This window comes from Psychrobacter sp. GTC18467 (genome assembly GCF_055397455.1).
In genome coordinates, this window is the sequence record NZ_AP038920.1 from 2,064,886 (window position 1) to 2,121,149 (window position 56,264).

57 protein-coding genes, 2 tRNA genes and 1 other RNA gene (2 of these 60 only partly in view) are annotated in these 56,264 nt (G+C 43.4%); 40 read left to right on the plus strand and 20 right to left on the minus strand.

Translation table 11 applies throughout. The annotated features are described in order from the left end of the window. On the minus strand, nt 1-464 hold the 5' portion of the coding sequence (gene rsgA / locus ACZ5XY_RS09200) for a ribosome small subunit-dependent GTPase A (protein WP_464740982.1). The gene continues 652 nt to the left of window position 1, outside the view; 464 of the gene's 1,116 nt are visible here — the first part of the coding sequence; its start codon is at nt 462-464; the stop codon falls past the left edge of the window. Between the two features lie 174 nt (nt 465-638). Here rsgA and orn point away from each other — a divergent pair, with 174 nt between their 5' ends. Then, nucleotides 639-1,223 (plus strand): oligoribonuclease, encoded by a 585-nt coding sequence (gene orn / locus ACZ5XY_RS09205; protein WP_464740984.1) that lies wholly within the window; start codon nt 639-641, stop codon nt 1,221-1,223. A gap of 23 nt (nt 1,224-1,246) precedes the next feature. Here orn and ACZ5XY_RS09210 read toward each other — a convergent pair whose 3' ends face one another. Together ACZ5XY_RS09210 and ACZ5XY_RS09215 are read right to left on the minus strand one after the other, a co-directional pair. After that, nucleotides 1,247-2,092 carry a UDP-2,3-diacylglucosamine diphosphatase gene (locus tag ACZ5XY_RS09210; RefSeq protein WP_464740986.1) on the minus strand — a complete coding sequence of 282 codons (846 nt, stop codon included), beginning with the start codon at nt 2,090-2,092 and terminating at the stop codon, nt 1,247-1,249. Between the two features lie 132 nt (nt 2,093-2,224). Next, a complete protein-coding gene (locus ACZ5XY_RS09215; RefSeq protein WP_464740988.1) occupies nt 2,225-2,737 on the minus strand; it encodes a peptidylprolyl isomerase in 513 nt (170 codons plus the stop codon). A gap of 289 nt (nt 2,738-3,026) precedes the next feature. Here ACZ5XY_RS09215 and ACZ5XY_RS09220 point away from each other — a divergent pair, with 289 nt between their 5' ends. From ACZ5XY_RS09220 to ACZ5XY_RS09235, 4 genes are all read left to right on the plus strand, one after another. Next, the gene (locus tag ACZ5XY_RS09220) at nt 3,027-4,751 is read left to right on the plus strand and encodes a glutamine--tRNA ligase/YqeY domain fusion protein (protein WP_464740990.1); all 1,725 of its coding nucleotides are present in this window, start codon (nt 3,027-3,029) and stop codon (nt 4,749-4,751) included. Between the two features lie 290 nt (nt 4,752-5,041). Beyond that, nucleotides 5,042-5,680 (plus strand): peroxiredoxin, encoded by a 639-nt coding sequence (locus tag ACZ5XY_RS09225; protein ID WP_464740992.1) that lies wholly within the window; start codon nt 5,042-5,044, stop codon nt 5,678-5,680. Between the two features lie 196 nt (nt 5,681-5,876). Then, nucleotides 5,877-6,536 carry a glutathione S-transferase family protein gene (locus ACZ5XY_RS09230; protein WP_464740994.1) on the plus strand — a complete coding sequence of 220 codons (660 nt, stop codon included), beginning with the start codon at nt 5,877-5,879 and terminating at the stop codon, nt 6,534-6,536. A 293-nt stretch (nt 6,537-6,829) separates the two neighbouring features. After that, nucleotides 6,830-7,702 carry an META domain-containing protein gene (locus tag ACZ5XY_RS09235; protein WP_464740996.1) on the plus strand — a complete coding sequence of 291 codons (873 nt, stop codon included), beginning with the start codon at nt 6,830-6,832 and terminating at the stop codon, nt 7,700-7,702. A 17-nt stretch (nt 7,703-7,719) separates the two neighbouring features. Here the strand turns inward: ACZ5XY_RS09235 and ruvC are convergent, their stop codons facing one another. Beyond that, nucleotides 7,720-8,304, minus strand: a complete 585-nt coding sequence (gene ruvC, locus ACZ5XY_RS09240; protein WP_464740998.1) for a crossover junction endodeoxyribonuclease RuvC — start codon at nt 8,302-8,304, stop codon at nt 7,720-7,722. 157 nt (nt 8,305-8,461) lie between these two features. On the opposite strand from ruvC, the gene ACZ5XY_RS09245 reads away from it, so the two are divergent. Then, nucleotides 8,462-9,097 (plus strand): FxsA family protein, encoded by a 636-nt coding sequence (locus ACZ5XY_RS09245; protein ID WP_464741000.1) that lies wholly within the window; start codon nt 8,462-8,464, stop codon nt 9,095-9,097. An 84-nt stretch (nt 9,098-9,181) separates the two neighbouring features. Here the strand turns inward: ACZ5XY_RS09245 and ssrS are convergent. Next, nucleotides 9,182-9,374: non-coding RNA, 6S RNA (ssrS, locus tag ACZ5XY_RS09250), on the minus strand. Between the two features lie 273 nt (nt 9,375-9,647). Here ssrS and gpmI point away from each other — a divergent pair. From gpmI to ACZ5XY_RS09270, 4 genes are all read left to right on the plus strand, one after another. Continuing rightward, on the plus strand, nt 9,648-11,276 hold the full coding sequence (gene gpmI, locus ACZ5XY_RS09255; protein ID WP_464741002.1) for a 2,3-bisphosphoglycerate-independent phosphoglycerate mutase: 1,629 nt from the start codon (nt 9,648-9,650) through the stop codon (nt 11,274-11,276). Nucleotides 11,277-11,470: 194 nt separating this feature from the next. After that, nucleotides 11,471-11,848, plus strand: a complete 378-nt coding sequence (locus ACZ5XY_RS09260; protein WP_464741004.1) for a hypothetical protein — start codon at nt 11,471-11,473, stop codon at nt 11,846-11,848. Nucleotides 11,849-11,881: 33 nt separating this feature from the next. Further along, nucleotides 11,882-12,211: a hypothetical protein gene (locus ACZ5XY_RS09265; RefSeq protein ID WP_464741006.1), complete on the plus strand. Its 330-nt coding sequence runs from the start codon at nt 11,882-11,884 to the stop codon at nt 12,209-12,211. 116 nt (nt 12,212-12,327) lie between these two features. Continuing rightward, a complete protein-coding gene (locus ACZ5XY_RS09270; RefSeq protein WP_464741008.1) occupies nt 12,328-13,779 on the plus strand; it encodes a S41 family peptidase in 1,452 nt (483 codons plus the stop codon). A gap of 20 nt (nt 13,780-13,799) precedes the next feature. On the opposite strand, the gene ACZ5XY_RS09275 is transcribed toward ACZ5XY_RS09270, so the two are convergent. The 3 genes from ACZ5XY_RS09275 to ACZ5XY_RS09285 are packed head-to-tail and all read right to left on the minus strand — an operon-like array spanning nt 13,800 to nt 17,783. After that, complete coding sequence (locus ACZ5XY_RS09275; RefSeq protein WP_464741010.1) at nt 13,800-15,368, minus strand: sigma-54-dependent transcriptional regulator; 1,569 nt, start codon at nt 15,366-15,368, stop codon at nt 13,800-13,802. A gap of 24 nt (nt 15,369-15,392) precedes the next feature. Next, nucleotides 15,393-17,129 (minus strand): sensor histidine kinase, encoded by a 1,737-nt coding sequence (locus tag ACZ5XY_RS09280; protein WP_464741012.1) that lies wholly within the window; start codon nt 17,127-17,129, stop codon nt 15,393-15,395. A gap of 18 nt (nt 17,130-17,147) precedes the next feature. Further along, nucleotides 17,148-17,783: a response regulator gene (locus tag ACZ5XY_RS09285; RefSeq protein WP_464741014.1), complete on the minus strand. Its 636-nt coding sequence runs from the start codon at nt 17,781-17,783 to the stop codon at nt 17,148-17,150. A gap of 508 nt (nt 17,784-18,291) precedes the next feature. On the opposite strand from ACZ5XY_RS09285, the gene ACZ5XY_RS09290 reads away from it, so the two are divergent. From ACZ5XY_RS09290 to ruvB, 7 genes are all read left to right on the plus strand, one after another. Next, the gene (locus tag ACZ5XY_RS09290) at nt 18,292-19,341 is read left to right on the plus strand and encodes a serine hydrolase (protein ID WP_464741016.1); all 1,050 of its coding nucleotides are present in this window, start codon (nt 18,292-18,294) and stop codon (nt 19,339-19,341) included. A gap of 96 nt (nt 19,342-19,437) precedes the next feature. Next, the gene (locus ACZ5XY_RS09295; RefSeq protein WP_464741018.1) at nt 19,438-20,082 is read left to right on the plus strand and encodes a thiamine phosphate synthase; all 645 of its coding nucleotides are present in this window, start codon (nt 19,438-19,440) and stop codon (nt 20,080-20,082) included. A 122-nt stretch (nt 20,083-20,204) separates the two neighbouring features. Beyond that, nucleotides 20,205-21,419 (plus strand): phosphoglycerate kinase, encoded by a 1,215-nt coding sequence (locus ACZ5XY_RS09300; protein ID WP_464741020.1) that lies wholly within the window; start codon nt 20,205-20,207, stop codon nt 21,417-21,419. Nucleotides 21,420-21,654: 235 nt separating this feature from the next. Next, nucleotides 21,655-22,053, plus strand: coding sequence for a hypothetical protein (locus ACZ5XY_RS09305; RefSeq protein WP_464741022.1), 399 nt, complete (start codon nt 21,655-21,657; stop codon nt 22,051-22,053). 179 nt (nt 22,054-22,232) lie between these two features. Continuing rightward, complete coding sequence (fba, locus tag ACZ5XY_RS09310; RefSeq protein ID WP_464741024.1) at nt 22,233-23,273, plus strand: class II fructose-bisphosphate aldolase; 1,041 nt, start codon at nt 22,233-22,235, stop codon at nt 23,271-23,273. A gap of 45 nt (nt 23,274-23,318) precedes the next feature. Next, nucleotides 23,319-23,939 (plus strand): Holliday junction branch migration protein RuvA, encoded by a 621-nt coding sequence (ruvA, locus tag ACZ5XY_RS09315; RefSeq protein ID WP_464741026.1) that lies wholly within the window; start codon nt 23,319-23,321, stop codon nt 23,937-23,939. Nucleotides 23,940-24,060: 121 nt separating this feature from the next. Continuing rightward, nucleotides 24,061-25,041: a Holliday junction branch migration DNA helicase RuvB gene (gene ruvB / locus ACZ5XY_RS09320; RefSeq protein WP_464743851.1), complete on the plus strand. Its 981-nt coding sequence runs from the start codon at nt 24,061-24,063 to the stop codon at nt 25,039-25,041. Nucleotides 25,042-25,101: 60 nt separating this feature from the next. On the opposite strand, the gene ACZ5XY_RS09325 is transcribed toward ruvB, so the two are convergent. The 4 genes from ACZ5XY_RS09325 to ACZ5XY_RS09340 form a co-directional block, all read right to left on the minus strand. Continuing rightward, nucleotides 25,102-26,760, minus strand: a complete 1,659-nt coding sequence (locus ACZ5XY_RS09325; RefSeq protein ID WP_464741028.1) for an ABC1 kinase family protein — start codon at nt 26,758-26,760, stop codon at nt 25,102-25,104. A 23-nt stretch (nt 26,761-26,783) separates the two neighbouring features. Beyond that, entirely contained in the window at nt 26,784-27,485 is a 702-nt protein-coding gene (locus ACZ5XY_RS09330) for a ubiquinone biosynthesis accessory factor UbiJ (RefSeq protein ID WP_464741030.1), read from the minus strand. A gap of 39 nt (nt 27,486-27,524) precedes the next feature. Continuing rightward, a complete protein-coding gene (gene ubiE, locus ACZ5XY_RS09335) occupies nt 27,525-28,553 on the minus strand; it encodes a bifunctional demethylmenaquinone methyltransferase/2-methoxy-6-polyprenyl-1,4-benzoquinol methylase UbiE (protein ID WP_464741032.1) in 1,029 nt (342 codons plus the stop codon). A gap of 68 nt (nt 28,554-28,621) precedes the next feature. After that, the gene (locus ACZ5XY_RS09340) at nt 28,622-29,332 is read right to left on the minus strand and encodes an FFLEELY motif protein (RefSeq protein WP_464741034.1); all 711 of its coding nucleotides are present in this window, start codon (nt 29,330-29,332) and stop codon (nt 28,622-28,624) included. Between the two features lie 224 nt (nt 29,333-29,556). On the opposite strand from ACZ5XY_RS09340, the gene ACZ5XY_RS09345 reads away from it, so the two are divergent. Together ACZ5XY_RS09345 and ACZ5XY_RS09350 are read left to right on the plus strand one after the other, a co-directional pair. Continuing rightward, complete coding sequence (locus ACZ5XY_RS09345; RefSeq protein ID WP_464741036.1) at nt 29,557-31,263, plus strand: ATPase; 1,707 nt, start codon at nt 29,557-29,559, stop codon at nt 31,261-31,263. Nucleotides 31,264-31,442: 179 nt separating this feature from the next. Continuing rightward, entirely contained in the window at nt 31,443-33,044 is a 1,602-nt protein-coding gene (locus ACZ5XY_RS09350; protein WP_464741038.1) for an inorganic phosphate transporter, read from the plus strand. An 85-nt stretch (nt 33,045-33,129) separates the two neighbouring features. Here ACZ5XY_RS09350 and ACZ5XY_RS09355 read toward each other — a convergent pair whose 3' ends face one another. Then, nucleotides 33,130-34,815: an aminotransferase class I/II-fold pyridoxal phosphate-dependent enzyme gene (locus ACZ5XY_RS09355; RefSeq protein WP_464741040.1), complete on the minus strand. Its 1,686-nt coding sequence runs from the start codon at nt 34,813-34,815 to the stop codon at nt 33,130-33,132. A gap of 369 nt (nt 34,816-35,184) precedes the next feature. Between ACZ5XY_RS09355 and msrB the strand changes: the two genes are divergently transcribed. The 4 genes from msrB (at nt 35,185) to ACZ5XY_RS09375 (ending at nt 36,591) form a co-directional block, all read left to right on the plus strand. After that, nucleotides 35,185-35,607 carry a peptide-methionine (R)-S-oxide reductase MsrB gene (gene msrB / locus ACZ5XY_RS09360; protein WP_464741042.1) on the plus strand — a complete coding sequence of 141 codons (423 nt, stop codon included), beginning with the start codon at nt 35,185-35,187 and terminating at the stop codon, nt 35,605-35,607. A gap of 47 nt (nt 35,608-35,654) precedes the next feature. Then, a complete protein-coding gene (locus ACZ5XY_RS09365; RefSeq protein ID WP_464741044.1) occupies nt 35,655-36,140 on the plus strand; it encodes a glutathione peroxidase in 486 nt (161 codons plus the stop codon). A 261-nt stretch (nt 36,141-36,401) separates the two neighbouring features. Further along, a tRNA-Val gene (locus ACZ5XY_RS09370) sits at nt 36,402-36,477 on the plus strand. A gap of 37 nt (nt 36,478-36,514) precedes the next feature. Further along, nucleotides 36,515-36,591 (plus strand) — tRNA-Asp (locus ACZ5XY_RS09375). A 165-nt stretch (nt 36,592-36,756) separates the two neighbouring features. Here the strand turns inward: ACZ5XY_RS09375 and ACZ5XY_RS09380 are convergent. After that, nucleotides 36,757-37,923 carry an MFS transporter gene (locus ACZ5XY_RS09380; protein WP_464741046.1) on the minus strand — a complete coding sequence of 389 codons (1,167 nt, stop codon included), beginning with the start codon at nt 37,921-37,923 and terminating at the stop codon, nt 36,757-36,759. A gap of 220 nt (nt 37,924-38,143) precedes the next feature. On the opposite strand from ACZ5XY_RS09380, the gene ACZ5XY_RS09385 reads away from it, so the two are divergent. Both ACZ5XY_RS09385 and ACZ5XY_RS09390 read left to right on the plus strand, forming a co-directional pair. Then, complete coding sequence (locus ACZ5XY_RS09385) at nt 38,144-39,535, plus strand: aminotransferase-like domain-containing protein (RefSeq protein WP_464741048.1); 1,392 nt, start codon at nt 38,144-38,146, stop codon at nt 39,533-39,535. A 74-nt stretch (nt 39,536-39,609) separates the two neighbouring features. Then, a complete protein-coding gene (locus ACZ5XY_RS09390; protein WP_464741050.1) occupies nt 39,610-40,155 on the plus strand; it encodes a DinB family protein in 546 nt (181 codons plus the stop codon). 40 nt (nt 40,156-40,195) lie between these two features. Here the strand turns inward: ACZ5XY_RS09390 and ACZ5XY_RS09395 are convergent, their stop codons facing one another. Further along, nucleotides 40,196-40,615, minus strand: a complete 420-nt coding sequence (locus ACZ5XY_RS09395) for a hypothetical protein (protein ID WP_464741052.1) — start codon at nt 40,613-40,615, stop codon at nt 40,196-40,198. 20 nt (nt 40,616-40,635) lie between these two features. After that, a complete protein-coding gene (locus tag ACZ5XY_RS09400) occupies nt 40,636-41,043 on the minus strand; it encodes an ACT domain-containing protein (RefSeq protein WP_464741054.1) in 408 nt (135 codons plus the stop codon). Nucleotides 41,044-41,128: 85 nt separating this feature from the next. Between ACZ5XY_RS09400 and ACZ5XY_RS09405 the strand changes: the two genes are divergently transcribed. After that, complete coding sequence (locus ACZ5XY_RS09405; RefSeq protein ID WP_464741056.1) at nt 41,129-41,749, plus strand: glutathione S-transferase family protein; 621 nt, start codon at nt 41,129-41,131, stop codon at nt 41,747-41,749. Nucleotides 41,750-41,852: 103 nt separating this feature from the next. On the opposite strand, the gene ACZ5XY_RS09410 is transcribed toward ACZ5XY_RS09405, so the two are convergent. Further along, complete coding sequence (locus ACZ5XY_RS09410; RefSeq protein ID WP_464741058.1) at nt 41,853-42,392, minus strand: TetR/AcrR family transcriptional regulator; 540 nt, start codon at nt 42,390-42,392, stop codon at nt 41,853-41,855. Nucleotides 42,393-42,517: 125 nt separating this feature from the next. Here ACZ5XY_RS09410 and ACZ5XY_RS09415 point away from each other — a divergent pair, with 125 nt between their 5' ends. Continuing rightward, nucleotides 42,518-43,036, plus strand: coding sequence for an HPP family protein (locus ACZ5XY_RS09415; RefSeq protein WP_464741060.1), 519 nt, complete (start codon nt 42,518-42,520; stop codon nt 43,034-43,036). A gap of 25 nt (nt 43,037-43,061) precedes the next feature. On the opposite strand, the gene ACZ5XY_RS09420 is transcribed toward ACZ5XY_RS09415, so the two are convergent. Continuing rightward, a complete protein-coding gene (locus ACZ5XY_RS09420) occupies nt 43,062-44,465 on the minus strand; it encodes an aminotransferase-like domain-containing protein (RefSeq protein WP_464741062.1) in 1,404 nt (467 codons plus the stop codon). A gap of 295 nt (nt 44,466-44,760) precedes the next feature. Here ACZ5XY_RS09420 and ACZ5XY_RS09425 point away from each other — a divergent pair, with 295 nt between their 5' ends. From ACZ5XY_RS09425 to ACZ5XY_RS09460, 8 genes are all read left to right on the plus strand, one after another. After that, nucleotides 44,761-45,717, plus strand: coding sequence for an EamA family transporter (locus ACZ5XY_RS09425; protein ID WP_464741064.1), 957 nt, complete (start codon nt 44,761-44,763; stop codon nt 45,715-45,717). Nucleotides 45,718-45,793: 76 nt separating this feature from the next. Continuing rightward, the gene (locus ACZ5XY_RS09430) at nt 45,794-46,081 is read left to right on the plus strand and encodes a Trp family transcriptional regulator (RefSeq protein ID WP_464741066.1); all 288 of its coding nucleotides are present in this window, start codon (nt 45,794-45,796) and stop codon (nt 46,079-46,081) included. 23 nt (nt 46,082-46,104) lie between these two features. Continuing rightward, nucleotides 46,105-47,532, plus strand: a complete 1,428-nt coding sequence (locus ACZ5XY_RS09435) for an anthranilate synthase component I family protein (RefSeq protein WP_464741068.1) — start codon at nt 46,105-46,107, stop codon at nt 47,530-47,532. A 24-nt stretch (nt 47,533-47,556) separates the two neighbouring features. After that, nucleotides 47,557-48,204 carry an anthranilate synthase component II gene (locus tag ACZ5XY_RS09440; RefSeq protein WP_464741070.1) on the plus strand — a complete coding sequence of 216 codons (648 nt, stop codon included), beginning with the start codon at nt 47,557-47,559 and terminating at the stop codon, nt 48,202-48,204. A gap of 77 nt (nt 48,205-48,281) precedes the next feature. Further along, nucleotides 48,282-48,779, plus strand: a complete 498-nt coding sequence (locus ACZ5XY_RS09445) for an N-acetyltransferase family protein (RefSeq protein ID WP_464741072.1) — start codon at nt 48,282-48,284, stop codon at nt 48,777-48,779. A gap of 172 nt (nt 48,780-48,951) precedes the next feature. Beyond that, complete coding sequence (locus ACZ5XY_RS09450; RefSeq protein WP_464741074.1) at nt 48,952-49,584, plus strand: FMN-binding negative transcriptional regulator; 633 nt, start codon at nt 48,952-48,954, stop codon at nt 49,582-49,584. Then, nucleotides 49,574-49,828, plus strand: coding sequence for a DUF6196 family protein (locus ACZ5XY_RS09455; RefSeq protein ID WP_464741076.1), 255 nt, complete (start codon nt 49,574-49,576; stop codon nt 49,826-49,828). The genes ACZ5XY_RS09450 and ACZ5XY_RS09455 overlap by 11 nt, the downstream gene beginning before the upstream one ends. A 186-nt stretch (nt 49,829-50,014) precedes the next feature. Then, nucleotides 50,015-50,902: a hypothetical protein gene (locus ACZ5XY_RS09460; protein ID WP_464741078.1), complete on the plus strand. Its 888-nt coding sequence runs from the start codon at nt 50,015-50,017 to the stop codon at nt 50,900-50,902. A gap of 75 nt (nt 50,903-50,977) precedes the next feature. Here the strand turns inward: ACZ5XY_RS09460 and ACZ5XY_RS09465 are convergent, their stop codons facing one another. Both ACZ5XY_RS09465 and ACZ5XY_RS09470 read right to left on the minus strand, forming a co-directional pair. Further along, the gene (locus ACZ5XY_RS09465) at nt 50,978-51,280 is read right to left on the minus strand and encodes a helix-turn-helix domain-containing protein (RefSeq protein WP_464741080.1); all 303 of its coding nucleotides are present in this window, start codon (nt 51,278-51,280) and stop codon (nt 50,978-50,980) included. Next, complete coding sequence (locus tag ACZ5XY_RS09470) at nt 51,273-51,629, minus strand: type II toxin-antitoxin system RelE/ParE family toxin (protein ID WP_464741082.1); 357 nt, start codon at nt 51,627-51,629, stop codon at nt 51,273-51,275. Before ACZ5XY_RS09470 ends, ACZ5XY_RS09465 begins: the two co-directional genes overlap by 8 nt. Before the next feature lie 253 nt (nt 51,630-51,882). Here ACZ5XY_RS09470 and ACZ5XY_RS09475 point away from each other — a divergent pair, with 253 nt between their 5' ends. The 5 genes from ACZ5XY_RS09475 to ACZ5XY_RS09495 all read left to right on the plus strand — a co-directional run. Continuing rightward, nucleotides 51,883-52,638 carry a helix-turn-helix transcriptional regulator gene (locus ACZ5XY_RS09475; protein ID WP_464741084.1) on the plus strand — a complete coding sequence of 252 codons (756 nt, stop codon included), beginning with the start codon at nt 51,883-51,885 and terminating at the stop codon, nt 52,636-52,638. Between the two features lie 96 nt (nt 52,639-52,734). After that, nucleotides 52,735-53,628: a DMT family transporter gene (locus tag ACZ5XY_RS09480; protein WP_464741086.1), complete on the plus strand. Its 894-nt coding sequence runs from the start codon at nt 52,735-52,737 to the stop codon at nt 53,626-53,628. 67 nt (nt 53,629-53,695) lie between these two features. Further along, entirely contained in the window at nt 53,696-54,196 is a 501-nt protein-coding gene (locus ACZ5XY_RS09485; RefSeq protein ID WP_464741088.1) for a MarR family winged helix-turn-helix transcriptional regulator, read from the plus strand. 99 nt (nt 54,197-54,295) lie between these two features. Then, the gene (locus ACZ5XY_RS09490) at nt 54,296-55,489 is read left to right on the plus strand and encodes an MFS transporter (RefSeq protein ID WP_464741090.1); all 1,194 of its coding nucleotides are present in this window, start codon (nt 54,296-54,298) and stop codon (nt 55,487-55,489) included. Between the two features lie 128 nt (nt 55,490-55,617). Beyond that, nucleotides 55,618-56,264 carry the 5' portion of a hypothetical protein gene (locus ACZ5XY_RS09495; protein WP_464741092.1) on the plus strand. The gene runs 13 nt beyond the window's last position, so only the first 647 of its 660 coding nucleotides appear in the window; its start codon is at nt 55,618-55,620; the stop codon falls past the right edge of the window.

A 56,264-nucleotide genomic window follows, 5' to 3' on the forward strand; every position in this document is an offset into this window, starting at 1 on the left:
TCAATGAGCGTTGGCGCAGCGGCTGGCAAGGGCGCAAAGACGATTGCTAAGATATCGATATTTGCGGCAACGGGTTTTAATTTATGGTAGCGGTCAGGGCGCTGAATGAGCGATACGCGCGGCTGCATGGCTTCAATGCGCCCAAAGCCGGTATTCGGATCGGCAGCCCAGCGAACGTTATCGCCGGTTGCCAGCATCGGCAAATTGGTTCTGGCATGACAGCGCCAAATGTCATTCATGACAATCGGCTGCCAAAATGGCTCAGGGTCGCCATCTTCAATTGCTGGCGGCTGTGGCATCACGGCGGGCAGGCTTGTCACTTGAACTTCAAGCTGCTTGCCATAATGCGCCATCACCACGCCGTCCATAAGCGCCTCATCATCGCTTGCTTGGCTTGATTTTTGCTGTTTTTCAATTCGGCGGATTTGCTGATGGGTCAGTTTTCGTTGCCGGATGAGTGCCATAATTGCGCCTTGTGCAAAAAAGAAATCGATTAGCGCTAAGTGTAGCGTGAAAATTTGCTAACATACAGCCTAAAGCGGCATCAGCGGACTAGGATTTTGTCCTATTTTTGCAAAAATTGCGGTTCATAGGATTAAGCCGCCGAGCGTCGCCCCCTTTTATTCCAAGGATTTGATATGACCAGTGAGCATCCCAATAAGATTAAGATTAAACATCAAGGCAAAAAAGGCTTGGTTTGGATTGACCTTGAAATGACCGGACTTAATACGCTTTCTGACGAGATTATTGAGATTGCCACCATCGTCACCGACGAGGATTTGAACATTTTGGCAGAAGGTCCGGTATTTGCCATCAAAGTTTCTGACCAAATTTTAAACGGCATGGACGATTGGAACACCAAACAGCATGGTCAATCAGGGCTTATCGACCGCGTTCGAAGAAGCACGGTCACGCTTGCCGAAGCGGAAGCGGAAACCATCAAATTTTTAAATAAATGGGTCGATAGCGGCAAATCCCCAATGTGCGGCAACTCCATTTGCCAAGACCGGCGTTTTTTAGCGCGGCAGATGCCTGAGCTTGAGCGCTTTTTTCATTACCGCAACTTGGATGTGTCGTCAATTAAAGAGCTTTGCTTTCGCTGGCGCCCCGATATTTTGCAAAAATTTGAAAAAAACAGCAGCCATTTAGCGCTAGATGACATTCGCGACTCCATCCGCGAGTTAAAACACTACCGCGAGCATTTTTTTAAACTGATTGCTTAATAATGAGTTGCTTAAGCTAAACATTAAACGCGGGCGCAAAATTTAACCAATCGAAAGCTTTCAGTTGAGTCGGCGTTAATATCGTTTTCGGCAATAACCACGCCAATCACCGCTTCAACTTTAGGCTTTCTGGACTCGCCATCAATCACGCGCCAATCGCCAAGCACAAATCGCGATTGGTTATCATTGATTTGATGATGGTCAGGTTGGTGAGTATGACCGTGAATTAAAGCTTTGGCATTTTGAAGTGATTTGGCAACGGCTTCTGAATTTGCGTCCATGATATCTTGGGTTTTAACCGCGTTGTCTTGCTGACTTTTTTGGCGCAAATTATCCGCAATGGCAAGGCGTTTTTTAAGCGGTTTTTTGAGAAAATACCAGTGAGTAAGGGGGTGGCGAATGACTTTTCGAAACCATTGGTATTTTTTATCGTCAGTACAAAGGGCGTCGCCATGTTCTAAAATAAAGGTTTGCCCATTAACTGTAATTTCAAACGGCTCAAAAATCAGCGTCCCACCAAAAATATCGCAAAACTCTTGCCCCAATAAAAAATCACGGTTGCCGTGCATGACCAAAATATCGCAGCCGCTTTGATTTAAAGCGATTAATTTTTTAAGCATTGGGGTGAGCCAATGCGCTTTTTTTTCAGCGTCAGTTAAGCTTAAATAAGCATCATCACCAAGCCAAACTTCAAACCAATCGCCTAAGATAAATAAGCGTTTAAGCTTTGGCAAGGCAATGCAATCCTCAAGCAGCGCCAAAAAAGCCTGCACTAAGGCAGGCTCATCCATGGATAAATGTAAATCGCTGATTAACACCTGCCAAACCTCATGCGGTCGGGTGGTAATCAAATGGTCAAAATCTTGCATAAAAAAGCGCTTCCAAAAATCCATGACTTGCCATTTTGCAATGCTGTCTTTTAAGCTAATCTTGCAAATAAACTAAGCTTGCAAAATGGCGATTTGGCGCAATAATTAACATCGGTCAGCTTATTCAGAAACTTATTCAGAAATCACCGTTGCTCTGGTAATGACCACCGGCGTTTTTGGCACATCGGCGTGCATGCCAAAGCGACCGGTTGGAACGCCTTTGATTTGGTTAACCACGTCCATGCCTTTGACCACTTTACCAAATACGGTATAGCCCCAACCTTGCATATTTTTGCCGCTGTGGTTTAAAAAGTCGTTGTCTTTGACGTTAATAAAAAATTGGCTGGTCGCTGAATGCGGGTCTTGAGTCCGCGCCATGGCGATGGTTCCGGCGTCATTTTTAAGACCGTTATCAGCTTCGTTTTCGATGGGCTTATTTGTGCCTTTTTCATTCATGCTGGCGTCCATGCCGCCGCCTTGAATCATAAAGCCGTCAATCACGCGGTGAAAAATCGTGCCGTCGTAATGACCAGATTTAACGTAGTTTAAAAAGTTGTCAACGGTTTTTGGCGCGTCTTTAGCGTTAAGTTCGATGACGATTTCGCCCATTGTAGTGTCAAGTTCGACCATTGGCATATCGACCATTAGAATTATCCTTATTGATTGTGATTTTGAGATTAAGCCTAATTTTAAAACGTAAAAACGGCTTAATGATGAAAATAGGGTTGGCTTATTATGCCGCAAACTGCGATGACATAAAAAGATGAAGCTAGTCTAACGGCTTTTTTGCGCGCTGTCATGTATCAGGCTGTTAATAGGTCGCGAAAAGCTGCTAGAATAAAGCCATTTTGTTGATTTTCTAATTTTTTTAAATTTGCTGATTGACGACCCCGCAAGGTTGGCAGGCGTAAGCGTTGACGTAGGAGTCAAATTCATGAGTGACAACTCAACCCCTGAACATAAAAACGATTTTATCCGCAATATTATTCGCAATGACGTTAAAGAGCAAAAATATGACCAAATCGTTACCCGATTTCCGCCGGAGCCCAACGGTTATTTGCATTTAGGTCATGTTAAATCCATTTGCTTAAACTTTGGCATTGCTGACGAGTTTGGCGGCATTTGTCATTTACGCTACGACGACACCAACCCCACAGCCGAAAAACAAGACTATATTGACAATATTAAAAAAGACGTTCGCTGGCTTGGTTTTGAGTGGGCAGGGGAAGCACGCCATGCCTCAAGCTATTTTGAGCAGCTTTATGACTGGGCAATTAAGTTGATTGAAAGCGGTGATGCTTATGTCGATTTGCAGACCCCTGAACAAATTAAACTCAATCGCGGCTCATTTAAAGAAGCCGGCGTGCCGTCACCGCAGCGCGACAGCAGCGTCAGCGTGAATCTTGAGCGCTTTTTGGCGATGAAAAATGGCGAATTTGGCGAAGGTGAAGCGGTGCTTCGTGCCAAAATCGACATGAATGACCCCAACATGAACATGCGCGACCCGATTATTTATCGCGTAATGCACCAAAGCCACCACCAAACCGGCGATAAATGGTGCATTTATCCAATGTACGACTTTGCGCACCCGTTATCGGACGCCATTGAAGGGATTACCCACTCGATTTGTACCCTTGAATTTGAAGACCATCGCCCCTTTTATGATTGGGTGGTGGACAAAATCGGCTTTGAGCAGCCGCCGCACCAGTATGAGTTTTCGCGTCTTAACGTTGACCATACGTTGACCAGTAAACGCAAGCTTAAGCAATTGGTTGACGAAGGTATCGTGAGCGGTTGGAATGACCCAAGAATGCCAACCATCGCTGGCATGCGCCGCCGAGGTTATACGCCAGAAGGGCTTCGCGATTTTTGTGACCGTGTGGGCGTTGCCAAAGCGGACGGCGTTGTCGATATGCGCTTGCTTGAATTTAGCATCCGGCAATCACTTGAGAACACCACCGCTCGTGGAATGGCAGTATTAAAGCCACTCAAAGTGACCATTACCAACTTTGATGAGGCGGTAAAAGATTGGGAAAGCTTAAAGTCAGACAGCGTCAACGCGCGATTTGATAGTGATAATAACGCGCTTTGGCTGAGTCAGCCTAAGCACCCGAACGTTGATTTGGGAATGCGCGAGATTCCATTTACCCAAACCATTTTTATTGACCAAAGCGATTATGAAATTGAGCCACCTGCCGGCTATAAGCGCTTATCGCCAAACAATCCTGAAATTCGCCTGCGCAACAGCTACGTCATTAACATCACGGAACATATCCTTGATGATAATGGCAACGTGGTCGAGCTTAAAGCCACAATTGACCCAAAAACCTTGGGAAATAACCCTGAAGGTCGCAAAGTTAAAGGGGTGATTCATTGGGTTTCTGAAAGTCTGGGCGTTCCTGCGACCGTTCGCTTGTATGAGCAGCTGTTTAATGTTGCTGACCCAAGCAGCGTGAGCGACGTTCACGAGGCGCTTAATCCCAACTCTTTGACTGTTTTAGACGCGATTGTTGAGCCATCACCTGCCAACACCTTGCCCGAATCACGATTTCAATTTGAGCGCGAAGGCTATTTTATCAGTGATGAGTTTGAGCACAGCGCGGAAAAGCCAGTGTTTAACCAAATCGTAAGCCTTCGCGATACCTATAAACCCGCTTAAACTTGATTACTTGTCATCATTTAAGCCCGATTTTAGACAACTAGAATCGGGCTTTTTTGTGGCTGACGATTAAGGTATGATAACTTGTTAAAGTTGGCAAAATTTTTGAGCCATTTGAGCCACTCTAATATCCAATTAGGAATATCAGAATTACAATCGCTCACAAGACAATCATAACCAATTTGATAAGATGATTTGTCACAAAATAATCCCACGGCTAACAAATTTTTACTGTTACTAAAACAATAACCGCGCCAGTCTATATTGGCAAAAATTAAAAGGACAACCTCATGGCACATTTACGCTTGGGCGATACCGCACCAAACTTTGACGCAAGCACCACCGACGGCGACATCAATTTTTATGATTGGGCAGGGGAGAGCTGGGTGGTTTTGTTCTCACATCCGGCGGACTACACGCCCGTTTGTACCACTGAACTTGGTCGCACGGCAGCGCTAAGCGGTGAGTTCCAAAAGCGCAATGTTAAGCCAATTGCTTTGTCGGTTGATAGCCTAGAAGACCATCATGGCTGGATTGGCGATATTGCTGAGACTCAAGGCACGGCAGTTAACTTCCCAATCGTTGCCGACCATGACCGCAAGGTTGCTGACCTTTATGACATGATTCACCCAAATGCTGATAACACCGCCACCGTTCGTAGCGTCTTTATCATTGACCCAAACAAAAAAGTTCGCTTGATTTTGACCTATCCTGCAAGCTGTGGTCGTAACTTTAATGAAATCTTGCGCGTGATTGATGGACTGCAATTGTCTGATGAATACAACATTGCCACCCCAGTAGATTGGCAAGACGGTGATGATGTGATTATCCCGCCAAGCGTGAAAAACGAAGACATTGCTGCCAATTATCCCAAAGGTCACACTGAAATCAAGCCTTATTTACGAACCACCCCTGCGCCAAATAAGTAAGTCTTGGGATAAATAATAGCAAGCCCTGTTATAAAAATAAGCCCTATAACCAAAAGTTATGGGGCTTTTACTATTTTTTACCAACACAATCATTGCTTTTGCTATGATGCTAAAAGGACAAACAATAATAAGCTCAACGCTTAGCAAACTAATAATAAAGCAAGTGAATGAGTAGATTTTTAATTAAGGAGTGATTATGAAAACATTATATGTCAGCCGAACCGCCCCGAACCCAAGAAAAGCGCTGATTTTGCTCGCTTCAAAAGGCTTAGACGTTGATGATATGGACGACTTAGAGCTTGTCGATGTTGATATGGCTAAAAAAGAGCACATGACCGAAGCATTTACTAAGCTGAATCCCATGCAAACGCTGCCGGTGATGACCCTTGATGACGGTATGGTGCTCAATGACTCACAAGCAATTTGTGAGTATCTTGACCGCGTGTTTGGTGAGCGCTCAGTGATGGGAAATGATGTGGTTCAGCGCGCCCAAGTTTGCGCTATGCGGAGGATTGCTGAATTTGAAGTGCTTTATAACTTTATGCTTGCCTTTCAGCACAGCCACCCCTCAAAAGCGGAGCGGGTCGAGCAAGTTCCCGAGTTTGCTCAAGTTTCCATCAATCGCGCGATTAAAGCGTTACCGTATTTTGAAAAGGTACTGGAAGGTCGCGATTATTTGGTGACGGATAGCTTAACTTTTGCTGATATTGTGTTTTATATTGGGCTTGATTTTGGCAAAGTGCTCAAGGTCAATCCAAATGATTTTGGGGACAATATTGCACGCTTTTACCAACAAATGGATTCCCGCTTTAGCATTAACACCATGCCTAAAGCCAAAGCAAATTTAGCAAGCTAAAACTTATGGGTTAAAACAACAAATGGATAGCAGCGGCTGTCCATTTTTTATAAATATTATTTTAAAGTTGAAAAGCCCTATCATTAACAAAAAAACTGAATATAAAATCGTAAAACGAAGCTAAACATATCGTTACTAGAGTATTACAAAAAACATATCACTGAGAGTTATAGTTAACGAACGATTTTATCCGTAACAATCGGTAGCGTATTAACCAAAATCTAAGTTGCAAACGTTCGTGGTTAATAAAAGCGGCTTATAAGACAAGTTTGTCATCATGAAGTGGAGCGATTATGAATTCAACAACCAACGCCATATTACTGCCAAGCCTACTAACACTCGGGCTGATGTTAAGCGCTTGTCAAAAGCCCACCACTGACAATACCGTGACCGCACCGTCAGAGAGTAGCAGTACAATGGGTGAAGTTGCTAATGAAACTAACAGTGAAGCCAGCACAAACGATGCCAACGCTGAGCTGATTCGCTACCGCTGGACACTTATCGATGCCAAAGACCCTAATCAGCGACCCCTTAACGAGCTACTTAAAGTAAAAGAGCAAATCGTACTTAACTTTAATAAATATCATGGTCAAGACTCGGTCAATTATAGCGTTGGCTGTAATGTCATGAGTGCCGGTTATCAATTGCAAAATGACCAGCTTATCGTTAATGATGCCATGAGCACGGAGATGTTTTGCGAAGATTTAGACGCGGCAGAAAACAAGCTGAATGAGCTGATGCAAGGCGCAAGTCAACTTAAGGTTGATAAGGTCAATGCTGACTCGCCAACGCTAACTCTAACGGCAAAAGATGGCAGTACGCTCAATTGGTCAGGGCGCTTGACCGCGCAAGCCAAATATAACAGCAAAGGCGAGACCATTTTTTGGGCAATTGCGGCTGATACGAAAGCCTGTAAAGAGGACGCTAGCAAGGACTGCTTACAAGTCAAGCCGATTACTTATAATGATGAAGGTATCAAAACCGGCGAGGGCGACTGGGCTGAATTTGCAGGAACGATTGATGGCCATCAGCACGACCCTGACAATGATGAAGTGGTTAGACTTCAGCGCTACAAAACCGACGATAAAAACGCTGATAAAGACGGCTATGCTTATGTACTAGATACCGTGATTGAAAAGTCTGCAAAAAACATGGATAGCAATTAACAGCCGTTTAATCAATTCTAGCTTAATTGCGCCAAATCCTCTTCCGACAGTCGCCAGCGCCCTTTTTTCTTAGAGGTGCTGCGACCGCGAAGGGCGCTATTTAAAAGCAGTTTATTCATCGAGTGGCTTGAATGCGCGTGACAAATCGCGCAGGCAAGACCGTCGGCGGCGTCCGCTTGTGGGACGATATCTAAGCTTAAAATTCGGCAAACCATTTCTTGAACCTGTTCTTTTGCCGCTGCGCCATAACCGCAAACCGCTTGCTTGATTTGCCTTGCGGTATATTCGGACACTTCTAAATCAAGCGCCACCATTGCTGCAATCGCCGCGCCGCGAGCCTGACCAAGCTTTAATGCCGAATCTGGATTTTCTGCCATAAATACTTGCTCAATGGCACCAAAAATTGGCTCATTGGCATACTTTTGGTGATACTGAATGGTTCGCGTTAACCCTTGAAAAATACGCTTTAAACGCTCCGGCATCTCTTTGGTATCGGTGCGAATGGTTCCGGCGTCAATAAAGGTCAGCTTATCTCCTGACTGTTGAATCACCCCATAACCGGTCATTCGTGAGCCGGGGTCAATACCAATAATAATTGCCATAATCGTCCAATACTGCAAGTTTTGTATAAATTGCTGACTTAAAAAGCAGCGCTAAGTTTGATAGTATAGCAAGCCGTCCCCATAATCATCTTTATTCGCGCCAAATTTTTACAATTTACGCTTTTTATTTACGTTATTCGTTATAGGACGACACCTTATGGGTCAAATAGTTGGTATTGCCATCGTCTGGTTTATTATTGAGATGCTGCTTTGGTATTTAATCGCGCAGTTTATCAGTGGCTGGCTGGTGTTTGTTTGGTTTATTATCGCCGCGGTTATTGGCATTAGTATGCTTCGTAAAGCCATGGCGTCGCTCAACCCCATGGCACAGCAAATGAAAGCCGGTGGCATGATGAACCCTGCCATGCGACCGCAAGAATCGACCATGGTAAAAAGTGTGGCATTAGCAGTGGCAGGGCTTTTGTTACTGATTCCAGGAATATTAAGCGATTTACTTGCGGTTTTGGTCATTTTACCGCCGGTTCAAAATAAGCTTAAAAACATGGCAAACAACTACGTCATGAACAATCAGCAAAAAATGATGGAAATGATGGCAAAGCAAATGGGCGGTCAAAACCCGTTTGGAAGTATGGGCGGCATGGGTGGTCAAAACCCGTTTGGCGGTATGGGCGGCATGAACAACCAAAACCCATTTGGCAATGATAATCCGTTTGACAATGGCAATAAAAATCCGTTTGGCAACGTCTTTAAACAAAGCACCACCATTGACGGCACAGCAAAATCAGTGCCAAAAGATGTCAAAAAAATTACCAAGTCTGCCAATGATGAGTAGTTTTTAGCTGGATAGCTTGAAAAGTTTTATGATAAAAAAAGCCCCTGATTTAGGGGCTTTTTGGTAGCAGAGTTACTGCCAAATAAGACAACCGGAGTACCGCCGTAAGATGTGGACCCATGAACCGTGAAGTTCAGGGCGGATGCGTCACTGCTTCGGCAGGTTTCCTGAGTCACCAAAAGGTGCAGGCTTACACAAAAAAGCAATAGGTAGCGCATCCATTTAACGCATTATCGGCTCAGGGAATACCATCCACTAGCGAGCACTCCAGAATAATTGCATATTAACGAATGCGTTAGGGCATTGCAAGTGGCAATTACAGATTAATAACGCCCAATCGCCGCCCGTAATGCTTGCTTACGATTGCTCAAATTTGCTCATAAAAAGATAACCTGATTGCCTTGACAAGCAGCTTTTTTCAGCTTCTAAGCAATTTATGCTACTATAGTTGTTAATTATTCTTTTTATCCCTAATAACAATTATGGGATAGCCAATTTTTGCCAACGCCTTTTTGTGGTTATTTTCCCGTTCTATGAGGAGCACTCATTCATGAGCAGTCAGTCAAGTCAGCTTTCCCAAAGCTCTATTTCTCAAAGCTCAACCAAAAAAACCCCGCACGTTTTGATGATTTTAGATGGCTTTGGTCACCGTGAGGATAAAGAGGACAACGCCATTGCCGCCGCTAATACCCCCAATTTAGACCGAATTTATCAGCAGTATCCGCATGGACTCATTTCAGCGTCAGGCGAAGATGTCGGCTTGCCCGATGGTCAGTTTGGCAATTCAGAAGTGGGGCATATGAATTTAGGCGCAGGTCGCGTGCTTTACCAAGACTCAACGCGGATTTCAAGCGAGCTTGCCAACCGCGAATTTTATAAAAATGAGGCGTTGGTTGGCGCAATCAATGCTGCCAATGACAAAGGCGGTCGCGTTCATATCATGGGGCTGTTGTCCGATGGCGGTGTTCACGCGCACCAAGACCATATCGAAGCGATGTGCCATTCAGCGGTCGTCCATGGCGCAAAGCAAGTGTTCGTTCACTGCTTTTTAGATGGTCGTGACACCCCGCCCAAATCTGCGGACAAATACATCAACCGCTTGACCGATTACATTGATAAATTGAACGCCCACTACGAAGCCAACGTTCAAATTGCCAGCATGATTGGGCGCTACTTTGCTATGGACCGCGACAACCGTTGGGACCGCGTTCAAAAAGCGTATGAGCTGTTAACCGAAGGCAAGTTTGACCGCTGCGCCACCCGCGCTGACGGCGCCATTCAAGCCGCTTACAAAGCCCGCGAAACCGACGAGTTCGTCAGTCCAACAGCAGTCATTGAACAAGGCGATAAGCCTGTGACCATCGATGACAATGACGCGGTTATTTTTATGAACTTTCGCGCCGACCGCGCCCGCGAGTTGACCCAAGCGTTTGTGCTGCCAGATTTTGAATTTTCTGGATTTGCCCGCCATAAGCAGCCAAACCTTGCGGCATTTGTCATGCTGACTCAATATTCTGAAGACCTTGCCAATAATGCAAACACGAGCGTGGCGTATTTTCCAACCTCGCTTGCCAATACCCTTGGCGAATATTTACAAAACCAAGATAAAACCCAACTGCGAATTGCTGAAACTGAAAAATACGCTCACGTGACCTTTTTCTTTAGCGGTGGTCGTGAGGAAGAATATCAGGGTGAGACGCGAATTTTAGTGCCATCGCCTGATGTGGCAACTTATGATTTAAAGCCGGAAATGAGCGCCTTTGAAGTGACGGACAAACTGGTTGCAGCGATTGAGTCGGGCGACTATGACGTTTTGGTCGTCAACTACGCCAACGGTGATATGGTCGGTCATACTGGCGTTTTTGAGGCAACCGTCAAAGCCGTTGAGGCGCTTGATGCTTGTGTGGGTCGCATTGAGGCTGCCGTTTGTAAAATGGGCGGCGATTTGCTCATCACCGCTGACCACGGTAACTGCGAGCAAATGCATGACCATGAAAGCGGTCAGGTTCACACTCAGCATACCACCGAGCTTGTGCCGCTCATTTACGTGGGCGATAAAGCGGTAACAGTCCGTGAGGGCGGCAAGTTAAGCGATATTGCGCCAACTATTTTATCCCTCATGCAGCTTGAGCAGCCAAAAGAGATGACGGGCGAGAGCGTGTTAACGGCGGCAAGCTAAGCTTAAATTAAACATAGTTTTTCAAGAGGAAAGGTGGTTTGCCTTTCCTTTTTTGCAATATTAAATATTTGTTTGCTATTACTACTGTTTAATTCTATTCTTGTGTTTTAAAGACAAAAAAGATGGCTAAAAAAGGCTTTTTTTAGAAAGTCTTAGGACAATAGATAAATTAAAAAAGAGTGAGCAGTTTCAAGATGCTAATCAAAGAAAAAACAGCTAAATTTATAACTGCTATATTATTTATTCCGCTAATACTTTTAATCTTTGCAAGTGAAAGCAGGCTACTGTCCACCACTGTTGCCGTTAGTCTTATAGTGCTACTGATAACAGTCGTTTTTATTTTGGGAGTTTTATCGAGTAATTCCGCTTCTGAACGTATAGAAATTTCAGAGTTAACTTTAACACAAGATAAAGATATTTATTTTCAGCTATTTGCTGCTTTAATATTTATTGGACTGATTTCTTATAGGTTTTCAGTAACGAATAGCAAAGCCTACTTATTTTTGGCTATTTTCATTTTATTAGCCATGGTTTTTAAAATTTGGCTTAGAGCAAAGCACAAATCTTTATAAAACACTCTTGTTGTTAATCTATGGTCGGACCTCATGAAACAAAAAGATAAAGACTGGTTGGCGCAAAGGCTTGCATCAAAAAAATATCATAAGGCAGTTATGATGGCGGTATTAGTCATCTCTATAGCGTGGACGATTCATTCTGTATACTCTATACAAGAGATTTGGCAGTTAACCGCTGTTTGTGCTGACCTAGCTGTGATGAATGACATAGCTAAAGCTTGCAACTCTTTGGGTTTTGGAAGTATTTTTAATATCGTCCTTTCGTTGCTATTTTTGTACTTATTTTTAGTTATACTTTTTTTGGCACTCGTCTTAGAAAAAAAATACATCAACTATATTTTAACAATCAAAAATGAATAAATCCTATTTTTAGTAGTGCATTATTAAGGTGCTTTAATTGCAATACTCTTATAGTCGCTGCCGCCTAATTAATGCTAAGGTAGCTTTATTTTGCCTTATTGAGTGATGAGAGAGTTATGCGCCGCCCTATGAAGCCAAGTTCCTGTTTTGCCAACCTTTTTAAATTGACCGCCATTGCGATTTGCTGTCAGCTTACGATTACCGCGCAAGCAGCGCCGCCGCCTTTACTTGCGGCGTTAGATGTCAATAACAGCCAAAAAATCATTCGCCGAGCGCCCGATAATCCGTCAATAAGCGCTGCGCCTAGCCAAGTTCAAACTGATGAGGACTTGATTGATGCCGAGCCGGATTTAACGGCGATTGATGATGGTGATTTAGATGGCAGTGTTTTAGATGATGAACTGTCGGTGGATATGGACGACGCGCTGATTGACATTCCGCCCGAGGTTGCCCACGTTCCACTCAATGCCATTTCGCCAAACACCCTAAAAACCTTTGTTGCAGTGGTGGATTTGGTTCGCCGCGATTATGTGGACATCGTTAACGATGAGACGCTGTTTAACAACGCCATGAGCGGAATGCTCACCAAGCTTGACAGCCACGCCGAATTTTTGGATTTTGAGGCGTATCAAAACCTAAAAGCCTTTGCTGAGGGTGATGTGGGCGATATCGGTATCAAGGCGCAATATCAAGACGATGTCGGCTATTGGGTAGTGACTGAGGTGATTAATAATTCGCCGGCGGATAAAAAAGGCATTAGCAAAGGCGATTATCTGCACCAAATAGGCGAGGTTAAGCTTGATGAAAACAAAAACCCCAACGACATTGAGCAGCTATTAACGGGCGTTGCTGGCTCGCAAATCGATGTGGTGACCTCAAAAGCCGGTCGGCGCAAACATACGGTAAGTTTGCAGCGCAATAACAGCCATCCGCAAACCATCAGTGTCAAAGTGGTTGATAATTTGGCGGTGATTAAGTTGCCTGCGTTTCAAAATACCAGTCGTGAGCAAATTTTGGACAGCTTAACCAAGATTAAGACCCCTGTTTCTGGAATTTTATTGGATTTGCGTGACAATCCAGGTGGGGTATTGGCGTCAGCAGTTCAGGTGGCAAGCTTGTTTATGGAAGATAGCGATGTGGTTCAAGTAAAAAGTCGCCGTGAAGCCACCAAGATGCTTGCCACCAAAGGTCGGGCGATTTTAAAACCATTGCCCGTTGTCGTGTTGCAAAACCGCTATTCGGCGTCAGCCGCAGAAGTGTTGGCAAGCAGTTTGCAAGCACAAAAACGCGCAACCATCGTCGGTGAGGTCAGCTACGGCAAAGGTTCAGTGCAATCGGTCATCCCAATTGATGATGACCATGCGGTAAAATTGACCGTGGCGCATTATTTAACCCCTAACGGCAGTCAAATTGAAAAAGTTGGCGTTCAGCCTGAGGTGGTTTTGTCAGGAAATGAGAACACTTGGGAAAAACAAGCGCTTGATATTTTAAGAAAACAAGCGCAGTCGAGCGGTATTCGTTTTGTGCAAAGTGAGAAGTTAAAAAATAAAAACCGAATCGAAAAATAATGAGTTCTCGCTAATCACCGTTAACTGTTTTTCATATCCTCATCAATGTCCAGTTTTTTCATGCGATACCGCAATGAGCGAAACGTCGTCCCAAGCAGCTCGGCGGCTTGGGTCTTGTTGCCGTCGGTTTGTTGTAACGCTTTGATAATCAGCTGCTTTTCTTGAGCTTGCAAATACGCTTCCAAGCCTTTTTGCGGTAAATCCATGTCATCTTCCAACGCCAAATCGGCAAGCGCAACCTCGGGCGTTATGAGCGGTAACTCCTCAAACGGCTGCTGATAGGCAGCGCTTTGCTCAGGATAAGCGATTGTGCTGCGGTAGGGGTGTTCAGCGGCGTCATTTGATAGCGGTATCTCTTGTGGTGAGTCATCCTCGCTAAGCTTGTCTTGCAAAGCTGCTGAGGCTTGCGGCTCATTTGGCAGTAATTCGGGCAATCCTAAATGTTCGGCATCAATGACATCCGTTTCTGCCATGGTGATGGCACGCTCCAGAATATTACGAAGTTCGCGGACGTTTCCGGCAAAGTCGTGCTGCTGCAAGCGCTCAAACGCGGCTTTGGTCAGCGTTGGCGCAGTTTCTAGCTGCCACTCAGCCGCAATTAAGGCTAAAAAATGGGTAGCAAGCGCCGGAATGTCAGCAAAACGAGCTTTTAAGGTCGGCAGTTTCACCTCAATGACGTTAATGCGATAATACAAATCTTGACGAAACGCGCCCGATTGCACAAGCTGAGCTAAGTCTTTGTGGGTGGCACTTAAAATGCGAATATCAACCGCAACTTCACGGGTATCGCCAATGGCGCGAACGGTTTTTTCTTGAATGGCGCGAAGTAGCTTGACCTGCATGGCAAGCGGCAAATCTGCCACTTCATCTAAAAACAGGGTTCCGCCGCTGGCTTGTTGAAATAAGCCTTGCTTGTCGGCAACCGCTCCGGTAAAGCTGCCTTTTTTATGACCAAAAAATTCTGACTCCATCAGCTCAGAGGGAATTGCCCCGCAGTTGACCGGAACAAACGTACCATCACGGCGCGGGCTTAAATCATGAATAAGCCTTGCCACCACTTCTTTTCCGGTTCCGGACGCGCCTGATAAAAATACCGGCGCTTGTGAGCGGGCAAGCTTTAAAATGGTGCGCTTTAGCTGCCCCATAACTTCAGAATCACCAATCAAGCGCTCATCAAGTAAGGTCTGTTCAGGGCTTTTTTGTTCAACTGCGGTTTCGGGAGCTTGGCGAATGACTTTTAAGGCGTTTTCAACGAGCAGCCGTAATCTTGGCAATTCAAGGGGTTTGTTAACAAAATCAAACGCGCCAAGCTTGAGCGCTTCAATTGCCAAATCCATACTGCCATGAGCGGTGATGACGGCAATGGGCGTGCTTGAGGTGCTGCTCACTTCTTTGACCAGCTCAAGCCCTGAGCCATCCGGCAGCCGCAAATCAGTCAAGCAAAAATCGTAAGTGTTGTCCTGCCAAAAGGCGCGCGCCTGCTCAAGCGAGTAGGCAACATCACTTTTAATACCCATTTTAGTCAACGTGATTTGCATCAATCGGCACAAATCCACCTCATCATCTACCACCAGTGCTCGTGCGCTCATAGCAACCCTCTTATTATCATGGTATTACTCATCTGATTTATCTTGAGCCTTTGGAATGATCAACCGAAAGCAGGTCTTTGGATGATCCGCCGCATACAATAGCCGAGCATGGTTAGCCCCACTAAAAGCCTGCGATAAATAAAGCCCAAGCCCCGTTCCTGCCTTATCCGTGGTGAAAAAGGGGTTAAATAGCTCGTTAATTTGCGGGTTGGGAACGCCCAAACCGTCATCAATGACATCGATTATAACATCGTTTTCATGACAATAGACTTCAATATCCACGCCAGCATTATGGTGAACTTGACCACTATATCGCAAACCATTATTAATCAAATTTATCAAAATCTGTTCTAACTGATGGGCATCAAAACAAACCTTAGGGCAATTTTTGGCATGTAAAGTAACGTTTTTATCTGAAAAATAGTTGTCTAAGAATTCTTTAAGCCAAATGGGAAGGTCAATGCGCTGGCGACTGGGCGCTTCTTGACGCGATAGTTTTAACACATCCTCAATGATGCGGTTGACCCGCTTAGTTTGGTCAAAAATCATTTGGTACAATTCGCCATTAGCATCATCTTGTGCCGACACATCTTCCATCAACAGCTGACTGGCTTGAGAAATTGCCGCTAATGGATTGCGAATTTCATGGGCGATACTTGCCGTTAGTTGACCTAAAGAGGCAAGTTTTAACTGTTGCGCGCCGGCTTGCTCACGGCGCAAATCTTCAAGCAAAATCAGTCGGCTTTGGTCTTTTAGCGGAATGATTTGTACCCGAAGTTTATCGATGATTGAGTCTTGACGTGCCGGCAACTCATAGATAAAGCTGCGTAACTGACCGGCGCTAACTGCCAAGCAGCTGACCAAAAGCTTGGGGTGCTGATGACTGACTTGGTCTTCAAAGTAGCGGATCGCATCAGGCTTAGCAAGCAACTGCTGCTGTCTGTGCCATGATAACCAAGGCAGCCGCGCTTGAGGATTTAATCTTGACAGCTCCTCGGGTAGTAAGGAGTGCTGATTGTCAAACGCTGGAATATTTAGCAGCTGATACGCCGCTTTGTTTGCCATGACCAGCCGCGAGTCATCAATCACCATCACCCCGCTGAGCATTTGACTGATGACTTCTTGATTGATTGCGTTTAGGCGCTCAACCTCAGCTGCTTGCCGAATTGCCATTTTTTCGACATGAACCAAGCGTTGTGACACCGACCAGCTTAAAAACCCCACCGCTAAAAAACTGACGGAAATCAGCAGCGCATCAGCAAGATTGTTCAGGCTCATGCTGTTGGCAATGGCATAAAAAAACTGCTGATAAATGACAAAAATAATCGCAAGCAGCGTGATCACGAGCGCTTGCGCCCCCTGAAGCAGCATGAAACTTGCCGCCACCACCACCATATAAAGCATGGTTAACTGTAAATCGGGCGCGCCACTGGTATAAAGTAATAAGCTTAAAATCACCACATCAAGGCTCAGCCCAAAAATAAGCTGACGGCGCGGGTGACGCGTCACCACATAAAATAAGGCAAATAAAAGCAAGCTAATAACGACATAAAAGCCAAGCGCCGTTTGTTGCAGTAAACTTGGCAGCAGTAAGTCGTCGTTAGATTTTGTGCCCACATAGCTCATTAAAATAAAAAATAAGCTGACCACCAAACGATACGTGCTGTAAATCAGCCCTAAACGGCGCAACTGCGGCGAGGGCAGGGGGTCTGATTGTTGCAAATACTCTAAAACTGCTAAAGTGACTGGGAAGCGCCGCATAAAAACCTTAACGAACCTTTAGGGTTGAATCAGACCGTGGCGAATTGCCAAATGCGTAAGCTTAACATCGCTATCGACGCCCACTTTTTCATAAATGCGATATCGATACGTGTTGATGGTCTTCACGCTGACAAACAGCTGATCGGCGATTTGCTGTGGGCTTTGACAGTTGACCACCATCATCGCCACCTGTTTTTCACGCTCGCTTAACAAATCAAACGGTGAGCTGGCTTTGTCGGACAATAAAACATCGGCTAATTGTTCCGCGACATCATGACTAAAATAGCGACCCCCCTGATGAATTTTTTTAATCGCTCGGATCATCTCATCAAGCGGCGTCCCCTTAGTGATATAGCCATTAACGCCTGCTTTTAATAGCATTGAGGGGTAAGGCTGAGAGGCAATACTGCTCACCGCCAAAATCTTAATTCCCATATCCAATTGTACCAAACGCTTGGTTGCCTCAACGCCGCCGATATTCGGCATATTAACATCAAGCAGCACCACATCGGGCGTTAATTGTTTGGCAAGCTTGATGGCAGCATCACCGCTGTCTGCCTCGCCCACCACCTCAATATCTTGACTGTCCGCCAGCATGCGGCTGATGCCCATTCGCACCAAATCATGGTCATCGACCACCAAAACTCGAATCATAATTACCCTCTTAGCAATGGCTCAACCGGTTCATGATACCCATGATAGGATTAAAAACACAAAGAAAAAATAGGGAGGCTGCCCTCAAAAGCCCTAAGCATTTTCTTGATTAAATGGCAGCTTTTGTTGCCAGTAAAGTCCCAACAGTTTCAATATTAATTACTACTTTGCAAAATGACCGCGTCAGTATAACTCTTTCTCACGCGTACCTTACCCAACATTAAGCATTTTTGACTAAAAACTTAAGCCATTGTAAAAGAATTTTATCATAATAAAAAAAATCCTATAAAGTCAATTTAGTAGATGAAAACTGACCCTTGTTTATGATACACTAACCATACAAATCATATGTTTGTCCATCTATAAACCCATCTAAAATTGCTACGATATCGTTCATTGTGTTAATAAAACCAGTCATTATGTAAGTTATGCTGTCTTACTGTCTAACATTGTCGGCATCAATCATGACTCACGGTAGGAACGTCAAGCTTTTCTTGGAGGAAAAACCATGCAATCACCCGTAACCAAACAGCAGCTGCTTGCCGCTTTAATTTCATTGAGCTTAGGAAGTGCAGCCCAAGCTGCATTGACCATCAATGGCAGCGACACAAGCGCTAAGATCAGTTGGGGCGGGGCAGATAGCCTCTCAGAAGCCCGCAGCATCATGCGAACCAATTCCGGTGCGACGACGGTAAAAAAAGTTGATAATGGCTATCCTACAGATAGTCAGTATAACAGCGGCTACACCCCGCCATATCAAACGACTTATAATAACGGCTATAACAGCAGCGCCATGTTGCCGATCAGCACCAGCTCCTCAAGCGTTTATGTGATGGATTTAGAAACTGGAAAATCCATTTACGAAAAAAGCTCTGATGTGGCGCGCCCCATGGCATCCATCACCAAAATTATGACCGCGATGGTGGTTCTTGACAGCAACCTTGATATGCGTGAAGAAATTACCTTGACCGCAAGTGATTTTGTTGGCCCAAAACGCGCCAGCTCCAACCTAAAAGTTGGCGATCGCATGAACCGCGCCGAATTTTTATTGATGGCATTGATGAAGTCAGAAAACCCCGCTGCCAAAACCTTAGCGCGTAACTATCCGGGCGGCTATGATGCTTTTATGCGAGCGATGAATAAAAAAGCCAAAGACTTAGGAATGCACAGCGCCTTTTTTGGTGACCCAACCGGTCTTGATAAGCGCAATGTTGCCTCCTCAAGCGACCTTGCCAAAATGGTCAAAGCCGCCGGTAACTATGACGTCATCCGCCGTTTCTCAACCACCAAAAACTACGACTTTTACGTGTCGAACTACAATTCAGGCAACCGCGTTTATAAAGCCAATAACACCAGCGTTCTTGTGCGCTCAGGTGATTACCCCATTGGTATTTCAAAAACTGGCTTTATTAACGAAGCCGGTCGCTGCGTGGTCATGGAAACTCGGGTCAATAACCGCCCTGCCATCATTGTCATTTTAGGCGCTAACAGCTCAAACACACGTTGGGCAGATGCCAAAAGTATCCTAAATAGCTTATCAACGCGGCAAACGGTGTAAAGCTTTATTGATTAAAAATAAAAAAGACGGTTATCCCAATAACGGTCTTTTTTTATGGGCATTTGAAAAGCTAAAATAACAATTAGGACAAAAATAATGACCACAAGCATTCCTCAACTGTATTTATTGACCAGTGATGATGACTTTGAGCTGCTTTATCAAAAGCTTGAAGCTGCGCTTGCAACGGGCGTGATTGGACTTTTGCAAATTCGCCGCAAAAAAGTGCTTTTGCAAACAGAGGGTCAAAACAGACTTGAGGCGGAAGCGCGGCAAATTATCGCTCTTGCCAAAAAATATCAAACTCCGGTGGTGATGAATGATGATATTGACCTTGCTGCCAAGCTTGGCGTTGGTGTTCATTTAGGTCAAAGTGATGGCAATGTTTTGGACGCCAAAGCCAAGCTTGGTTCTGACGCCATCATCGGTCGAACCTGCCATGGCGATTTGGATTTGGTGGCTAGAGCAAAAGATGAGGGCGCAACTTATGCAGCAATGGGCGCTATTTTTGCCTCAACCACCAAGCCAAACGCAGCTACTATTGGCATTGATAAGCTTCAACAAGGCTGCAATCAGAGTATTGATATTTGTGTGATTGGCGGCTTAAGTGCTGAAAATATCAGCAAACTTTCACAGCTTGCTATTGGTTATGTTGCCGTGGTTGGCGATATTATGGATTTGCCCGTCTCTCAAATAGCCAAGCGCTGTGAGGAGTGGCGAAAAGCGTTGCTGCACTTTGCTTGAAGTTTTTAAATCTTGTGTTAAAACTCGCGCCGCCAACCGTTGACGCTGATAAGCGGCGCAGCTAAAATGCAGGTCGCAATTTGGTCGAAAGTTTAGAGATAATAACGATTTAGGAGTCAGTCATGAATTTTTTACGCATGAGCGAGATGCCGCTTGCCAATAAAGTGGTGCTTATCCGCGAAGATTTAAATGTTCCCATTAAAGAGGGCAGAGTGGCAAGCGATGCTAGGTTGCAAGCAAGCTTGCCGACCATTCAAATGGCACTGGATAAAGGTGCAGCGGTGATTGTTTGCTCACATTTAGGGCGTCCTACTGAGGGCGAATTTGAGGAAAAATACTCACTTGCGCCTGTGGCTGACTATTTAACCAATAAGCTTGGCGCCAGCATTGACAAACCCGTACGCTTGGTTGACGATTATCTAACCAATGGCGTTAATGTGGCAATGGGTGAGGTGGTACTGCTTGAAAACGTGCGCTTTAATCAAGGCGAAAAAAAGAACGTAAGCGACCTTGCTCAGGCTTATGCCAACCTTGCTGACGTATTTGTGATGGACGCCTTTGGAACAGCACACCGCGCGCAAGCCTCAACTGAGGGCGTCACGCGCGCGATGCGAGCAGCCGACAAGCCAGTTTGTGCAGGACCTCTGCTTGCCGCCGAGCTTGATGCGCTTGCCCAAGCCATTGAAGCGCCTGCTCAGCCCATGCTTGCTATCGTTGGCGGCTCAAAGGTTTCCACCAAACTTGAAGTACTTAACAGTTTAGCGGCGATTTGCTCACAAATTATCGTTGGCGGCGGCATTGCCAATACCTTTTTGGCAGCAAAAGGCTATTCGGTTGGCGCCTCGCTTTTCGAGCCAGATTTGGTGGAAACCGCGCGCGACATTATGAGCAAAACCGAGATTTTATTGCCCGAATTTGTTGTCGTTGCTGATAAAAACGCCATTGATTTTGATGACTTTATGGGGTCATTACAAAACGCCAAAGCCACCATCAAAGCGGTCAGCGAGATTGGCGATAACGACATGATTTTGGACATTGCCCCAAAAAGTGCTGAAAAACTTGCCGAAGCCATTTTAACTGCCAAAACCATTTTATGGAATGGTCCGGTCGGCGTTTTTGAAGTTGATGCGTTTGGCGAGGGCACCAAAATTTTGGCAAAAGCTGTTGAACAAAGCCAAGGCTTTTCAATTGCCGGCGGCGGCGATACTTTAGCCGCCATCGATAAATATAATGTTGAAAAAGGCGTCAGCTATTTGTCAACCGGCGGCGGCGCGTTTTTAGAATTTGTTGAGGGCAAAACCTTGCCAGCAGTTGCTGCTTTAGAATTACAACAGTAGTAACACGATTTGTACAACAATTCTCGGCAAGTTCGGCTACTCTATTGAGGTTTGATAGTAGATGATTTAAATAGTCTTTATCACTGATTTGGATAATTTCCAACGGTTTTATTATTAGTCTTATAACATTGAGTAAGGGTTATTTTTAATTAATTTCCCCCGAAAAATTAAAGCTGTTGGGCAAATTATAAATTCTGCGTTAAGTTTAAGAAAATATTAAATTAAGAGGAATATCATGTTAAAACGTCATTTATTACTTGCCAGTATCCTTGCCGGAACGTTTGCAGTAACGGCTTGTAGCCAACAAACTCAAGATAATGCAGCAGCAACGGCAGATTCAGCAGCCGACGATGCCGCAGCTAACACTGAAGCTGCAACCGCTGACGCTGAAGTTGCCGCGCAAAACGCCGGAACTGAGCTTGCTGAGGGCGCGCAAACGGCAGGCGAAAATGCTTCAGAAGCCGTTGCCGAAACTGGCGATGCACTTTCAGAAGGGGCAAATGCTGTGGTAGCTAATACTGCTGAAGCCGTAGCCGAAGGCGCAAATAAAGTGGCTGATGGTGCAACTGACGTTGCTGCAAATGCAGAAGCGAATGAAGCTGAAGCGGCGGTTGCTGAAGACCAAAAATACTAAGCTTTTTGTTGAAAAAGCCGTATCAAAAAAGCTTTGGGTAACCAAGGCTTTTTTTGCGTTAGGGGGGTTGTTTTAATTGTCACGAGCGCGACCAAAATTTGCTATAATCGCTTTTGAAAATGACCACGGCAACGGGTCATTTTTGCGATTTTACTTTATATTTATTTTGAGAGCGTGTTATGGCTTTAATTTCTCTTCGTCAACTTCTTGATCACGCCGCTGAGCACAGTTATGGTGTTCCCGCATTTAATGTCAATAATTTGGAGCAAATGCGCGCCATTATGATGGCAGCGGATGCTTGCAACTCACCGGTGATTGTTCAAGCCAGTGCTGGCGCTCGTGGCTATGCAGGATCTGCATTTTTGCGTCATTTAATCATTGCGGCAATCGAAGAGTGGCCGCATATTCCGGTGGTGATGCACCAAGATCATGGCACCTCTCCTGCGGTTTGTCAGCGCTCAATCCAGCTTGGTTTTTCATCGGTGATGATGGACGGCTCATTGGGCGAGGACGGCAAAACGCCAATGGATTATGACTATAACGCCAGTGTCACCCGTGAGGTGGTTAAAATGGCGCATGCTTGCGGCGTGTCCGTTGAGGGTGAAATCGGCTGTTTAGGAAGTCTTGAGACGGGGCTTGCCGGTGAGGAAGATGGCATTGGTGCTGAGGGCGTTTTGGATACCGAGCAGCTGTTGACCAGTGCTGACGAGGCGGAACAGTTTGTGAATGATACCAATGTTGACGCGCTAGCGATAGCAATTGGTACCAGCCACGGCGCTTACAAGTTTACAAGACCACCAACGGGCGATATTTTATCAATTGAGCGGGTTAAAGAAATCCATCAGCGCATTCCTAATACCCATTTGGTGATGCATGGCTCATCGTCAGTGCCGCAAGAATGGCTCAAAGTCATCAATGAGTTTGGCGGTGATATCGGTGAGACTTACGGCGTTCCGGTTGAGCAAATTGTTGAAGCCATCAAGCACGGTGTTCGTAAAGTCAACATCGATACCGATTTGCGCTTGGCATCAACGGGCGCGATTCGCGAGTTTTTAGCTAAAAACCCAAGCGAATTTGACCCAAGAAAATACTTTAAAGCGTCGATGGTTGCGATGAGCGATATTTGTAGCAATCGTTTTGAAGCGTTTGGCTCGGCAGGTCAAGCGGATAACATTCGCCCGATTAGCCTTGAAAATATGGTTCGCTTTTACCAAAAATAACTTGGCAAGACAACCCAAGCAGCTGACAACAAGGATAAGACAGTTATGATTGGCATGGTTTCAGGAACAGTTCAGCAGTTGATGGCACCAACGGCGTGCCTGATGACCGCATCGGGCGTGGGCTATGAGATTGAGCTGCCGCTGCCGTCGTTTTGTCAGTTGCAGCTTGGGCAATCGGTGAGCCTTTGGACGCATTTTCATGTCCGTGAGGACGCACAGTTGCTGTTTGGATTTTTGGATAAAAAAGAGCGCGACGTATTTCGAAGGCTCATTAAAATCAATGGTGTTGGCGCAAAAATGGCATTAGCCATGCTGTCTGCCATGAGCGCCTCGGAATTAAAATTGCACGTTGAGCAAGGCTCAGAGCTTGCATTAACCAAAATCCCCGGAATTGGCAAAAAAACGGCTCAGCGTTTATTGATTGAGCTCAAAGATAAGCTTAACGACATTGAAATGGACAGTGTTCATTTAGAGCTGACGATGAGCGAAGCTAGCGTTCCTCATGAAGGCAGTATCATTGCTGAGGTCGAAGGCGCGCTGATTAGCTTGGGCTATAAGGAAAAAGAAGCTCAGCTTGCCATTAAAGCGGCGAAAAGTCAGGGCGATAATTTTGCAGATACCCAAAGCTTGCTAAAAGCCACGCTCAAGCAGCTATCTGGTTTTTAATTTAGCAATTGCATTAAAATCAAGCGACAGCAGATGTCGCTTTTTTTATGAGCGCGCAAATTTAACCGCCCAAATCTGCTATGCTAACTTTATTTTTCCAAAATTTTAGGCAAAAACTATGATGCAAAATCGCTTGATTAATCCTGAAGCTGGCATTGGGGATGCGCCGGATGCCAATATTCGACCCTCACTTTTGGCGGAATACATCGGTCAGCCGGTGGTTCGTGAGCAGATGGAAGTATTTATTGGCGCCGCTCGCGCTCGTGATGAAGCGCTTGACCATACCTTGATTTTTGGACCTCCAGGGCTTGGTAAAACGACCCTTGCCAACATCATTGCTCGCGAGATGGGCGGAAACTTGCGCTCAACCTCAGGACCAGTTCTTGAGCGGGCAGGGGACTTGGCGGCGATGCTGACCAACCTTGAAGAAGGCGATGTGCTTTTTATTGATGAAATTCACCGCTTAAGTCCGGTCATTGAGGAAATTTTATATCCGGCAATGGAAGACTTTCAGCTGGATATTATGATTGGTGAAGGTCCTGCAGCGCGCTCCATCAAGCTTGATTTGCCGCCATTTACCTTAGTTGCTGCCACCACACGGGCAGGACTATTAACCTCGCCACTTCGCGACCGCTTTGGCATTGTTCAGCGCTTAGAGTTTTATAACATTGCCGATTTGACCACCATTGTCAGCCGAGCAGCAAGGCTGATGCGCGTGCCGATGAGCGAAGATGGCGCGCTTGAAATTGCAAGACGCTCGCGCGGAACGCCAAGGATTGCCAACCGTTTGCTGCGCCGCGTCCGTGATTATGCCGAAGTCAAAGGTGATGGCACGGTGACCGGAGTGATTGCCGCCGGCGCTCTTGATATGTTGGCGGTTGACCGCCGCGGTCTTGACCATTTAGACCGGCGCTATATTGAGATTTTACATGAGCGCTTTGATGGGGGACCGGCGGGCGTTGAAGCTATTGCGGCTGCCATGGCAGAAGACCGCGGAACGCTTGAAGATGTGATTGAGCCGTATTTGATTCAGCAAGGCTTTGTGCTTAGAACCGCTCGCGGTCGGGTACTTACCCAAATGGCAATTGACCAAATGGCTTAATAGCATTTGCCGTTCATTATGACATTAAAAGGTTCAAGCAAAACTTTTAAAAAAATACGGTTAAGCCAGCATTCGCCAAATCACAAAAAATACCGCAAGCAAATAAAATACAGGCGATACGGCAGCAATGACTTGGGTGGCAATGGCAATACAAATCCCAAATCCGGCAAGCGCTGCCCAATCACGGCGGCGATTGTTGAGTAAGTCTGCGCGGATTTGCTGAATTTCGCGAAGCTGATAGTCTTGCCGTGCGCCTTGAGAAGCAAGGCTTTGCAATCCTTGGTCAAGCAGCCTTGGAATGTCGGTGGTTGAAAGCAGTAGCTCAGGCAACTGCTCACGAAGCGCTTGCAAATTGCGCAAAGGGTCAAGCTGCTCTTTCACCCAGCCGGTTAAAATCGGTTTTGCAAGCGACCAGATGTCCAAATCAGGGTACAAATCGCGACCCAAACCCTCAACGTGAACCAAAGTCTTTAAAAGCAGCATCAATTGCGGCGGGATGCTCATGTGATGGCGGCGAGCAATGTCCAAAATCTGCATCAATACACCGGCAAAATCGATCTCATTGATGGACTTTTGTAGCATGGGCGCGACCGTCCGGCGCATATCGCGAACCAGCGCATGTTTATTGGTATTCGGCGGAATCCAACCAGCGCGGCTGACGATATCGACAAGCGCGGTAAAGTTATTGTTCATCACCGCCAATAAAAGCCGCGCCACAATTAATTGGTCGTCTTTTGATAGCGACCCCATAATTGCGCAATCAAGACCGATATAGCGCGGCGCATGAGTTAGGCTTGGCGGATTGGCTTGCGTTAAAGTGGCAACCGGCGGCGTTTCCACAAACACGTTGCCGGGGTGCATGTCGGCATGAAAAAAGTTATCGCGAAACACTTGGGTGAAAAAAATGGTTAAGCCTTTTTCAGCAAGCGCGGCGCGGTCGTAGCCAAGCTTATCAAACAGCGCCGTTTGCGAAATGGGAACGCCTTGAATGCGCTCCATCACCATGACGTTTTTAGCGGCGTCATAAACCTGCGGCACATACATCAGCGCTGACCCCAAAAAGTTCTCGCGCATCTTGGTGGTGTTGTCGGCCTCCAAAGTTAAATCAAGCTCGTTGAGCATCACTTGCCGATAATCTTCAACGATATCAATCAGGTGAACCGCTCGCGCCGCCTCAATTCTTGCTGAAAGCCAACTGGCAAGCTCACGCAGCAATTCAAAATCTTGAACAATAACGTTATGAATATCAGGGCGAACGACTTTGACGACAACCTCACGACCATCGGTGAGGGCTGCGGTATGAACTTGGGCGATGGAAGCAGCAGCAAGCGGTTTGTCATCAAATCGCGCAAACAGCTGATTGATGGGCGCCCCTAAGCCAAATTTGCTGTCTTCAATTTGGGCAATGGCAATGCTTGAATCAAAGGGCTTTACCTTATCTTGCAATTGTACCAACTGAGCGATAATTTCAGGTGGCACCAAATCGCGGCGCGTTGAGAGCAGCTGACCTAATTTTAAAAACAGCGTTCCCATGTCCTCTAAAGCAAATTTAATGGCGTTATCTTGATGCGATTTGCCCCAAGCTTTTGGGTGTAATTTGATAAGCCTTGCAATAGGCACAAGCTGCGGCGCCTCTTCAATAGCAAAATGGGAGTCAATTCGGTAACGGGCAGCAATTCCCCAAAGCTCAAGCAGGCGGGCGTGGTGCGATAATAACATGACGGATAATTACTCTAAATCACTTAAGGCTGATTATTAAGGCGCGCTTGCTCCGCTTTAATTAAGGCAAGTCGGGCTTCTTCGCGCTCAACATCGGCGCGCAGCCTGAGCAGTTGCTGTTTGAGCTTATCCGCCTCTGATTTATCGCTTGGGTCAGGAGCGCCCGTTCCGGCAATGTCATTTGCCCAGTCACTGATGTCATAAAAAGTGCGCTTGGCGGACTGGCGCAGGTTGCCTTTTAGCTGATTAATGACCAATTGCAGCTGACTGGCTAGTGGCTTGCCAATCATCGGCTCAAGCTGACCTGCAATGTCAGGGTCAAACCCTGCTATCAGCTGCTTGAGTTGCATCAGGATTTTGTAGTCCCCTGCAATCGGCAAATTGCCCTCGGCGCTGCGAATAAGGTTTAACAGCTCAGCCGGATTGGCAACCGAAATGGTACAATCCGGCTGACTGAAACCGATTCGATTTGCTGCTAAATACGCGTTTTGCCGCTCGCTGTCTGCGACCTGATGTTTCGTCTCAAACACACTTGGCGTCGTCACCGGCTCAAAGCGAATGTGGTCTTGATTAAACAAAACTTCAAGTTGCAACTGCGGCAGCTGCATATTCAATCTGAGCACTTTGCCACAAAGCGGCTCAAGCCCAGATTTGGTAATGTCATCGCTTTGAATGGCAAAATTTATCAGCTTTTCAGCTGCCGCTAACACAAGCACAGTCAGCATCACAGGATACCTTTTTTATAATAAAAAAATTAACGACCGCTACGCTTTAAAGCCGCGGTGAACGGCAACGATACCGCCGGTTAAATTATGATAATCGCAATTTTCAAAACCGGCATCTTCCATCATTTGCTTCAATGTTTGCTGATTGGGATGCATTCGGATGGATTCGGCAAGGTAGCGATAGCTTTCAGAATCGTTTGCCACAATTTTGCCCATCAGCGGTAGCGCGGTGAACGAGTACAAATCATAAGCTTTCGATAACGGCTCAAAAATAGGCTTGGAAAATTCCAAAATTAACAATCGACCACCGGGTTTTAACACCCGAAACATCGATTTAAGCGCCGCCTCTTTGTCGGTGACGTTGCGAAGCCCAAAGCTGATGGTCACCAAATCAAAGCTGTTGTCCTCAAAAGGCGTCAGCGTTTCGGCATTGGCAAGAATAAAATCAACGTTATTGCAGCCGGCGTTAATCAAGCGCTCCCGACCCACCTCAAGCATGGCAGGGTTAATGTCAGATAACACAACGTGACCGCGCCGCCCCACCTCACGGCTAAAGACTTTTGCCAAATCGCCGGTACCGCCTGCGATATCAAGAACGTGCTGACCTGACCTGACGCCGGATAAGCTAATGGCAAAGCGTTTCCAAAGCCTGTGAATCCCAAATGACATCAAATCATTCATGATGTCATATTTTTTGGCAACGGAAGTAAAAACATCTGCCACGCGAGCTTGTTTGTCAGCTTTATTGACCGATTGATAGCCAAAGTGGGTGATTTCATTGCCATCGGTGCTGCTTATGTGCGGGTTGCTGATGTCATCGCGCTGATGAAATGCTGAGGTTTTATTTTTGCTATCAAGGCTTTGGTCGGTGAAGTCTTGCTGACCTTGCGGCGCGCCAATCGGCAACGCTTCCACTTGGGTAAAGTCATCGTTAGTGGTCGCCGTTTCTTGACGCTTTGCCGCCTGTTTTACTAAGGCTTCGTTGTGCTCAACGCTGTCTTTGACCAGCTTATCTTGCAGGTTTTTAATATTATTGGTTTCGTTGTGATTTTCGGTTGCATCGGTCATAAAAATATCCAAAGTTTGGTTGTTATTGTTATCAAAATTGCAGCAGGCAGCGATGGTGAAGGCTCAAATTACAGCATATCAAACACTTGAGTGTCCGTTAAGTCTTGATTGTGAACTTTATCAATGACTTTAAGCTCACCCTCGCAAAATGGCTCAATAAAACCGCCAACGCTTTTTAGCGGTTTAATCGCCACAAATCCGGCATCAATAAAATCATAAAGCGGCTGATAACCTCGGCTATAAGCGGCGCTTTTGGTCAAAGCAAAGGCTTTTTTTAGGATAAATGAGTTTAAATGTTTGTCCGTTTTGTAGCAAACGTCTTTTAAATTGTCAATTTGATAGCGGCGCGCGTCAGCCTTATCCACCGCCCGATACGCGGCAAGCATATTTTTTTGTGTGACTTCCAAATCATTATCAAGCAAATAAGTTGCCAAATCTAAATCAAGCTCAATCGCTAAAATCGCCGCTTGAATGGCAAGGCTTCCAGTTTCAAGGGCGGACTCTTTTGCCAGTTTTTCTACTTTTTTAGCTTTAGGAATGACGCGACCCAACTGCTTAGCCAATACCTTAAAATCATCGCCGCCATAAAGCTGGGTTAAAAAATAACTTGCCATCGCTTTGTTTTTTGGCTCATTAAATAGCGCTTGGTGGCTGCTGCGAATGCGGTCGCGCTGCCAGTCTTGAACCGCATCAAGCTTGGCTTTAAGTTCAGCGTTGTCATGGTAAGGCAATGCCCAATAACGGTCTAAATGTTGTTGCAAATTACTCAAAGCGGTCATAACTTATCATTCCTATCATCAAGCGCAGCGGCTTATTATTGTTTATTAAAAAAGTAAGGTTGGGCAGTTTATCTTGGCGCTATTATAAATGACACCTTAGAATAAAACGATAGCGAATACAATTGCCAAACGGTTTTGGTTGCCACTTTTGCTTAAGATAAAACTCAAAGCAAAAGTCAAACCCCATAAAATAACAAGATTTCAGTCAGTTTTGCGAGGCAATAATGAACCAAAAAACAGCCACAGCGGTAAAAAATAGCGCAGCAAAAACGAAGCCATGCGACCAAATCCCTCCTGATCCTGCCCAAAAATCTGCCGACTCTCATGCTGCCGCGCTACAACAGCTTCAAGACAGCTTTAATAAGGACATTGACAATTGGCTTATTCCCAACCCATTGAGCGCGTTTACAGACACCTCGGACGACTTGCGGGTGGCGCTTATTCAGGCTCAGCTTGCACTGCGAGCTACCCGTGAGTCAGCATTAGCCAATGTCAAAGCAACGGGGCTTTTGGTGTTGGTTAATGGCATGGAGGAGGCGGGCAAAGGGACGGCGGTGACTCAGCTTCGGCAGTGGGTTGACCCAAGGCTGCTCAAAGTTGAGGCGACCATAGGCGCGCCGCCGTTAAAACATCAGCCGATTTGGCAAAGCTTTACCAAAGCGCTGCCGCGTCATGGTGACGTTTTGGTATATTTTGGCAATTGGTACGCGGATTTGCTTAATGAGGTGCTGCAATTGGCAAAACAGTATCCAAGTCGCAAGAATAACACCACTCAAAAAAATGAGCTTGTGAGCCAATGGCAGCGCTATTTTCAGCAGCAACTGACCGAATTGCAAGCATTTGAGCAAGACTTAATGAATAACGACACCAAAGTTTTAAAATGCTGGTTTCATGTCAATAAAAGCACCCTAAAAAAGCGCTTTGACCCAAGCGCGAGGAACTACTTATATCAAATTGACTGGCTTGATGAGGCTGTTCTTGAGCAGTTTAACGAAGTTGCCGCCGCGCTGTTACGTCAGCAGCAAGATTGGGTCATTATTGATGGTAACGATAAAGACCAAGCGGCGCTACAATTTTGTCATCATGTGCTGCATGCGATGCAATCGGCATTGGTGAGCAGCTGTAAAGTGCCGTTATCGCTGCAACAACCACCAAAATCGGCGCGCCTTGATGACGAGCCGCTAACGCCTTTTGCTGCGGTTAAAATTCCAAAGCTACTGCTTGATATTGCCAAGTCGCCGGAGCTTGATAAAGAGTACTATCATGAGCAGCTTGCCAAATACCAACAGCAACTGGCAAAGCTGCTGCGAGCGCGCCAAAAACGCCATGTGATTTTTGCTTTTGAGGGCATGGACGCGGCAGGAAAGGGCGGGGCGATTAAGCGTTTGGTGGCGCCGCTTGACCCGCGCGAGTATCAAATTTATAACATTGGCGCGCCGCTTAGATTTGAGCTTGAGCATCCTTATCTTTGGCGCTTTTGGACGCGGCTGCCCAATGAGCAGACCGATAGGTTAAGCCGGATTGCCATTTTTGACCGAACTTGGTATGGCAGGGTATTGGTTGAGCGCGTGGAAAAATTTGCTGTCCCAAACGATTGGCAGCGCGCTTATGAGGAAATCAACCGCTTTGAAGCCGACCTTGTCAATTCAGGCGCTATCGTGCTTAAGTTTTGGCTTGCCATTGATAAAGATGAGCAACTGTCACGCTTTGAGGCGCGCGCTGATACCGCTTATAAACAGTACAAACTGACCGAAGATGATTGGCGCAACCGTGATAAATGGGGCGATTACGTTCAAGCGGGCGCAGATATGCTGGCAAGAACCGACACCAAAGCGGCGCCTTGGCACGTCATCGCCACCAACGATAAGCGCCTTGCTCGGCTGCAAGTTTTGGAAAAAGCGATTGCTCAACTTGAAAAAGTCATTGATTGATAAGGCTTTTTTTAAAGTCATTTGGTTGTCATAAAGTTGTCATAAATTAGTCATATAATACGCGCACAGCAGGTTTTGGGGGTTTAGCCAAATTGTGCGCTTGTTTTTTCCTCAGCACACCCTTTCTTAGCCACACCCCATGACCAAAAAGATTCCGCTCAGGTAAGGCAAAATTATTTATGGTAACCAACTCAGCTACCCCAACCGACGCAAAAGGCTCAATGCGAATTAACGCCGCATTTGCGCTGCTCCTCATTGGTATGACTGCTTATTTTTTATGGTGGGGGCTTGACTATACGCTGCACCAACAGTCGTTTTTATTCATTATTGCAACTTTGTTTGGCGTGTTTATGGCGTTTAACATTGGCGGTAATGACGTTGCCAACTCCTTTGGAACGTCCGTAGGGGCAGGGACATTGTCCGTGACGCAAGCGTTGGTCGTTGCCGCGATTTTTGAAGTGTCAGGGGCGGTATTGGCAGGAAGCGAAGTTACCGATACTATCCGCAAAGGCATTGTCGATTTGGACGGCTTTAGCGTCTCGCCAAATCAGTTTATTTATGTGATGCTCTCAGCCTTGATTGCCGCAGCGTTTTGGCTGTTGTTTGCCACCAAAAAAGGGCTTCCGGTATCGACCACTCACGCCATTATCGGTGGCGTTATTGGCAGCTCTATCGTGCTTGGCTTTAATATTGGCGGTAGCGAAATGGCACTTGCCACCATCAACTGGGCAACCATTGGTCAAATTGCCATCTCTTGGGTATTGTCGCCGCTGCTTGGCGGGGTATTGGCTTACTTTTTATACGGTCAAATCAAAAAGAACATCATTGATTATAATGACAAAACCGAAATTCACATTCATGAATTAAAAGAAAGCAAACGCGCCCTTAAAGAAAGCCACAAAGAGTTTTTTGAAAATTTATCCGAGTCGTTGCAGCTGTCTTACACCTCAGCCATGCTCCGTGACCAAGAAGTGTTTAAAGAAGAGGACTGCGACCGCGAGGATTTGGAAACTGACTACTATCAAAACCTTTATGACATCGAGCATGAGCGCAAAAGCCTTGATACCCTAAAAGCCTTGAAAAAATGGGCGCCGTTAATTGCTGCATTTGGCGCGGTGGTCATGACCTCGATGGTGGTATTTAAAGGTCTAAAAAACGTCAACAGCTCTTTAACCAACCTTCATGGTTTGCTATTTATGGGAATGGCAGGGGCGCTAGTTTGGCTTGCTACCTTTATTTATACCAAAACCATTCGCGGCAAGCACAAAGAAAACTTAACCAAAGCCACTTTTATCATGTTCAGCTGGATGCAAGTGTTTACCGCCTCTGCCTTTGCCTTTAGTCACGGTTCAAACGACATTGCCAACGCGGTTGGACCTTTTGCAGCGATTATGGACGTTATTCGTACCAATCAAATCGCCTCGCATGCGGCAGTGCCGTCTGCGGTGATGCTCACCTTTGGTGTGGCGCTTATCGTTGGGCTTTGGTTTATTGGTAAAGAAGTGATTCAAACGGTTGGCACCAACCTTGCCAAAATGCACCCTGCTTCAGGGTTTTCTGCCGAACTTGCTGCCGCTGCCGTGGTCATGGGCGCATCAACCATGGGGCTTCCGGTATCGAGCACGCACACGCTAGTTGGCGCCGTATTGGGCATTGGTATTGTCAATAAAAACACCAACTGGGCATTGATGAAGCCGATTGCGCTGGCTTGGGTGATTACCCTACCGGCTGCTGCCATCATGTCAGCCATCAGCTTTGTCATTTTAGGGAAAATATTTTAATTTTTCGCGCTTTATGGACAAATAAAAAACGCAACCTTAAGGCTGCGTTTTTTTATGGCTTAACTTTTTAATAATCAAACCATAATTAGTCTGTACCAAACTGCTGACGCTTTTTAGCAAAGAAGCGGTCGAGGCTGTCCATGGCTTCTTCTAAGTCGTGCAGGTTTGGCAAGAAGACCACGCGGAAATGGTCAGGCTTATCCCAGTTAAAGCCGGTGCCTTGAACCATCAACACTTTTTCTTCAAGCAGCAAATCCATCATAAACTGCATGTCGTCTTCGATAGGATAAACTTCAGGGTCCATTTTCGGGAAGCAGTAAAACGCGCCTTGTGGCATGGTGCACGAGATACCTTTAATGGCGTTAAGGCGTGAAATGGTCAACTCGCGCTGCTTAAACAAGCGACCTTTTTCAGAGGTCAGCTCTTTCATGCTTTGATAGCCGCCCATTGCCGTTTGAATGGCATATTGCCCCGGAACGTTTGAGCAAAGACGCATTGAGGCAAGCATATCCAAGCCTTCGATGAAGTCGGTTGCGTGACTCTTGCGACCTGAAACCATCATCCAACCGGCACGGAAGCCAGCAATGCGGTGTGATTTTGACAAGCCGTTATAAGATAAAATCAACACATCATCAGAAAGCGTACACATTGGGGTGTGTGACATGCCATCATATAACACGCGGTCATAAATCTCGTCCGCCATAATGATAAGGTCATGCTCAACGGCAACTTCAACGATTTGTTTTAAGATTTCGTCAGAGTAAAGCGAACCGGTTGGGTTGTTGGGGTTAATAACCACAATCCCTTTGGTTTTACTGGTGATTTTTGACTTGATGTCTTCAATGTCAGGGTGCCAGTTGTCATCTTCATTACAGCGATAATGAACCGCCGTACCGCCAGCAAGGTTTGCCGCTGCCGTCCAAAGTGGGTAGTCCGGCATTGGGATAAGCACTTCGTCGCCATCGTCCATCAAGGCTTGCATGGTCATAACGATAAGCTCAGAAACCCCGTTTCCTAAATAAACGTCGCGAACGTCAACGGCTGATAATAAGCCTTTTGATTGGTAATATTGTAAAACGGCTTTACGCGCTGAAAAAATACCTTGCGAATCAGAATAGCCAATGGCTTCTGGCAAGTTAACTGCCACGTCGCGCAAGATTTCGTGTGGCGCTTCAAAGCCAAATGGCGCAGGGTTACCAACGTTGAGCTTAACAATGCGCTGACCTTCGGCTTCCATTTTATTTGCCATTTTAAGCAATGGTCCACGAATGTCATAGCAAACGTTTTGTAATTTGTCTGATTTTTTAAGCTTGCTCACAGTTTTACCTTCTTTTTTATCCCCAGATTTTGGCTGCGTATCTGTAGGAACGGCAAGCGTTACATTGTTGCCATTATCACCGGCGGCAAATGTCGTTGGGTTACCATTGTCATGAGCGACTGAATCATGAGGATTGTCAATTGCGTCTTGATTATTTGCTGAATTTTCCATAGTTACTGAACCTTTAAAATCGTCCTGATTTGAGACTGAAGCGGGTTGATGGTCACCGCGCAATAAGTAGCCCTCAGAGCAGCCTAAAATTTGCGCCAGTGTTGGAAGTTTTGATGAAACGATGCCATTGATACCGCGCTCCCAATTGGAAATGGCACCACGGCTGACTTTTGCCCCTGCAGCGGTCATTGCTGCTGCCAGTTGCTTTGCGGTCATGCCTTGGTCTCGGCGCAATCGAGCCAATCTTTCGCCTTGAGCCAGCATGTCCTTGTTGATGGTCATATCTACCCCTTATCGGTATGATAACAATAAAAAAATGAAAATAAGGAGTCAAAGAAAAAGAATTTAACTAATGCTTAATGCAAGATATTATTGCATAACCTAGTAACTTGCAAGGGGTATTTGATAATAATTATTTTGCGCAAGTAAAACTTGCAAATCTAAGAAAATACCAATGGTTATAAATATTTAGCAAACTCAATTATAATGATAAAAGTTTGTCTAAAAGACACTTCTAACAGCAGTTTGCGTGACAATTTAGTAAAGATATGTCGCCGTAGATTGCACCGCTGGCTTTTTTTGCGCTATGTTTATGAAGTTAACGATTATCCGCTAGCAGGAATACTAGGAACAATAAAAAAGGATAAAACCATGAAAGACAATCAACTTAGCCGTGATGAAATTGCTCAGCTCACCGATAGCGACTGGCGTCAGCGCTTAAGCCCTGATGAATACCACGTCATGCGTGAAAAAGGCACGGAGCGACCATTTACTGGCGCTTATAATGATTTGACAGATAAAGGGGTTTACCGCTGTAAAGGCTGCGGCGCGGAACTGTTCCATTCTGAAAACAAGTTTGACGCGGGTTGTGGCTGGCCAAGTTTTGACCAAACTGCCAATCATAGTGCCATCAATGAGCATTTAGACACCTCACACGGAATGCGCCGAACTGAAGTTACTTGTAGCAACTGTGGCGCTCATTTAGGTCATGTATTCTCTGATGGTCCACGTGATACCACCGGAATGCGCTATTGCATTAACTCGGTGTCGCTTGATTTTGATAAATCACAGTAATCATTCTCATTGACTAACCTCAATTCTTCATAAGGACAATGCCATTAATGAGCCCTTTATATCAATTTTCTGCCACAACCATTGATGGCAAAGATAAACCCCTAAGCGACTATCAAGGTCAAGTGTTACTTATCGTCAATACTGCAAGCCGCTGCGGATTTACGCCGCAGTTTGCCGGTCTTGAAGTGTTATATCAGCGCTATAAAGACCAAGGTTTTATGGTCATTGGCTTTCCGTGCAACCAGTTTGGCGGTCAAGACCCTGAAAGTAACGAAAACATTGGTGAGTTTTGCCAAAAAAACTATGGCGTCAGTTTTGATATGATGACAAAAATTGATGTCAACGGCAAAAACGCTGACCCTATTTTTACTTGGCTCAAGGACGAGCAGGGCGGTATGATTAATGATGCGATTAAATGGAACTTTACCAAATTTTTAATCAGCCGTGATGGCAAGGTCATCAAACGCTATGCCCCAACGGTTACCCCTGAAGCTATAGCATCTGATATTGAAAAAGCCTTAGCCCAAAGTTAAAAAATAGCAAAATAATTTAATTTATATTGCTATTAAAATCAGTAGTTTGGGATAAATTGGTCACTTTTATGCAAAAATAGGCAAATTAGCGTTTGACAGACCTTTTTAAATGTATATAATAGCCACCCATACCAAGGGCGATATGAGTTCTAGGTTAAAGCATTAAAAGTTGATTAAACGGTTAATGCTTTTAGAAAATTTTCTTTAAAAGATTTTCTCTTGCGAAGCTAAAAAAGCAGTGCTTTTTTCAAACGCTTCTCAGGGTGATTAGCTCAGTTGGTAGAGCGTCTGCCTTACACGCAGAATGTCGGCAGTTCGAGCCTGTCATCACCCACCACTTATTAGCGAGTGGCTAAACACGTTAAGCGACCTAAGCAGCGGTAGTTCAGTTGGTTAGAATACCGGCCTGTCACGCCGGGGGTCGCGGGTTCGAGTCCCGTCCGCTGCGCCATATTTAAAACTTAAGCTTTGCAAAAGTTTCAACCTCAAGTAATGATTTGCTTGAGGTTTTTTTGTGCATGTTATTGACGAAAATTGATCTTTCATTTACTTACAATATGAGTAGATCATTTCTATTCATTTAAAAAGGAACTTACAGATCAGTATTGTTGATTTATTAAACATCAAAATGGCTATTTCGATTCATTGCTAAATTAAATTGACTGCCAAACAAAATGAGTGCCCCTAACATTAAAAATAATCCAAACGCATAAAATGCCAAAGCCGTACCATAGCGATCAACAATCAATCCAGTAAGAATGACCGGAACGCTAAACCCCAAATATGCCATTAAAAAGTAGCCCGCACTGGCGCGCGCTTGCTCATTGCCAGCAGAGCGCGCTACGCCCGATAGCCCGCCTAGATAAACAAAACCATAGCAGCTGCTGCTTGCTAAAAATGCTGCCAACAAAATTGCAGGTAAACTGGCATTCAGCGCGCCCCAAGTCAGCAAAGCATAGGTGGGAAGTAAAATTAAAATACCAAGCTTGGTAGATACTTTAGGATCAAGCTTTCGAGCGATTGGCTGAAATAACAATCCGCAGCTAATGGCAAGCATAGAAGAGATCCCTGCATATTTTCCAAGACCATGCGCTGCTAATACGGATGGAATCACCGACAGCACAAGTCCTGTGGTCGCCCAGCAAATTAAAATAGCGCCGCCGAACCACAACACGTCACGATTAAAATAAGGCAGCTTAAGCATGGTGCCAAAAGTATCTCGTTTTGGTGCAGTTTCAGGCAATTGCCAAACTAAAAATATCGATAAGAACGCGCTGATCAATAAAAAATAAAAGCTGGCAGGTTGCGAAGACTCATAAGCTAGCAAAGACACGGTAGTAAGTACAGGACCCAAACCAAATCCTACCGTCGTGCTGGCTGTAACCCAAGTGGTGGCGCGAGCCGTATTAGACGCGCCAATCAGCTCAATCATATAGGCCGTTGCCGTTGCTGCCATTAATGCAGTTCCTACCCCAAGCATAAATCGCGCTGCCGCAAGCGCCCGTGTGTAGGGATAAAACATCATCAAAGCTGTAGCTGCTATTGATAACCCTAAAGCAATCAAAATCGTCTTGCGTCTCCCAATCCTATCAGACAGACCGCCAAAGGCTAATAAAACTGGGATCACGCCTAAGACATAAAAAGAAAACGCTATTGTAGTTGCCAGAACCCCATAACCATCATTTTGCGCATAGAGCGCATACAACGGACCTTGGACATTAACACTCGTCGTTATCACGCATAATGCAAATGCCAAATATTTATTGCTGTTCTTTGTCATCATAAAAGCTACTTTTGAAAAGATTTGTTGAAGTTGCCATCTTGGCTTTGAGCAAAAGTCGCTTTAAAGCCAATATTACCTCGTTTGAAGTTCAATGATTAAATCAAAAGGAAGCTAGGATCACCACATACAATCCAGTACAATTCATTAGAACTGTTTGGCGTATAGATACCATACAGTGAAATTGTCAAAATGACTCAATCATAGGCTCACTGATAAAAAAATGAAAACTCAAGTAACCCGAATTGAAATGGTCATGGCAGGTGTCAAAGAAAAAATAGCATCGGTCACTTATATGCCAGGAACCAGGCTGCCGTCCATACGAGCTGCTGCAAAAGCTTATGGATTTTCGCCCTCAACGGTGGTTGAGGCTTATGAGCGGCTGCAAACGGAAGGCGCCATTTACTCGCGTCCTGGTGCTGGATTTTATGTCGCAGAGACCACAGCCCCACTATTATTAAAAGAAGCTGGGCATAATCTTGATCGCGCGGTTGACCCGTTATGGATATCGCGGCAGTCGCTTGAGCCCTCTAGTGATTCGATAAAAGATGTATTAAAACCTGGCTGCGGTTGGCTACCACCCGACTGGCTATTTGAAGAAGGCATGCGCCGAGGTCTAAGGCATGTGGCACGAGGTGATGCCGCCGTGATCAGTGAATATGCAACGCCACTTGGATTGCTTGAGCTAAGGCAGCTATTAACGCGGCGAATGACAAAACTTGGAATCGAGGCAAAGCCGTCACAAGTGATATTGACCGAATCTGGAACTCAGGCAATAGATTTAATTTTTCGTTTTTTATTGACGCCAGGCGATACGGTAGTGGTTGATGATCCATGCTATTTTAACTTTCGAGCATTATTGCGCGCCCACAGGGTCAAAGTGATTAGCGTACCTTATACGCCAGAGGGTCCTGATATCAATATTTTTGCAAAGATATTACAGGAGCATAAGCCACGCCTTTATATCACTAACGCTGCCATTCACAATCCTACAGGAGCCACTTTATCAGCCGCGGCGGCATTTCGAGTATTGCAGTTAGCCCAAGCTTCAGGGCTTTATATCGTTGAAGATGATATTTTTGCAGATTTTGAAATAAGCTCGGCGCCACGTCTTGCCGCTTTAGATGGCTTATCACGCGTGTTTTATATTGGCAGTTTTTCTAAGACCTTATCAGCGTCTTTGCGCTGCGGTTATATTGCAGCTCCTAGCGAATGGGTCGAGGATTTACTGGACTTAAAAATAGCGACGGGATTCGGTGGTGGTCAGCTAGCAGCAGCAGTCGTGCTGTCAGCCTTAATGGACGGTAGTTATCGCAAGCATATGACGACGATTCATAACCGCCTTGCAAATGCGCGAAATCAAGTCCTACCACGGTTAAAAAACTTGGGAATCGTGCCATGGCTGATACCAAAAGCTGGCATGTTTCTTTGGTGCCGACTGCCAGATAATCATAGCGCCACTCAATTGGCAAACCAATGTTTGTCGCAAGGTGTGGTCTTAGCGCCCGGAAATGCGTTTAGCTTATCTAAAAAGGCGGATAGCTTTATGCGATTTAATGTGGCACAAATGAATCATCCAAAAGTTTTTGAAGTATTGGAGCAATCCATGCGCTAAAAATGTGATTGATAAATACTCAAAAATCAACTAGATTTTATGATAATGATGGGTTTATAAGGGCGATATAATCTATGGTGATAGCTAACTTTAAAGTTATGGAAAAATACAATGCCCTGATAAACCAAAAGATTTGTGCTAGCATCTCAACCATACCCAGTGAAACGTTATGGCAGGATCAAAAAGCATTTTTTAGCTCGATATTAGCAACATTAAATCATTTGATGGTAGGCGATTTAATTTGGCTTAATCGATTTAATAAACATCCCAACTATCCGACAGGCGTTAAAGCCTTAGAGTCATTACAAGAATTTGCTTTACCAAGCAGTCTTACGCAAATTTTATTTGAAGATAAGCAAAACTTTATTACTGCTAGGCAAGCTTTAGATCAAGTGACCATTGAATTTATTAATGAATTGAATGAAGATGATTGCTTAAGTATTTTGAGCTATCAAAGTACTAAAGGTGAGGTTTTTAAAAAGCCCTTTTTTATGCTACTTCAACACCTTTTTAATCACCAAACTCATCATCGTGGACAAGTGACGACTTTGCTTAGCCAAATAGGTATTGATATCGGAGAAACGGATTTATTGATATTGATTCCAAGCGTAAATAGTTGAAAGGACATTTCAATACTTAGTTTTTAATCATGATTATAAATTAAAAACCTTTACTTACTTCAATATACCACTTTGGCTGCATCGCTGTAAAATCTTGGCGGAAATTCGAAGGTAAATAACTGGCAGAATCTAAAACAAAAGGCTGACCCTCTAAACGTTTAAAAACGACCCAATGCCAAAAGCTAACGCCATCATCTACGTGATGCTTAATCGCTAATAATGCTAAATCTGGTAGCGCCTCCCAAGACTTAAATGCTATCTCGCTATGGGAAGTTTGAAACCCTAAATGGGCTAACAGCTTTCGGACATACTTTGTGTCTGACCAAAGCGATTTATCAGAAGCGTAAACTCCCAAATCATTAGCAATCGCTTTCATTTCCGAATAACTTTTTCCAGCGATGTTGGCAACTGACGCGATGCCGCAACCGGTTGCTTCTTCTTGAATGACTGATTTAATCATTAGTATTTCTCATCCATTTTTTAAATTTTTGATTCATTACTTAGTTCTTTTAAAGCAATCAAAGCTGCTTCTGCCTTATAGTGAGAAACAAAGATATGGTCATGATAGTAAGCAGCAATAACATTGGCACTGATACCTTTGGAAGCAAGCTTTGTTGAAACAGCAGCAGTTAACCCTACAGCTTGCAAGCTTGAATGAACGGTTAATGTAATTTGCCGAAAAATACCTTCATAATGCAAACCGGCTTTATCAGCTTTATCTTTAGCTAAAACTAACGTCAAGCCTTCAGCTTCCATAAATGTTGCGATTGGTTCTAATGCTAAATATTGATTTAACTGTCCTGTTACAGTGCAAAATACGAACTCATGGTCTAATAGTTTTGGCTGTATTGCAGTAAGTAATTGAGTTAACTCTTTAATTCCTGACATTTTATTTCCTTAATTTTAAATAACTCTAGCGTTTATTGTGAAAAATAGATAGATTAAAGTTTATTTTTCATAATAAGGATAAACCGTGAACACTTTATACGGTAATAAATTTTCTGGAAATAGCTATAAAGCGAGACTAACTTGCGAGCTATTAAACATTAAATACCAATGGATTGAAATCAATATATTAACGCAAGAAAATAGACAGCCTGAATTTTTACGGATTAATCCCCTAGGTCAAGTACCTGTTCTACAAATTGAACCTGGTAACTTATCAGCTAATAGCGAACCTGCTTTATTATTAGAATCTAACGCTATTATTAGATATTTGGCTGAGGGTTCAGCACTCATTCCGAACTCTGCCTTAGATTATGCAAAAATGTGGCAATGGTTACTGTATGAGCAAGGTGAAGTTAGACCTAACTTAGCCTCCGTAAGATTTATCAAAAAATTTCAAAATATGATACCTAGTCGGCTAGAAGAATACCAACAAAAATTTATCAAATCAAAAGACATTCTTAGCTATCTAAACAATCAGCTTCAAACTAAACATTATATTTTAGGAAACAATATTAGCCTTGCTGATATTAGCCTGTATGCTTACACGCATAATGCGGAAGAAGGCGGATTAGATCTATCATCTTATAAAAACCTACGTACTTGGTTTGAGCGGATTGAGTCTTTACCTAATTTTATTAGGCTATGATAGACTTCTTGCAAAAGTACCAGTTCATTAACTTTTACTGATGGAGTTATGAGAGCTAGCGGTAACCTATGCAAGATGTTTGATCACTCAATTATTTATTGTCTTAGCTAAAATCGCTTAAAGATTTAAGGTCTAACTCCAGTAACTCTTGACCCGTTTGCGCCGTAACGATAATACCTTCGCCAAATACAAATAAGGTATCTGATCTCTGCCTAGCATTTTCCGCCCCTACCTGATTAAACTTATCAAATAGCCATTGTCTAACATCAGTTTTATGCTGCTTGGCTATTTGATGCGGGGAAGACTTGTCATCCGAATATTCAGCACAAGCATTGATAAACATACACCCAAAAAAGTCTTCTGATGACGTCCAGTTTTCTAAAAAATTTAAATAGCCTGATGCAACATCTGCTGTATTTTTAAGCTCCAGTTTATCAAAATGAGCGTCTAACTGATCCATAAACATCTGATGACGGTACCTGAGTACCTCATCAACTAAGCCTTCTTTATTGCCAAAATGAGCATATAAAGTCCGTTTGGTAGTTCCAGCCTGTTTCGCTAACAGTTCTACACCACTATCGTGAAAGCCTTTTTCATAAAACACCTCATAACTTTTTTGTAGAATTTTATCCCGTAGTTTCATTCGCCTTTTTCCTATTATTTTGATGAGTAAAAACAGTAGTATTTTATCATACCGAACGGTATACTTGTATTATATACCGTTCGGTATACATAGTTTATCTATCATCTGTTGCTTATAGGGAAAATATGAACTCATTTTTTAATTTGCGGAAACTTAACGGCCAAATTAGTCCATGTCCTAGCAGATTGCCTTTAATTATGATACTTATTGCTTGGCTGGGCGGGACTATTGCGACGGCAACACTTGCTATCTTAGGAAGTTCAATTGAGCTAATTATGATTTTAGGGTCATTTGGTGCAAGTTGCTTATTAGTATTTGCTTACCCTGCAAGCCCTTTTGCACAGCCAAGAAATGTGATAGGCGGCCATTTTATTGCAACTTTTACAGGGCTGGTATTTATGACGTTGTTCGGCATTCATTGGTGGAGTATGGCAACCGCTGTAGGAACGGCCATTGCTTTGATGCTACTATTTAGAATGCCGCATCCGCCTGCTGGATCTAATCCTTTGATAGTGATGCTTGGCGCGGTGAATTGGAGTTTTCTAATTACTCCAACCTTGCTAGGATCTATTGTATTAGTCTTTGTCGCGCTGATTTATAATAATTTAGGTAAGGATAGGCAGTATCCAACGTATTGGTGGTAATCCTTTAGCTGCAATACAAATTAGCTTACGCCTTACTCTTTAAATAATCTCCCAACCAGACCAAAAACTCATCGCTTGTCGTTGACACATTCAATCGCATATAGCTCGAAGGTTTTGCATCTGGATGAAACAAATGCCCCGGCGCAACCAGCCAGCCATCGTTATAAGCGTCTAATGCCAATTGTCCTGTATCCTGCTTGGTATCTACCCAAATAAATATTCCTGACTGCGTATGCTCTGGATATTCAAGACCAATTTTAGGTAGTGCTTCACGCAGTCTTTGATGTGCTAAATATAAATTTTGCTGAACCTTTTTAATTTGCCGACGATACTCGCCATGAGTCCATAGACGATGGACGACCCGCTCACCAAGTTCTGGCGTATTTGAATTACTTAATATTTTAATGCGTATGACATCATCAATAAATTTTTCAGGGCAAACGAGCATTCCTACACGCCAACCTGATGCCATCAGTTTTGAAAATCCTGTGGCATAAAACACCCGCTCGAACTGATCAAGACTGGCATATCGTAGCGCTTGACCGTTTGGCACCAGCGAGGCATATAAATCATCTTCAAAAATGTAAGCGTCATATTTATGAATCAAATTAAGCACTTGATGCGCTCGGGCAGGATGCAAATGATAAGACGTTGGGTTATGAAGGACACTATTGGTTAAATACAATTTTGGTCTATACGCTGCAAACATCTTTTGCAACTGCTCAATATCAGGGCCTTGATGATCGCGATCAACCGCGATGACATTTAAGCCTTGCTGCTGCAGGGAGCTGGATAACCAATACCAACCTGGGCTGTCTACCAACACCGTGTCACCAGCTTGGGTAAGCAGCTGACTGACCATCGTCACCGATTGCGAGACGCCGGCGGTGGTCACAATGTTGTCAGCACAGGTTTGCAGCCCTAGTGTATTTAAATGCTGTGCAAACTGCTGACGCAGCGGCAAATAACCTTGGATATTTCCGTAGTTATAAATAAAGTCGTCAGCTTGCTGGGTAACCTGCCGGATTGCCCATTCCATTTTGTCATTGCGCACCCAATCGTTTGGTAGCGTTCCTGAGCCTGGTGAAAGGTGATGCGGAGTGTTGTTAAGGACTTGTAATAGCCAACGTGTATCTATGACTGGATACTTATTTATGCGCTCATTTTTAGCGTATTGGTGGCTCGATCTTAAAGCCGCATTGACATAGTAGCCTGAGCTGGGTTTGGCAATCAAGATATTGGTTGCGACCAATTGCTCATAGGCCTGAGCGACTGTAAAGCTTGAAATATTTAATAATTTTGCCAATTTTCTGACCGATGGCACGCGCTGATTGGGCAAGTAGATTTGCCAATCGATACGCTGCTGAAGCCATTCAGCGACGGCGGCAGTTTTCGTTAGATTAGGATTCAAGCGATAGCTACTGTCCATAAAAAACCTGTTTTTTATTAAAATTAATGATCGATTGAACCGTCATGGTAAAAGTAACGATACAGATTGTTTGCTAGAAGCAAAACTGTATAGGTACTGTCATGGTCAATTAAATTATAGTTTGAATTGTTTATAACTGTCAAAACGATCAAGGTGAAAAATAATGGGGTTTAAAAGCAATACACCGTCAGCACTAATTCTACCTACCATGCCAATTTTAATGCTAAAGCGTTTAAGTGAGATAAAAACAACACGCTTAACGCGTTCATCAATCATAAGAAATTAGGATAACTATATGACTCCTTTACAAACGGCATTAGCTATCTTAGTGACCTTTATTTGGGGTGTAAACTTTTCATTTATCGCTTGGGGACTTGAAAGCTTTCCGCCACTGATGCTGACAGCAATGCGTTTTTTCTTTACGGCTGTGCCATTGGTTTTTTTCTTAAAGCCGCCTAAGTTTAATCGGACGCTATTCATCTATGCCATTGGCACCTTTGTCATGCAGTACGCTTTTGTTTTCACAGCGATGCATCTAGGCGCGTCGGCTGGGCTTACCGCACTGCTATTGCAGATTCAGATTTTTATTACCGTACTTTTGGCCTATTTCATGTTGGGCGAGACCGTAAGCCGTTTGCAAATTGTCGGAATGGTATTTGGCATTTTAGGATTGACGACCATTACGCTTAATCTTGGTGGCGACATGCCGCTGACGGGCTTTATTTGTATTTTGATTGCGGCTATTGGTTGGAGCTTTGGCAACATTGCCTCAAAGCAAATATCAAAGCAACCTACCAAACAAGCATCGCTGCAAAATTCTAATGTATCGACGGTTTCAACTACTGATAATAAAACTAAAGCATCGGCATTATCTGCTCTATCACTGGTGGTTTGGGGCGGACTGATTGCCTGCGTAATTTTAATGCTATCTTCTTTTATCTTTGAAACTGAGGCTTGGCAGTTGGCAACGTTTACGCAAGCTTCGCTTAAGTCTTGGTTGTCGCTTAGCTTTATTGTTTATATCTCAACCTTAATAGGATTTGGACTTTGGGCGCATTTATTGGCTCAAAATACAGCGTCCAAGGTTGTGCCATTTGCTTTACTTGTGCCGATATTTGGAATGATCACCTCGGTGCTGCTACTTGGGGAGAGCGTAACGTGGTGGAAGATGCTGGCAATGGTGTTCATTTTATCAGGCTTGGTATTGGCAAATGTGAAAATCAGCCGCGCTAAAAAGATGATTTACGAGTAAATAGTGCTTTGCATTTGCGTACTAGTACAGTAGAATAAGCAATCTAAATTAATATTGACTCTTACGAGCTCATACCATGATCAATAATCCTTACGATAGCCTACTGGTACATTTAGCTAAATGTAATGACAAAGACGAGATTAAATCAATATTAACTGCACTTTTAACGGAAAAAGAGCAACACGAAATCACTAACCGAATCCTTATATTTGAGTTATTAGATCGCGGTATGTCTCAACGTGACATATCAGAGCAGCTCGGTGTCGGCATTGCAACGGTATCGCGCGGCGCTAAGGCAATCCAGCACCATGATGTTAGCGCTTTATTAGCCACCCATCGAAATGGCACCGATGAAGGCATTTGACTGCACAAAATTTAGGAAGTTTTATGATTTTACCCGAAAGTAAGAGCCTCTTAGCAAATGAACCAAGCCCAATCAAGATTCCTAGTAAGCCAATACGTATCAAGTTGACTCAAGATATCGACTTTTTTGAGTTATTTAAACGTATTGAAGCTAGATTTGATACTTGCTATCTGCTTGAGTCTTTAGGGGAAGACAGTCATATGTCAAGGCATCACGCCATTGGCTTTGATCCAGTATTGACAATTAGCGCTATTGATCGTGAAACACTGACGATAACCAATCATCGAACGAATGAATTTTTGGAGTATCAATCAGAAAATCCTTATCAATTACTGCGCAAAATTACCCCTCAGCACGATATTTCCCGCGAGCAAAGCGGCGGCTTGGTCGGGTATTTGGGCTATGACAGTATTAATTTTTTTGAACCTAGCTTAACTGCCAAGGCTCATTCAGATTTTGAGCCTTTTAAGTTCGGTTTGTATTTGGATGGCTTAACCCTTGATAAGGTGACGGGTGAAATCTTTTATTTTTACTATCCAACCGATGAGCAGGACAACAGAATTAATCAAGTCAAAGCACTGCTAACGGCTTGCGCGCCAAACCACCAGCCGCCTGCCATTGAGTTTTTAGGCGACAGTATGAGCCGTGAGGATCATGCCAATGCCGTCATGAACGTTAAAGAAGCCATTAAGTCAGGGCGCATTTTTCAATGTGAAGTCGGCTTTAAATCCAAATACCATATCAGCGGCAATAAGATGCCCATTTATGAAAAGCTGCGCTTGGTGAATCCTTCGCCGCATATGTATTTTATGAAATTTACTGAGCAATGTATCATTGGCGCGTCCCCCGAGCTTCTGTTCCGCTTGCGCCAAGGTGAGATGGAAACGTATCCTTTAGCAGGAACGACCAGACGCGGGGCTGATAGTACGGAAGACCGTAAACTGGCAAGAGCACTTTTAAACGATGCCAAAGAAATTGCTGAACATAATATGCTGGTTGATTTGCACCGAAACGACATTGGTCGGGTGGCGCAATTTGGTACAGTAAAGGTGCGTAGTCTTATGGACATTAAACGCTTTTCTCATGTTCAGCACATTTCATCAGAAATCGTTGGCATCTTGCACCCTGATGAGGACATGTTCAGCGCCCTTGCTAGCAACTTTCCCGCAGGGACGCTGTCGGGAGCGCCAAAGATTGAAGCCATCAAAGTCATTAATGAGCTAGAAACTGACGGCAGAGGGGCTTATGGCGGCGCCATCGGCTCATTTAATTTTAACGGCGATTGCATTTTTGCTATCCCAATTCGCAGCTTATTTATTAATAGCTCTTCCGCTTATATACAAACTTGTGGCGGCAATGTTTTTGATTCCAATCCTGATGATGAGTATTTAGAAATTCAACGTAAATTATCAGCAATGAAAACCGTTTTAGATAGCTTTAATACGCCTTAATCCGTCCTTACAGAGTGCTTTGCTATGAATGTTTTAATCATTGACAATTATGACTCGTTCACTTTCAACCTTTATCAGTATGTGGGCGAGATTTTACAATATTTAGAGGATGGCAACACAAATAAGGTAGTGGTGAAACGTAATGATGAAATAAGCTTAGCGGAAATTCAGGCGATGAATGTTGACCGCATTATTATTTCACCCGGTCCTGGCGCTCCTAATGACCCTGCTTATTTTGGTATTTGCTCAAAGGTCATTGAGGTTCTTGGTAAAACGACTCCTATTTTGGGAGTTTGCTTAGGGATGCAAGGCATAGCTCATGTGTTTGGCGGAAAGGTAGTTCGCGCTACTGTTCCGATGCATGGCAAAGTATCTGCAATCCGCCATGATGGCATGGGGGTTTATCAAGGTTTGCCGCAAGGTATTGAAATCATGCGCTATCATTCGCTTATGGTAGAAGGTAAAACGCTGCCGGATTATTTTGATGTCACCTCAGTGATTCAAAATGAGGGTCATGCGTCATTAAGCTTGGCTCAATGTGCGCTTGCAGGTGATGAAATCATGGGAATTCGTCATAAAAACTATCCCATTCAAGGGGTTCAGTTTCATCCCGAGTCATTTGCCACTGAGGGCGCAAAAAATCTACTGACTAATTTTTTGATGCAAGTCTGATTTGCTTTTATCCTTTTTAAATTGGCTTAACAGCTGTTATATAATAAGAGTTTTTAAATAAAAATAAAGATCATCGTATGTCAACCATTAAGATTAAAATTCTAACCGTGAATGAAGCTAGAGATTTTAAAGCGATTAGACTTTCAGCCTTAAAAAAGTCGCCTGAAATGTTTGGCTCTACCTATGAAGCAGAAGTGGATAGACCATTAGTATTTTTCGAAAATTGCTTATCAAGCTCAACAGTATTTGGCGCTTATCATCATAATCAAATTATAGGTTTAGCAACCTTAATCCAAGAAACAGGAACAAAGTTTTCTCATAAAGCGACTTTATCAAGTGTATTTATTGAACCTGAATTTCAACAAAAAGGCGTAGCAAGCCGCTTACTTAGTGGGGTCATCGAACATAGTAAACATCACGTCGAACAAATTTTGCTCACGGTTGCTGACGATAACGAGCCTGCCATTCTGCTTTACAAAAAATTTGGCTTCCAAACTTATGGAGTAGACATCAAAGCGATGAAAGATAATGGCAAATATATTGATGAAGCTTTAATGAAGCGCTTCATAGCTTAATACTCAAACGCACCGGACAAATGATAGATTTCTTATGTCTGGTAACGCTATACGGTACTTATGAATATTTGATTTTATGATCACATTTTTTAATAGTCCCCCAAAATGCCTAGGCGCTGTTTATTCACGAACCTGACCGATTCTGTACGTAACAAAGCCATTTGGAGCAATCATGTTTATTCCTCAATCTTTTAAAGAAAACGACTTTGCTAAGATTAAGTTGTTTATTAAAGAGCATCCGCAAGCGACACTTATTGCTCAGACGTCTTGCGGGCTAGAAGCTTGCCATATCCCAATGTATTGGCAAGATGATGGCAGTAAATTTGGCAGCTTGTATGGTCATATGGCTAAAATTAATCCGCTTAATAACAACGATAATACCACGACGCCATGGTTGGTTATATTTCAAGATTCGGGACATTATATCAGTCCTAATTGGTATCCTAGTAAGGCGGTGACTCATAAAGAAGTCCCCACTTGGAATTACCGCAGTGTGCATATCCGCGGTGACGTCAGCTTACTGACAGCGCGTCATGAGCTCATTGATATCTTATCAAAGCAGACTTTTGATTTTGAAGCCCGTCAAGAAAATCCTTGGTCACTTGAAGACGCGCCGGAGTCTTATATTCAAGCGATGTGCGGAGCTATAGTCGGAATCCGCATTAATATTACGGACGTCCAAGCCCAGTTTAAGCTGAGCCAAAATAAAACAGATGATAATAGATTAGGTGCTATCGCAGGTCTTAAACAGCTTAAAACTGCTAAAGCAGATGAGATGGCAAGATTGATTGAAGATGCAAAATAAACTTAGTTTGTTCATGAAAAAAGAACGCTTTGCTATTTGGCGTTTTCATTTTCCAGAGGGTGCAGATAATTCTGGCTTTGTCGGTTGGCTTGCTATGTATCTCAAAACCCAGTTTGGGAATGGTGTTTTTGTAGTCTGTAGTCAAAACAGTGCCGACGGTGGTATTTTTGACTACTGGGGCTGTCCATGGTCACTACGCGATGAAGTAATTAACGCAGTACAACAACTGGTAGATAATCGTTAGCACATAGCTATCATACTTTATATTTAACTATACAATTATCAATTAATATATTACTTATTTAGATTTTTTGCTGCTGACAAACGACGCATAAAAAGAGGTAAATTATTATTACTTCCAGAAATTATGTCTTAGTAAATAATTATCGAGCATTAAGAATACAAGAAAATTTAGCAAAGGTGAATTTTTATGGCTACGACAATTGCAAAAATCTCGTTGATACTTTGCTTATCCAGTGCTTTATGGCTAAGCGGTTGCTCATCGCAAAATACTAAGGGTACTATCACGCCAATTAAACCCGTACAAGCAATTGATACTCAAGTTAAAGCCTCTAAAGCGACATCTGTATATGGAGATCCTAATGGCGTGGAATTAGCGAAAGACAACCGAAACCCTGAAGATATTCCAGAGGCAGTATTAATCGGTCCTGCTCAGGCTTTAGCCATAGACTCTAAACACTACGCAATTTCATATGATGTCAATCACACTGAAGCCATGCGTCGGATGTTAATTCAGCATGATAATGGAGGGCAGATTGAAGCCCTACGAAAAGAATTTGGCAATAAGATAGCGAGTATGGGCTTTATCACTGAGCCTGAGTATGGCGTTCTGGTGACGTTAACAGGTACTGGGTCGCCGCCGCCTGATCGTATTGTATATCGACCAGCTGATACTCTAAGTGAGCGCGAGACTGTCGCTCAATCCTATAAAACAATGACACCAGAGGGTATTACTCTGACTCAAGCGGAAGTTGATAAGGCAATGGCGCTCATCGAATCACCAACACGTTTCATCGTTAAATTTAAAGTTAATCCAGCAGCCAAAAACCTGACCGAAGCTGAAACCCAAATTATGTATGAACGCTCAAAAGTGCTGAATAAACGTATAACTATGATCACAGGCACAAGTTATCGCAGTGATGAAGGTGTATACGTGATTTATGTTCATAAGGATGATGCCAAGTCCGCTGGGCTTAATGAAGAAACACTCAAAAAAATTGGTGAAGAAGTGATGAAAATACCCGTTAAAATTGAGTGGCAAAATAGCTATGCTATGGATTCAATAGGCGGCGCATAATTCTCTCATTGCAAATTTCAACCAAAAAAGCCATCTTTTTAGATGGCTAGTTGTCGATAGGGACTGAGATAACCTTTAAACATTAAAGCCGATATGCTTTCCTGTGGGTAATTCAACGTCAATTCGAAGCTTTCCACCCATCGCCTCTACATACCTTTTCATGGTTGATATTTTAAGATCCTGACCTCGATTTTCTATGGCAGAAAGTGAGGGCTGCTTGATGCCAAGGGTTTGAGCAAGCTCTTTTTGAGAGATTTCAAGCTCCTCACGAATGCGGTAAAGCTGAGTTTCTAAAAGCAACTTTTCTGCCAGCTGTTGAATTCGAGCTTGGCTATCGGCAGAGCGCTCAGCTAACAGTTCTTGGAGTGTCTTAGCCATTTGATGTGTCTCCTAAAGTTTTAAGATGAAGTTCGTACTGCTCATCAGCCGTCGCTATCATCTGTTGATAAAAGCGCTTTTTATTACCTTTGTCAGCAATACAAAGCACAATAGCTTGTCGCTTTGGATCAAATGCAAAAAAAGCTCTTAGTGGCTTACCTCGATGCTGAATTCGCAGCTCTTTCATATTAGTGAATTTTGAGTCATACACCGTATCAACTAAAGGCCGACCTAGGCTTGGCCCTTGCTGCTCTAGCACAACCAAAGCGGCAATGACCTTTTCTTGTGTGGACTGATCCTGCTGACTAAGCCAGCCGTTAAATAAATCTGTTGTGATGACTGTCCACATATTACAACCGCTATATAGATTATAATCTATATTATATAAGCAACTTAGAAAATTTTCAAATAAAAATGAGTAGGATTACTATTAGTTAAGAATAGGTCTGTGAAGCTTGAATTGGTGATATTTTTTAGTATATATTTACAGGCAAAAACTCAGTCTTCATTTATAATAAAAACATTATTCGACTATTAAAAGCCTATATTATTATGAAAAATTATCAATTCATTATTACTACCTTAGCGTTAGGATCTTTTTTATGAAAGATAATGAAGTAATAAACCATTTGTTTATCAAAACATACAACTATCAGCTAGAGGGTCATGCTCATAACTATCATCAAATTCTCATGCCCTTGAAGGGTGATATTAAAATGGTGATTAGTGATAAAACTATCAATGTTTCTTATGGGGAAGCGTTAGTCATTAAAAAAGGTATTTATCATCAGTTTCAGGCAAGAGAAGACTTTCGATTTTTAGTAGCAAATATAGAGAATATCGATTTTTTAAAACTTCCACTAAGTGAAGTTCATTTTACAATCGACGAAAAAACGTTGTTGTATATCGCTTTTATTGAAAAGCAATTGATTTCTACTTATAACCAAAAAATAGAAGGAATGATGTTGGAGTTATTAAAAGAGATTTTTAGAACGATCAAAATGAGTAAGCGATTGGACAATCGTTTAACTGCGGTCATTCATACTTTAAAAACTAATATTACTACCAATCATACGGTAAAATCATTAGCTGAGATCGCCTGTCTCAGCGAAAGTCAGTTTAAAGTCTTGTTTAAGAAACATCTTGGTTGTACGCCTAATGCTTATATTACCGATCTTCGTATGCAAGCTGCTCTTGGTTTCATTCTAAATACTGACACACCGATTGCGATAGTAGCTGAAAAGTGCGGTTACGATAACGTGTCCGCTTTTATACGCCGTTTTTCTAGCTTTTACCATCAGACCCCGCATCAACTTCGCTGTAATAATCAGAATATGAAGCAGCCAAAAATCAGCTGATCAGCACATATTTCAATCTATTCCGACAAATATTTGAGCATCAATTTCATTACCATAGCCACATGATATAAATGTATGCTCGGTGAGGAAGTGCCATTGAATATTCATACCCAGTCAAAGCAGAGTATCGTAAATTTTGCTGTACCTATAGGATTCTTAACAATATGGAGTGGCGGTGCTATTTTCGCAAAAGTTGGTTTGCAATATACAGATTCTTGGAGCTTCTTATTTTTAAGATCAGCAATCGCTTTGTCACTGCTACTAGCGATCTATCTAAAATCCACTCATAAAGAAATAGCTATTACTGAGATTAAGAAGGATCAGCTCAAAGTCATTATATTTTCAGGTCTATTGCTACAAGTATTTTATTTAACGTTTTACTTCTCTGCTATTAATACAGGGCTATCACTTGGCATTATCATACTTGTGCTTGGCACACAGCCTATTGTAACGTCACTACTAAGTGCAAATACGGTTAGCATTAAAAGCATCATGCTATTAGCAATTTGTTTTTCAGGCTTGGTGCTATCTACATTAGGCTATCATAGCGTTGATAAGATCAATGTATCAGGTATCGTACTCTCCGTACTTGCACTACTCTCTATCACGTTTGGTACTATCGCTCAGGCTAAGGTTAAAACACCGCCAATTTTAACCCTATTGATTCAGACTATATTTTCATTTTTGATATTCTCCGCTGTGATTGTTTATCAAGGATTGTCTTTTGAGATCAATGCTTACTCTTTGCTGTCATTGGTATGGATGGGCGCAGTCGTTTCTGTAGGCGCTTATTTACTATTGATGCTTATGCTCGAATATAGCTCCGCAGATAAAGTAAGTACCTTATTCTTTTTGCTTCCTTTATTGACGATGATGTTAGAAAATCTGATTTTTGATACTAAATTAAGTACCTTAACGATTTTTGGTGCCTTGTTAGTTTGTTCTAGCTTATTCATTTATCGGACTCAGAATGCCCTGAAAGAAAGATAATTATATAGACAATTGTGTATTTTAACGCTACAATGTAGCTTGCTTCATAAATTACAGATTAACTGCTATGTTTGTTTTAAGAGATCTCCCATCGCATGAGGTCTTAAATGATTTTGCGAAAGAGTTTAGTAATCTTGATGTTGATAAGCTTTATACTTGGCTAATCTGGGCATCAGCCACTAACGATATGCTGAGCCGTTTTGAGCTAAATTTGTGTAAGTTCGGCTTGTCACAGACACAGTTTTTTGTACTCATTTTACTGAAGCGTAATACAGATGGGCTAAAGATAGGCGAATTAGCTAGTGGCATAGGTATCACTTCACAGACAATGACTCGTGTACTAGATCGTATGGAGAAAAATGAGTTATGTGCTCGATACTCCGACCCACAAGATCGTCGCGCTTGGGTTATTCAACTATCTCAAAAAGGAGAGGGTATATTAGCTAATGTTCTTCCTGCTCATTACGCGTGGGTAGCCAATCTGATGTCCAAATTCTCTGATGAGGAGCGGCAAATATTAGAACGTATTATGTCTAAATATCTTGCTACCTTAAACTCTAAAGAATAATTCGCTTAAACAGCTAAAAATATGGTTACACTAGACTACTTTTATATAAATATGTAGCTAGCTACATAACAGTACACGATATTTTGGAATAATATATAAATGAGTACAGCATTGCTTGAAACTACACATTCTAATTGGTTAACAGCTCAAATGACACTTTGTGCCTTAGCTATTGTTTCTCTACTTTATATTCCAATTCCAATTCTTACTCAACTGGCTCATATTTATAATCTACCAAATTCTATGGAAGGTTATGCCTTAAGTATATTCGGCATGGCTTATGCCAGCGGTTTTTTAGTATTTGGTCCCCTCTCAGATTTACTTGGCAGACGGCGAGTTATGATTTTTGGGCTTGTTTTGGTGGGTATTGCCTCTCTAGGATTTTTATTAGTAAAGGAAAGTACAACGTTTCTTATTCTACGAGCTATCCAAGGATTTGCTGCAGCAAGTTTTCCACCAGTAGCTTTAGCATTTTTAGCTGAAAGAGGGACGCCAAAACAAAAAACTTGGGCAATAGCCTGTATGAGTACAGCCTTTTTGTCCGCTGCTTTATTAGGTCAAATCTATGGTGGTTCTGTGGCTCGACAGTGGGGGTTTGCTCAATCTTTAATACCTTTGCTTTTCATATACATTGTTACCGCTTTTTCTATACTTAATACTGATAATGAAAAACATAAAACTGTAAAAAACTCTTCGTTTTGGTACGTATATAAATCGATAGGACCTCTTTTAAAAAACTTTTCGCTCTTAAAAGCTTATATACCCTCATTTTTTCTACTTATGGTATTCGTTGCTTTTTACATTAGCCTTGATTTTAACCATGGCTCATGGTTACTACAGCATGGCGTTAGTCAAATAGGCGTCCGCGAGGTAGCTATTCCAGCGTTTCTAGCGCCGCTCTTTTTGCCTCGTTTTATAGGACGCTATGGTCCAAAAAAAGTTGTATCTGGCGGATTATTTATAGCATTTATAGGTTTGCTATTAACAGCTTTAATAGGAGCTAATGCTAATTATAAAATTTTACTAGCCACAACGGTTGTATATGCACTGGGGGTAGGTATTAGCGTTCCAGGGCTGATTGGCTGGGTTAGTAGCACTTCACCTATTGCATCAAAAGGAATGGCTATCTCTTTATATACTTTTTTTCTTTTCATTGGAGCAAGCTTAGGACCTTGGCTATCAGGACTCATCCAAAGTAGTGGCGCAAAAGGTTCTTTTTTAATACTTTCAATCATTATGTTTGTTGTGGCCGTTTTGAGCATTACTCCTAATAAATTAATTAGGAATACATAAGGAAAATCAGATGAATATCACAATAGTCGTAGCCGATAATTTTAATAAAACTGCACAGCAGAAAAGAAGGACTGCTTCTTATATATTGTTTAAGAGGCTTCTAAATTTAGTAATCTCAAGGCGATAGTATGAAAATTATAGTCGTAATCTTGGTGTTATTTATAAGCGGCTGTCAAGAAGTGACAGCCAGTCAAAAAGTTCTCAAACCAGAAAGATCAGTTATTACGGAGCAAAATATGACTTATAAAAATAATTCTACTGTACCAGTACCAAATGGGTATTCTTTAGTTAATCAACAAGAAGTTATTGTGAATGGTGAGCCGGTTACACTATTTAGATATCAGCCTAAAACTAACTCAGAATACGGATTAATGGGCGAGCACTTTAGCTATGTTTTGGATAAAGATGGTACGCTTAAAGGCTTTGTTAACTTGAGTGAAAAAGTCTCTGATAGCAATAGACTACCAAGTAAAGATGAGTCTAAACAAGTAGCACTCAATTTTTTAAAAATGTATGCGCCTGATTTATTAGACAATATGGAAGTTCATTGGGTAAAACCTCATGATGAGAACATATATCTGAAAACAGGTAATGTGACTAAGGAAGTTGTGATAACAGGAATGAAAGTAAAATGTCGCAACCTAAATGACGGCTTATGGTTTTGGGTGATTGTTAATCATGAAAAACAAGCTTATATATTTGAACGAGATATAGAATGGATCAACTTTCCCGGCAAAAGAAAAACTGAGAAGTGGCTGCATGATCAGTGGCTTTC

What these genes read in the sequence shown, in the direction of transcription:
- orn (WP_464740984.1), top strand. Translation starts at nt 639, where the DNA reads ATGACCAGTGAGCATCCCAATAAGATTAAGATTAAACATCAAGGCAAA.
- ACZ5XY_RS09210 (WP_464740986.1), bottom strand. Translation starts at nt 2,092, where the DNA reads ATGCAAGATTTTGACCATTTGATTACCACCCGACCGCATGAGGTTTGG.
- ACZ5XY_RS09215 (WP_464740988.1), bottom strand. Translation starts at nt 2,737, where the DNA reads ATGGTCGATATGCCAATGGTCGAACTTGACACTACAATGGGCGAAATC.
- ACZ5XY_RS09220 (WP_464740990.1), top strand. Translation starts at nt 3,027, where the DNA reads ATGAGTGACAACTCAACCCCTGAACATAAAAACGATTTTATCCGCAAT.
- ACZ5XY_RS09225 (WP_464740992.1), top strand. Translation starts at nt 5,042, where the DNA reads ATGGCACATTTACGCTTGGGCGATACCGCACCAAACTTTGACGCAAGC.
- ACZ5XY_RS09230 (WP_464740994.1), top strand. Translation starts at nt 5,877, where the DNA reads ATGAAAACATTATATGTCAGCCGAACCGCCCCGAACCCAAGAAAAGCG.
- ACZ5XY_RS09235 (WP_464740996.1), top strand. Translation starts at nt 6,830, where the DNA reads ATGAATTCAACAACCAACGCCATATTACTGCCAAGCCTACTAACACTC.
- ruvC (WP_464740998.1), bottom strand. Translation starts at nt 8,304, where the DNA reads ATGGCAATTATTATTGGTATTGACCCCGGCTCACGAATGACCGGTTAT.
- ACZ5XY_RS09245 (WP_464741000.1), top strand. Translation starts at nt 8,462, where the DNA reads ATGGGTCAAATAGTTGGTATTGCCATCGTCTGGTTTATTATTGAGATG.
- gpmI (WP_464741002.1), top strand. Translation starts at nt 9,648, where the DNA reads ATGAGCAGTCAGTCAAGTCAGCTTTCCCAAAGCTCTATTTCTCAAAGC.
- ACZ5XY_RS09260 (WP_464741004.1), top strand. Translation starts at nt 11,471, where the DNA reads ATGCTAATCAAAGAAAAAACAGCTAAATTTATAACTGCTATATTATTT.
- ACZ5XY_RS09265 (WP_464741006.1), top strand. Translation starts at nt 11,882, where the DNA reads ATGAAACAAAAAGATAAAGACTGGTTGGCGCAAAGGCTTGCATCAAAA.
- ACZ5XY_RS09270 (WP_464741008.1), top strand. Translation starts at nt 12,328, where the DNA reads ATGCGCCGCCCTATGAAGCCAAGTTCCTGTTTTGCCAACCTTTTTAAA.
- ACZ5XY_RS09275 (WP_464741010.1), bottom strand. Translation starts at nt 15,368, where the DNA reads ATGAGCGCACGAGCACTGGTGGTAGATGATGAGGTGGATTTGTGCCGA.
- ACZ5XY_RS09280 (WP_464741012.1), bottom strand. Translation starts at nt 17,129, where the DNA reads ATGCGGCGCTTCCCAGTCACTTTAGCAGTTTTAGAGTATTTGCAACAA.
- ACZ5XY_RS09285 (WP_464741014.1), bottom strand. Translation starts at nt 17,783, where the DNA reads ATGATTCGAGTTTTGGTGGTCGATGACCATGATTTGGTGCGAATGGGC.
- ACZ5XY_RS09290 (WP_464741016.1), top strand. Translation starts at nt 18,292, where the DNA reads ATGCAATCACCCGTAACCAAACAGCAGCTGCTTGCCGCTTTAATTTCA.
- ACZ5XY_RS09295 (WP_464741018.1), top strand. Translation starts at nt 19,438, where the DNA reads ATGACCACAAGCATTCCTCAACTGTATTTATTGACCAGTGATGATGAC.
- ACZ5XY_RS09300 (WP_464741020.1), top strand. Translation starts at nt 20,205, where the DNA reads ATGAATTTTTTACGCATGAGCGAGATGCCGCTTGCCAATAAAGTGGTG.
- ACZ5XY_RS09305 (WP_464741022.1), top strand. Translation starts at nt 21,655, where the DNA reads ATGTTAAAACGTCATTTATTACTTGCCAGTATCCTTGCCGGAACGTTT.
- fba (WP_464741024.1), top strand. Translation starts at nt 22,233, where the DNA reads ATGGCTTTAATTTCTCTTCGTCAACTTCTTGATCACGCCGCTGAGCAC.
- ruvA (WP_464741026.1), top strand. Translation starts at nt 23,319, where the DNA reads ATGATTGGCATGGTTTCAGGAACAGTTCAGCAGTTGATGGCACCAACG.
- ruvB (WP_464743851.1), top strand. Translation starts at nt 24,061, where the DNA reads ATGCAAAATCGCTTGATTAATCCTGAAGCTGGCATTGGGGATGCGCCG.
- ACZ5XY_RS09325 (WP_464741028.1), bottom strand. Translation starts at nt 26,760, where the DNA reads ATGTTATTATCGCACCACGCCCGCCTGCTTGAGCTTTGGGGAATTGCT.
- ACZ5XY_RS09330 (WP_464741030.1), bottom strand. Translation starts at nt 27,485, where the DNA reads ATGCTGACTGTGCTTGTGTTAGCGGCAGCTGAAAAGCTGATAAATTTT.
- ubiE (WP_464741032.1), bottom strand. Translation starts at nt 28,553, where the DNA reads ATGACCGATGCAACCGAAAATCACAACGAAACCAATAATATTAAAAAC.
- ACZ5XY_RS09340 (WP_464741034.1), bottom strand. Translation starts at nt 29,332, where the DNA reads ATGACCGCTTTGAGTAATTTGCAACAACATTTAGACCGTTATTGGGCA.
- ACZ5XY_RS09345 (WP_464741036.1), top strand. Translation starts at nt 29,557, where the DNA reads ATGAACCAAAAAACAGCCACAGCGGTAAAAAATAGCGCAGCAAAAACG.
- ACZ5XY_RS09350 (WP_464741038.1), top strand. Translation starts at nt 31,443, where the DNA reads ATGGTAACCAACTCAGCTACCCCAACCGACGCAAAAGGCTCAATGCGA.
- ACZ5XY_RS09355 (WP_464741040.1), bottom strand. Translation starts at nt 34,815, where the DNA reads ATGACCATCAACAAGGACATGCTGGCTCAAGGCGAAAGATTGGCTCGA.
- msrB (WP_464741042.1), top strand. Translation starts at nt 35,185, where the DNA reads ATGAAAGACAATCAACTTAGCCGTGATGAAATTGCTCAGCTCACCGAT.
- ACZ5XY_RS09365 (WP_464741044.1), top strand. Translation starts at nt 35,655, where the DNA reads ATGAGCCCTTTATATCAATTTTCTGCCACAACCATTGATGGCAAAGAT.
- ACZ5XY_RS09380 (WP_464741046.1), bottom strand. Translation starts at nt 37,923, where the DNA reads ATGATGACAAAGAACAGCAATAAATATTTGGCATTTGCATTATGCGTG.
- ACZ5XY_RS09385 (WP_464741048.1), top strand. Translation starts at nt 38,144, where the DNA reads ATGAAAACTCAAGTAACCCGAATTGAAATGGTCATGGCAGGTGTCAAA.
- ACZ5XY_RS09390 (WP_464741050.1), top strand. Translation starts at nt 39,610, where the DNA reads ATGGTGATAGCTAACTTTAAAGTTATGGAAAAATACAATGCCCTGATA.
- ACZ5XY_RS09395 (WP_464741052.1), bottom strand. Translation starts at nt 40,615, where the DNA reads ATGATTAAATCAGTCATTCAAGAAGAAGCAACCGGTTGCGGCATCGCG.
- ACZ5XY_RS09400 (WP_464741054.1), bottom strand. Translation starts at nt 41,043, where the DNA reads ATGTCAGGAATTAAAGAGTTAACTCAATTACTTACTGCAATACAGCCA.
- ACZ5XY_RS09410 (WP_464741058.1), bottom strand. Translation starts at nt 42,392, where the DNA reads ATGAAACTACGGGATAAAATTCTACAAAAAAGTTATGAGGTGTTTTAT.
- ACZ5XY_RS09415 (WP_464741060.1), top strand. Translation starts at nt 42,518, where the DNA reads ATGAACTCATTTTTTAATTTGCGGAAACTTAACGGCCAAATTAGTCCA.
- ACZ5XY_RS09420 (WP_464741062.1), bottom strand. Translation starts at nt 44,465, where the DNA reads ATGGACAGTAGCTATCGCTTGAATCCTAATCTAACGAAAACTGCCGCC.
- ACZ5XY_RS09425 (WP_464741064.1), top strand. Translation starts at nt 44,761, where the DNA reads ATGACTCCTTTACAAACGGCATTAGCTATCTTAGTGACCTTTATTTGG.
- ACZ5XY_RS09430 (WP_464741066.1), top strand. Translation starts at nt 45,794, where the DNA reads ATGATCAATAATCCTTACGATAGCCTACTGGTACATTTAGCTAAATGT.
- ACZ5XY_RS09435 (WP_464741068.1), top strand. Translation starts at nt 46,105, where the DNA reads ATGATTTTACCCGAAAGTAAGAGCCTCTTAGCAAATGAACCAAGCCCA.
- ACZ5XY_RS09440 (WP_464741070.1), top strand. Translation starts at nt 47,557, where the DNA reads ATGAATGTTTTAATCATTGACAATTATGACTCGTTCACTTTCAACCTT.
- ACZ5XY_RS09445 (WP_464741072.1), top strand. Translation starts at nt 48,282, where the DNA reads ATGTCAACCATTAAGATTAAAATTCTAACCGTGAATGAAGCTAGAGAT.
- ACZ5XY_RS09450 (WP_464741074.1), top strand. Translation starts at nt 48,952, where the DNA reads ATGTTTATTCCTCAATCTTTTAAAGAAAACGACTTTGCTAAGATTAAG.
- ACZ5XY_RS09455 (WP_464741076.1), top strand. Translation starts at nt 49,574, where the DNA reads ATGCAAAATAAACTTAGTTTGTTCATGAAAAAAGAACGCTTTGCTATT.
- ACZ5XY_RS09460 (WP_464741078.1), top strand. Translation starts at nt 50,015, where the DNA reads ATGGCTACGACAATTGCAAAAATCTCGTTGATACTTTGCTTATCCAGT.
- ACZ5XY_RS09465 (WP_464741080.1), bottom strand. Translation starts at nt 51,280, where the DNA reads ATGGCTAAGACACTCCAAGAACTGTTAGCTGAGCGCTCTGCCGATAGC.
- ACZ5XY_RS09470 (WP_464741082.1), bottom strand. Translation starts at nt 51,629, where the DNA reads ATGTGGACAGTCATCACAACAGATTTATTTAACGGCTGGCTTAGTCAG.
- ACZ5XY_RS09475 (WP_464741084.1), top strand. Translation starts at nt 51,883, where the DNA reads ATGAAAGATAATGAAGTAATAAACCATTTGTTTATCAAAACATACAAC.
- ACZ5XY_RS09485 (WP_464741088.1), top strand. Translation starts at nt 53,696, where the DNA reads ATGTTTGTTTTAAGAGATCTCCCATCGCATGAGGTCTTAAATGATTTT.
- ACZ5XY_RS09490 (WP_464741090.1), top strand. Translation starts at nt 54,296, where the DNA reads ATGAGTACAGCATTGCTTGAAACTACACATTCTAATTGGTTAACAGCT.